This is a genomic window from Pollutimonas nitritireducens, from assembly GCF_002849615.1.
In the GTDB taxonomy this organism is placed as follows: Bacteria; Pseudomonadota; Gammaproteobacteria; order Burkholderiales; family Burkholderiaceae_B; genus Pollutimonas; species Pollutimonas nitritireducens.
This window is the reverse complement of the sequence record NZ_PDNV01000003.1, coordinates 57,139-114,809: the sequence shown is the minus strand read 5'-3', so window position 1 is coordinate 114,809 and position 57,671 is coordinate 57,139. Positions and strand designations below refer to the sequence as shown.

General features: G+C 57.6%; 55 protein-coding genes and 1 tRNA gene (2 of these 56 only partly in view). 25 read left to right on the top strand and 31 right to left on the bottom strand.

Annotated elements, in window-relative coordinates:
* Positions 1-1,324, top strand: the 3' portion of a protein-coding gene (locus CR155_RS05015) for a transglycosylase SLT domain-containing protein (protein ID WP_102068904.1). The gene continues 68 nt to the left of window position 1, outside the view; the window shows 1,324 of its 1,392 coding nt (coding positions 69-1,392); its start codon lies off the left edge, out of view; the stop codon is at positions 1,322-1,324.
* A 31-nt stretch (positions 1,325-1,355) separates the two neighbouring features.
* Positions 1,356-2,138, top strand: coding sequence for an enoyl-ACP reductase FabI (gene fabI / locus CR155_RS05010; protein WP_102068903.1), 783 nt, complete (start codon positions 1,356-1,358; stop codon positions 2,136-2,138).
* Between the two features lie 68 nt (positions 2,139-2,206).
* On the opposite strand, the gene CR155_RS05005 is transcribed toward fabI, so the two are convergent.
* Genes CR155_RS05005 through CR155_RS20740 form a run of 3 tightly spaced genes read right to left on the bottom strand, consistent with a single transcriptional unit; the run spans position 2,207 to position 4,080 of the window.
* Entirely contained in the window at positions 2,207-2,851 is a 645-nt protein-coding gene (locus CR155_RS05005; protein ID WP_369406171.1) for a glutathione S-transferase, read from the bottom strand.
* Positions 2,848-3,852 carry an oxygen-dependent tRNA uridine(34) hydroxylase TrhO gene (gene trhO / locus CR155_RS05000; protein WP_102068901.1) on the bottom strand — a complete coding sequence of 335 codons (1,005 nt, stop codon included), beginning with the start codon at positions 3,850-3,852 and terminating at the stop codon, positions 2,848-2,850. Before trhO ends, CR155_RS05005 begins: the two co-directional genes overlap by 4 nt.
* A gap of 60 nt (positions 3,853-3,912) precedes the next feature.
* The gene (locus CR155_RS20740; protein ID WP_158238237.1) at positions 3,913-4,080 is read right to left on the bottom strand and encodes a hypothetical protein; all 168 of its coding nucleotides are present in this window, start codon (positions 4,078-4,080) and stop codon (positions 3,913-3,915) included.
* 213 nt (positions 4,081-4,293) lie between these two features.
* On the opposite strand from CR155_RS20740, the gene CR155_RS04995 reads away from it, so the two are divergent.
* Positions 4,294-5,361: a metal-dependent hydrolase gene (locus CR155_RS04995; RefSeq protein ID WP_102068900.1), complete on the top strand. Its 1,068-nt coding sequence runs from the start codon at positions 4,294-4,296 to the stop codon at positions 5,359-5,361.
* Positions 5,362-5,377: 16 nt separating this feature from the next.
* On the opposite strand, the gene CR155_RS04990 is transcribed toward CR155_RS04995, so the two are convergent.
* The gene (locus tag CR155_RS04990) at positions 5,378-7,222 is read right to left on the bottom strand and encodes a phosphoenolpyruvate carboxykinase (GTP) (RefSeq protein ID WP_102068899.1); all 1,845 of its coding nucleotides are present in this window, start codon (positions 7,220-7,222) and stop codon (positions 5,378-5,380) included.
* 181 nt (positions 7,223-7,403) lie between these two features.
* Between CR155_RS04990 and CR155_RS04985 the strand changes: the two genes are divergently transcribed.
* The 4 genes from CR155_RS04985 to CR155_RS04970 all read left to right on the top strand — a co-directional run bounded on the left by CR155_RS04985 (position 7,404) and on the right by CR155_RS04970 (position 10,639).
* Positions 7,404-8,153, top strand: a complete 750-nt coding sequence (locus tag CR155_RS04985) for a FadR/GntR family transcriptional regulator (RefSeq protein ID WP_102068898.1) — start codon at positions 7,404-7,406, stop codon at positions 8,151-8,153.
* A 111-nt stretch (positions 8,154-8,264) separates the two neighbouring features.
* The gene (kdgD, locus tag CR155_RS04980) at positions 8,265-9,182 is read left to right on the top strand and encodes a 5-dehydro-4-deoxyglucarate dehydratase (protein ID WP_102068897.1); all 918 of its coding nucleotides are present in this window, start codon (positions 8,265-8,267) and stop codon (positions 9,180-9,182) included.
* A 58-nt stretch (positions 9,183-9,240) separates the two neighbouring features.
* The gene (locus CR155_RS04975) at positions 9,241-10,221 is read left to right on the top strand and encodes a Bug family tripartite tricarboxylate transporter substrate binding protein (protein WP_102068896.1); all 981 of its coding nucleotides are present in this window, start codon (positions 9,241-9,243) and stop codon (positions 10,219-10,221) included.
* A gap of 181 nt (positions 10,222-10,402) precedes the next feature.
* Positions 10,403-10,639 (top strand): transposase, encoded by a 237-nt coding sequence (locus CR155_RS04970; protein WP_199171693.1) that lies wholly within the window; start codon positions 10,403-10,405, stop codon positions 10,637-10,639.
* 106 nt (positions 10,640-10,745) lie between these two features.
* Here CR155_RS04970 and CR155_RS04965 read toward each other — a convergent pair.
* The 7 genes from CR155_RS04965 to tyrS all read right to left on the bottom strand — a co-directional run bounded on the left by CR155_RS04965 (position 10,746) and on the right by tyrS (position 16,472).
* Positions 10,746-10,836, bottom strand: a tRNA-Ser gene (locus CR155_RS04965).
* Positions 10,837-10,941: 105 nt separating this feature from the next.
* The gene (locus CR155_RS04960; protein ID WP_102068895.1) at positions 10,942-11,565 is read right to left on the bottom strand and encodes a riboflavin synthase; all 624 of its coding nucleotides are present in this window, start codon (positions 11,563-11,565) and stop codon (positions 10,942-10,944) included.
* Between the two features lie 9 nt (positions 11,566-11,574).
* A complete protein-coding gene (gene ribD / locus CR155_RS04955) occupies positions 11,575-12,726 on the bottom strand; it encodes a bifunctional diaminohydroxyphosphoribosylaminopyrimidine deaminase/5-amino-6-(5-phosphoribosylamino)uracil reductase RibD (RefSeq protein WP_255399159.1) in 1,152 nt (383 codons plus the stop codon).
* A complete protein-coding gene (nrdR, locus tag CR155_RS04950; protein ID WP_102068894.1) occupies positions 12,723-13,184 on the bottom strand; it encodes a transcriptional regulator NrdR in 462 nt (153 codons plus the stop codon). Before nrdR ends, ribD begins: the two co-directional genes overlap by 4 nt.
* Positions 13,185-13,223: 39 nt before the next feature.
* Entirely contained in the window at positions 13,224-14,468 is a 1,245-nt protein-coding gene (glyA, locus tag CR155_RS04945; RefSeq protein ID WP_102068893.1) for a serine hydroxymethyltransferase, read from the bottom strand.
* Positions 14,469-14,582: 114 nt separating this feature from the next.
* Complete coding sequence (locus CR155_RS04940; RefSeq protein ID WP_102068892.1) at positions 14,583-15,218, bottom strand: YbhB/YbcL family Raf kinase inhibitor-like protein; 636 nt, start codon at positions 15,216-15,218, stop codon at positions 14,583-14,585.
* A 24-nt stretch (positions 15,219-15,242) separates the two neighbouring features.
* Positions 15,243-16,472, bottom strand: coding sequence for a tyrosine--tRNA ligase (gene tyrS, locus CR155_RS04935; protein WP_102068891.1), 1,230 nt, complete (start codon positions 16,470-16,472; stop codon positions 15,243-15,245).
* Positions 16,473-16,717: 245 nt separating this feature from the next.
* Between tyrS and CR155_RS04930 the strand changes: the two genes are divergently transcribed.
* Together CR155_RS04930 and CR155_RS04925 are read left to right on the top strand one after the other, a co-directional pair.
* Positions 16,718-18,091 (top strand): M23 family metallopeptidase, encoded by a 1,374-nt coding sequence (locus tag CR155_RS04930; protein ID WP_102068890.1) that lies wholly within the window; start codon positions 16,718-16,720, stop codon positions 18,089-18,091.
* 32 nt (positions 18,092-18,123) lie between these two features.
* Positions 18,124-19,233 carry an anhydro-N-acetylmuramic acid kinase gene (locus CR155_RS04925; RefSeq protein ID WP_102068889.1) on the top strand — a complete coding sequence of 370 codons (1,110 nt, stop codon included), beginning with the start codon at positions 18,124-18,126 and terminating at the stop codon, positions 19,231-19,233.
* 37 nt (positions 19,234-19,270) lie between these two features.
* Here CR155_RS04925 and erpA read toward each other — a convergent pair whose 3' ends face one another.
* From erpA to pmbA, 7 genes are all read right to left on the bottom strand, one after another.
* A complete protein-coding gene (gene erpA, locus CR155_RS04920; protein ID WP_102068888.1) occupies positions 19,271-19,639 on the bottom strand; it encodes an iron-sulfur cluster insertion protein ErpA in 369 nt (122 codons plus the stop codon).
* A 58-nt stretch (positions 19,640-19,697) separates the two neighbouring features.
* The gene (locus CR155_RS04915) at positions 19,698-20,381 is read right to left on the bottom strand and encodes a DUF6776 family protein (protein ID WP_233213911.1); all 684 of its coding nucleotides are present in this window, start codon (positions 20,379-20,381) and stop codon (positions 19,698-19,700) included.
* Between the two features lie 136 nt (positions 20,382-20,517).
* Complete coding sequence (gene argC / locus CR155_RS04910; RefSeq protein WP_102068886.1) at positions 20,518-21,582, bottom strand: N-acetyl-gamma-glutamyl-phosphate reductase; 1,065 nt, start codon at positions 21,580-21,582, stop codon at positions 20,518-20,520.
* 160 nt (positions 21,583-21,742) lie between these two features.
* On the bottom strand, positions 21,743-22,135 hold the full coding sequence (gene rpsI, locus CR155_RS04905) for a 30S ribosomal protein S9 (protein WP_102068885.1): 393 nt from the start codon (positions 22,133-22,135) through the stop codon (positions 21,743-21,745).
* Between the two features lie 9 nt (positions 22,136-22,144).
* A complete protein-coding gene (rplM, locus tag CR155_RS04900) occupies positions 22,145-22,573 on the bottom strand; it encodes a 50S ribosomal protein L13 (RefSeq protein ID WP_073102702.1) in 429 nt (142 codons plus the stop codon).
* Positions 22,574-22,909: 336 nt separating this feature from the next.
* Complete coding sequence (locus CR155_RS04895) at positions 22,910-24,010, bottom strand: TRAP transporter substrate-binding protein (protein ID WP_102068884.1); 1,101 nt, start codon at positions 24,008-24,010, stop codon at positions 22,910-22,912.
* A 141-nt stretch (positions 24,011-24,151) separates the two neighbouring features.
* Positions 24,152-25,522, bottom strand: coding sequence for a metalloprotease PmbA (gene pmbA / locus CR155_RS04890; protein WP_102068883.1), 1,371 nt, complete (start codon positions 25,520-25,522; stop codon positions 24,152-24,154).
* A gap of 60 nt (positions 25,523-25,582) precedes the next feature.
* Here pmbA and yjgA point away from each other — a divergent pair, with 60 nt between their 5' ends.
* Together yjgA and CR155_RS04880 are read left to right on the top strand one after the other, a co-directional pair.
* Positions 25,583-26,140: a ribosome biogenesis factor YjgA gene (gene yjgA / locus CR155_RS04885; RefSeq protein ID WP_102069145.1), complete on the top strand. Its 558-nt coding sequence runs from the start codon at positions 25,583-25,585 to the stop codon at positions 26,138-26,140.
* Positions 26,137-26,808 (top strand): alpha/beta hydrolase, encoded by a 672-nt coding sequence (locus CR155_RS04880; protein WP_102068882.1) that lies wholly within the window; start codon positions 26,137-26,139, stop codon positions 26,806-26,808. Before yjgA ends, CR155_RS04880 begins: the two co-directional genes overlap by 4 nt.
* Before the next feature lie 2 nt (positions 26,809-26,810).
* Here CR155_RS04880 and CR155_RS04875 read toward each other — a convergent pair whose 3' ends face one another.
* The gene (locus CR155_RS04875) at positions 26,811-29,282 is read right to left on the bottom strand and encodes a bifunctional acetate--CoA ligase family protein/GNAT family N-acetyltransferase (protein ID WP_102068881.1); all 2,472 of its coding nucleotides are present in this window, start codon (positions 29,280-29,282) and stop codon (positions 26,811-26,813) included.
* Between the two features lie 107 nt (positions 29,283-29,389).
* Here CR155_RS04875 and gltX point away from each other — a divergent pair, with 107 nt between their 5' ends.
* Positions 29,390-30,799, top strand: coding sequence for a glutamate--tRNA ligase (gene gltX / locus CR155_RS04870; RefSeq protein ID WP_102068880.1), 1,410 nt, complete (start codon positions 29,390-29,392; stop codon positions 30,797-30,799).
* Positions 30,800-30,827: 28 nt separating this feature from the next.
* Here gltX and CR155_RS04865 read toward each other — a convergent pair whose 3' ends face one another.
* The gene (locus CR155_RS04865; protein ID WP_102068879.1) at positions 30,828-31,325 is read right to left on the bottom strand and encodes a hypothetical protein; all 498 of its coding nucleotides are present in this window, start codon (positions 31,323-31,325) and stop codon (positions 30,828-30,830) included.
* Between the two features lie 247 nt (positions 31,326-31,572).
* Here CR155_RS04865 and CR155_RS04860 point away from each other — a divergent pair, with 247 nt between their 5' ends.
* Positions 31,573-32,013, top strand: a complete 441-nt coding sequence (locus CR155_RS04860) for a CopD family copper resistance protein (protein ID WP_102068878.1) — start codon at positions 31,573-31,575, stop codon at positions 32,011-32,013.
* On the opposite strand, the gene CR155_RS04855 is transcribed toward CR155_RS04860, so the two are convergent.
* On the bottom strand, positions 32,014-32,466 hold the full coding sequence (locus tag CR155_RS04855) for an Lrp/AsnC family transcriptional regulator (RefSeq protein ID WP_102068877.1): 453 nt from the start codon (positions 32,464-32,466) through the stop codon (positions 32,014-32,016).
* Between the two features lie 112 nt (positions 32,467-32,578).
* On the opposite strand from CR155_RS04855, the gene CR155_RS04850 reads away from it, so the two are divergent.
* From CR155_RS04850 to CR155_RS04840, 3 genes are all read left to right on the top strand, one after another.
* On the top strand, positions 32,579-36,067 hold the full coding sequence (locus CR155_RS04850; protein ID WP_102068876.1) for an indolepyruvate ferredoxin oxidoreductase family protein: 3,489 nt from the start codon (positions 32,579-32,581) through the stop codon (positions 36,065-36,067).
* Between the two features lie 263 nt (positions 36,068-36,330).
* Entirely contained in the window at positions 36,331-39,243 is a 2,913-nt protein-coding gene (locus tag CR155_RS04845) for a ribonucleoside-diphosphate reductase subunit alpha (RefSeq protein WP_102068875.1), read from the top strand.
* A gap of 19 nt (positions 39,244-39,262) precedes the next feature.
* Positions 39,263-40,372: a ribonucleotide-diphosphate reductase subunit beta gene (locus CR155_RS04840; RefSeq protein WP_102068874.1), complete on the top strand. Its 1,110-nt coding sequence runs from the start codon at positions 39,263-39,265 to the stop codon at positions 40,370-40,372.
* Positions 40,373-40,421: 49 nt separating this feature from the next.
* Here CR155_RS04840 and CR155_RS21325 read toward each other — a convergent pair whose 3' ends face one another.
* Positions 40,422-41,408, bottom strand: coding sequence for a hypothetical protein (locus CR155_RS21325; RefSeq protein ID WP_369406170.1), 987 nt, complete (start codon positions 41,406-41,408; stop codon positions 40,422-40,424).
* 231 nt (positions 41,409-41,639) lie between these two features.
* Here CR155_RS21325 and CR155_RS04830 point away from each other — a divergent pair, with 231 nt between their 5' ends.
* Positions 41,640-42,203 (top strand): YggT family protein, encoded by a 564-nt coding sequence (locus CR155_RS04830; RefSeq protein WP_102068873.1) that lies wholly within the window; start codon positions 41,640-41,642, stop codon positions 42,201-42,203.
* 57 nt (positions 42,204-42,260) lie between these two features.
* Here the strand turns inward: CR155_RS04830 and CR155_RS04825 are convergent, their stop codons facing one another.
* From CR155_RS04825 to CR155_RS04790, 8 genes are all read right to left on the bottom strand, one after another.
* A complete protein-coding gene (locus tag CR155_RS04825) occupies positions 42,261-42,701 on the bottom strand; it encodes an outer membrane lipoprotein (protein ID WP_439650420.1) in 441 nt (146 codons plus the stop codon).
* Between the two features lie 122 nt (positions 42,702-42,823).
* The gene (locus CR155_RS04820; protein ID WP_102068871.1) at positions 42,824-43,762 is read right to left on the bottom strand and encodes a carbohydrate kinase family protein; all 939 of its coding nucleotides are present in this window, start codon (positions 43,760-43,762) and stop codon (positions 42,824-42,826) included.
* An 8-nt stretch (positions 43,763-43,770) separates the two neighbouring features.
* The gene (locus tag CR155_RS04815; protein WP_102068870.1) at positions 43,771-44,964 is read right to left on the bottom strand and encodes a zinc-ribbon and DUF3426 domain-containing protein; all 1,194 of its coding nucleotides are present in this window, start codon (positions 44,962-44,964) and stop codon (positions 43,771-43,773) included.
* Between the two features lie 21 nt (positions 44,965-44,985).
* Entirely contained in the window at positions 44,986-45,918 is a 933-nt protein-coding gene (gene prmA / locus CR155_RS04810) for a 50S ribosomal protein L11 methyltransferase (RefSeq protein WP_102068869.1), read from the bottom strand.
* A 65-nt stretch (positions 45,919-45,983) separates the two neighbouring features.
* The gene (gene accC, locus CR155_RS04805) at positions 45,984-47,330 is read right to left on the bottom strand and encodes an acetyl-CoA carboxylase biotin carboxylase subunit (RefSeq protein ID WP_102068868.1); all 1,347 of its coding nucleotides are present in this window, start codon (positions 47,328-47,330) and stop codon (positions 45,984-45,986) included.
* 3 nt (positions 47,331-47,333) lie between these two features.
* Positions 47,334-47,762 carry an acetyl-CoA carboxylase biotin carboxyl carrier protein gene (accB, locus tag CR155_RS04800; protein ID WP_102068867.1) on the bottom strand — a complete coding sequence of 143 codons (429 nt, stop codon included), beginning with the start codon at positions 47,760-47,762 and terminating at the stop codon, positions 47,334-47,336.
* 81 nt (positions 47,763-47,843) lie between these two features.
* Complete coding sequence (aroQ, locus tag CR155_RS04795; RefSeq protein WP_102068866.1) at positions 47,844-48,278, bottom strand: type II 3-dehydroquinate dehydratase; 435 nt, start codon at positions 48,276-48,278, stop codon at positions 47,844-47,846.
* A gap of 85 nt (positions 48,279-48,363) precedes the next feature.
* Positions 48,364-48,915 carry a TlpA family protein disulfide reductase gene (locus tag CR155_RS04790; RefSeq protein WP_369406169.1) on the bottom strand — a complete coding sequence of 184 codons (552 nt, stop codon included), beginning with the start codon at positions 48,913-48,915 and terminating at the stop codon, positions 48,364-48,366.
* 98 nt (positions 48,916-49,013) lie between these two features.
* Here CR155_RS04790 and mpl point away from each other — a divergent pair, with 98 nt between their 5' ends.
* From mpl to CR155_RS04750, 8 genes are all read left to right on the top strand, one after another.
* Complete coding sequence (gene mpl, locus CR155_RS04785; RefSeq protein ID WP_102068865.1) at positions 49,014-50,378, top strand: UDP-N-acetylmuramate:L-alanyl-gamma-D-glutamyl-meso-diaminopimelate ligase; 1,365 nt, start codon at positions 49,014-49,016, stop codon at positions 50,376-50,378.
* An 11-nt stretch (positions 50,379-50,389) separates the two neighbouring features.
* Positions 50,390-51,022 carry a YqiA/YcfP family alpha/beta fold hydrolase gene (locus CR155_RS04780; protein ID WP_102068864.1) on the top strand — a complete coding sequence of 211 codons (633 nt, stop codon included), beginning with the start codon at positions 50,390-50,392 and terminating at the stop codon, positions 51,020-51,022.
* 9 nt (positions 51,023-51,031) lie between these two features.
* On the top strand, positions 51,032-52,918 hold the full coding sequence (locus CR155_RS04775; RefSeq protein ID WP_102068863.1) for a ribonuclease catalytic domain-containing protein: 1,887 nt from the start codon (positions 51,032-51,034) through the stop codon (positions 52,916-52,918).
* A 22-nt stretch (positions 52,919-52,940) separates the two neighbouring features.
* Positions 52,941-53,819: an energy transducer TonB gene (locus CR155_RS04770; RefSeq protein WP_102068862.1), complete on the top strand. Its 879-nt coding sequence runs from the start codon at positions 52,941-52,943 to the stop codon at positions 53,817-53,819.
* Positions 53,816-54,670 (top strand): shikimate dehydrogenase, encoded by an 855-nt coding sequence (aroE, locus tag CR155_RS04765; RefSeq protein ID WP_439650414.1) that lies wholly within the window; start codon positions 53,816-53,818, stop codon positions 54,668-54,670. The genes CR155_RS04770 and aroE overlap by 4 nt, the downstream gene beginning before the upstream one ends.
* A gap of 4 nt (positions 54,671-54,674) precedes the next feature.
* A complete protein-coding gene (mtgA, locus tag CR155_RS04760; protein WP_102068860.1) occupies positions 54,675-55,394 on the top strand; it encodes a monofunctional biosynthetic peptidoglycan transglycosylase in 720 nt (239 codons plus the stop codon).
* 79 nt (positions 55,395-55,473) lie between these two features.
* Positions 55,474-56,652 (top strand): LPS export ABC transporter permease LptG, encoded by a 1,179-nt coding sequence (gene lptG, locus CR155_RS04755; RefSeq protein ID WP_102068859.1) that lies wholly within the window; start codon positions 55,474-55,476, stop codon positions 56,650-56,652.
* Between the two features lie 8 nt (positions 56,653-56,660).
* Positions 56,661-57,503 carry a symmetrical bis(5'-nucleosyl)-tetraphosphatase gene (locus CR155_RS04750; RefSeq protein ID WP_102069142.1) on the top strand — a complete coding sequence of 281 codons (843 nt, stop codon included), beginning with the start codon at positions 56,661-56,663 and terminating at the stop codon, positions 57,501-57,503.
* A gap of 24 nt (positions 57,504-57,527) precedes the next feature.
* Here CR155_RS04750 and CR155_RS04745 read toward each other — a convergent pair whose 3' ends face one another.
* Positions 57,528-57,671, bottom strand: the end of a protein-coding gene (locus CR155_RS04745) for a lysophospholipid acyltransferase family protein (RefSeq protein ID WP_102068858.1). Its footprint extends 606 nt past the window's final position; the window shows 144 of its 750 coding nt (coding positions 607-750); its start codon lies off the right edge, out of view; its stop codon occupies positions 57,528-57,530.

The window sequence follows — 57,671 nt, the reverse complement described above, 5'->3', positions numbered from 1 at the left end:
ACCTGAAAACCCGTACGCGCCCCCAAAGAAAAACTACACGGCCGCCGAAACGTCGCGCACTATCGATTTGACCAACCCACCGCGCGATATGTGGGACCGGGTCAGGCGTGGGTTTGCCATACCCAACCTGAACAACGAGCTCACCGAACAGTGGACCAATTACTACGCATCGCATCCACAGTCGGTCTTGCTGATGAGCAAACGCGCAAGCAAGTACCTCTACCATATCGTTGACGAGCTCAACCGCCGCGGCCTGCCCACCGAACTCGCCCTCCTGCCTTTTGTCGAAAGTGCCTACAATCCCACTGCGTACTCACGCGCCCATGCATCGGGTCTCTGGCAGTTCATACCCAGCACCGGCCTGCACTACAAACTGGAACAGAATGCGTGGCGGGACGAACGCCGGGATCCCGTCGCCTCGACCAATGCAGCGCTTGATTACCTGGCCTATTTGTACGACTTCCAGGGCGACTGGTATCTGGCACTGGCCTCGTACAACTGGGGGGAAGGATCAGTCAAGCGCGCCATGGAAAAAAACGCCAAGGCTGGCGTTCCGGCAGACTATGCAACCATCAATATGCCGGCGGAAACACGCAACTACGTACCGAAGCTGCAGGCGATCAAGAACATCATTGCCAACCCCAAAAAGTACGGCATCACACTGCCGGATGTCACCAACGAGCCCTATTTCACCAAGGTGCAGACAGCGCCCAACATTGATCTTGAAGTTGCGGTTGCCGCCCAGCTTGCCGAGATGCCGCTCGATGAGTTCAAGTCGCTCAATGCCTCGTTCAATCGGCCCGTGATCCTGGCGGAGCATCAGACCACACTGTTGCTGCCCACCAACCGGGTGGATATCTTCAATACCAACCTGGCAGCCTATAAAGGCAAACTCAGCGAATGGCAGACTTACAAAAGCAAATCGGGTGAGTCTTACGTAACCATCGCCGAGCAACACGGCATCAGCGTGGCGGAACTGCGCTCAATGAACGGCCTGAGCAGAAAGGCAAAGCTTGCCGACGCTCAGACACTGCTGGTACCAACAGCCGGAGCCCGTGGCCGCATCCAGCTTGCATCGCTTGACGTATCACCCGACAAACCCGGTGTCCGCTCCAAGTCATCGCGCGGCAACAAGGACGTCGTCGTATTGCGCCGCAAGGCCAACGTACGCACACATACCGTCAAGGGAGGCGAAACGCTGTTTTCCCTGGCAAAGAAATACAACACTTCCATAAATGAACTGCGCAAGCTGAATAACCTGAAAGGCAGCACATTGGCCAAGGGTGTTCAACTGCGCGTGCCCGGAACGAGCATCCGCGGCTAAACCATCAAATCAAGAAAAAGGGATTTATCAAATGGGTTTCCTCAACGGCAAGCGCATCCTCGTAACGGGGGTTCTATCAAACCGGTCAATCGCCTACGGCATTGCGCATGCGTGCAAAAAGCAGGGCGCCGAGCTGGCATTCACCTATGTGGGCGATCGCTTTAAAGGGCGCGTTATCGAATTCGCGGCCGAGCTGGGCAGCAATATTGTCATTCCCTGCGACGTTGCCGAAGATGAACAAATCGAAAACACATTCAAGGAACTGCAGAATCATTGGGATGGCCTGGATGGACTGGTGCATTCCATCGGCTTTGCGCCACGCGAATCGCTCAATGGCGATCTGCTCGAAGGTTTTTCGCGCGAGGCTTTTCGCGTTGCCCACGATATCTCGGTCTACAGCTTCCCGGCACTGGCCAAGGCGGCATTGCCCATGCTCAAAGGGCGCAATAGCTCCGTACTGACCCTTACATACCTGGGCGCCGAAAAAGTCGTTCCTCACTACAACACAATGGGCCTCGCCAAGGCCTCACTCGAAGCCAGCGTGCGCTACCTTGCCTCGGCACTCGGCCCCCTGGGCATACGGGCTAACGCCATCTCGGCAGGTCCAATCAAGACACTGGCAGCCAGCGGCATCAAGGACTTCTCTGCCATTTTCAAGTATGTGGAAGCCAACGCGCCTATGCGGCGCAACGTCACGATCGAAGACGTCGGTAACGTGGCCGCTTTCATGCTCTCGGATCTGGCCGCTGGTATTACTGGCGAGATCACCCACGTTGATGGCGGGTTTTCAACCGTCGTGCCAGGAATGGAATAAGGCGCCATACTCGACGCCATGTTGGGAGGCCCGGGCAAGCCGGGCTTGGGCATCTGTTCTTCTGACGGCTATCCGGGGAAAAGCACGGGTGTCTGCCCCTCCATCCACGGTGGATATTTTTTCATGATGCCGTCGAACAGTGTGGACTGTGTCCAGCGCAGCAACCACGTGCGAAGCGCGGGCCAGCGCTGAATATCGAACCAGTCCAGATCCGTATGAGCAAACTGGCGCACGAATGGCGCGATGGCAGCATCGGCCATCGTGAATTTTTCACCGCATAAGAAAGAACGGCGTGTCAGCACAGCATCGAGCTCATGCAACCAGAGCGCTGCGTGGCCACGATGAACCTGGCGATCGACGTTGCCGTAACGCTGCGGATATTTATAGCGATCGAGATGGAACTTGAAACTCTCATCGCAATCGGTGATCAGGCGGTTCATCGCCGATACCTTGCCAACTGACGACGGCAGCCATGCATCCGGATCGTTCTGTCGCAACGCCCACAACATGATGTCCAGGCTTTGCTCGATGACTGTGCCGTCAGGCTCGACCAGCACTGGCACGGTCGCCTTTGGCGATGCATCGAGCAAGGCTGCAGGCTTATCGCGCAGTACCACTTCGCGCAGCTCGCATACCAGGCCGCTGGCAACAATGGCCGAGCGCGCACGCATCGCATAAGGACAGCGACGGAACGAATAAAGAACGGGAATCACGCAAGACCTGTCGTGGCCTCGGCAGCGGCTTCAGCCTTCTGCTTCATCGCTTTCTCTTTGGCAGCCTTCTTGAGCTCCACGCGCACGCCGATATGCCTGTCGGCACGCTTCCTGGCCAACTCGACTTGCCTCTGTCTTTCGGCAAATCGTTGCTTTTGCTCGTCGGTATGCTTGTCATGGCAATGGGGACAACTGACCCCGTCCACGAAAAGGCTGGAGGACTTGTCCGCGGCACTAAGCGGCAAGCGACAGGCGCGGCAAAATTTGTAGTGCCCTTGCTCCAGGCCATGCAGGACCGATACCCGCTCATCAAAGACGAAACATTCGCCATCCCAACGGCTTTCCCCCGATGGAATCGTTTCAAGATACTTGAGAATGCCGCCTTCCAGGTGATACACCTCGTCGAATCCGAGCGTACGCATATAGGCAGTGGATTTCTCGCAGCGTATGCCTCCTGTACAGAACATTGCCAGCCGAGGCTTGTTATGGAGCACGCCGCCTTCGGCGGACTGCTCTTTCACCCATTCCGGGAACTCCGTAAAACTGGCGGTGTGCGGATTGATTGCGCGCTTGAATGTGCCAATGGACACTTCGTAGTCGTTGCGCGTATCGACAACGACGACGTCCGGATCGTCGATAAGAGCATTCCAGTCTTCGGGGCTGACATAGGTACCGGCCATGGTCTCAGCCTGCACATTGGGTACGCCCATGGTGACAATTTCGCGCTTAAGCTTTACCTTCATGCGATAAAACGGCATCTTGTCAGCCCATGATTCCTTATGCACCAGGGTTTTCAGACGTGGGTCGTCGCGCAAGAATTCCAGTACGGCGCAAATTCCGGTCGACGTGCCTGCAATAGTGCCGTTTATACCTTCTTCCGCCAGCAGCAACGTACCCTTTACTTCGTGCGTTTCACAGCATGCCAGCAGTGGTGCCTGCAGTGCCTGGAAGTCGGGAAGATGGACAAATTTGTAAAGCGCTGCAACGAGGAAGGAAGCCATGGTCGTTAAGGATGTAAGGGCAGGAACCCTAGATTTTAACGCCTTTGGTGCTGGAGGGCGTCAGGCCGGCGACTTCACGTGTTTCTTGCCGTAGCGCTCATTGCCCACGCCGCTCATGCTGATGATGCTCTTTGCAGAGGCCTTCTTTGCGCGTTCTTCATTGATGAGCAGCAGCGTGTCGGTCTGTAGCGGGCGAAAAGGTGTTGGTGTTCGTGGTTTGACTAGCATAGTACCCTCACAATCAAAAAATCCAATCCAGACCTTAACATACCCCTTTTTTATGAAAGTTTCGCGAAGAGTCGCGATTTTGCTCGTAAACCCCAATGCCCGGGGCCGGTCCTCCGATCTTTTTTCACACCGTAACGAGACATGCTCTCATTACTGGTACCGTTCCCCGGTCGCAAATGCTAAATTGGCCCGCGATCATTTTTTGGTTCTGACATGGATTCACTGACACAAGCCGTTCTGGGCGCGGGGATTTCCGGCGCGATGCTGGGGCGCTTCCATGGGCGCAAGACATTGCTGGCCGGAGCCGTGCTGGCCTCGCTGCCAGACATGGACGTGCTCATCGATTACGGCGATCCGATTTCAGGCATGATCCATCATCGCGGTTTTTCTCATTCCCTTTTCGTCTTGACCGGGTTGGCCGTTCTGCTGACTGTTGCTTGGCGCCGCTGGCGCCCCTCGCAAGAATACGGAGCGGGCCGCCTGCTTGCAACCTTGTGCCTGATACTGTTGACACACCCCTTGCTGGACGCATTTACCAGCTATGGAACGCAACTGTGGTGGCCATTGCGGCCCACGCCAACTAGCTGGTCCAGCATCTTCATCATTGATCCTTTCTATACCGTACCCCTGCTGGTGGGAGTACTGGTCGCGGCCATCGCTGGCATCGGCGGGCGAACCCAGCGTGCACTGGTATGGGTATTGGGTGCCAGCACAATCTATCTTGCCTTGTCGCTCGTCGCCAAGACAACGATCGAGCAACGAGCAAGCCGAATTCTTGAAAAGGACGGCATACGGGCGCTGGCAGTCTTCTCAACACCGGAGCCTTTCAATATCCTGCTCTGGCGCGTAGTTGCCAGGACCGCCGATGACCACTACGTTGAACTTATCAGCGGCTTGCTTGATGATTCAGCACCCGAACGAATCATGCTTCCCTTGAACAGTGCCCTTGCCTCCGAACTGCCGCCCGTCCCTCAATTGGACGGGCTGCGCTGGTTTACCGACGATTGGTTGCGCTATGACGAAATCGATGGACAGCTTGTGGTCACCGATCTGCGCATGGGCCTGGGTACGGGGCACTACTCTTTCCGTTTCAAAATCGCCACGCGTACGGGGCCGGATGGTACCTGGAAATCCATCACCCCTACCTACTGGCCCAGCGTTCGCGATATTCCGGCACTGAAGGCCGCCGTGCGCCGGGCATGGCAGCAATCACCACCGCTGCCCCTCAGGCAGTGGGAAAAGCGAATGACCTTACCGTTCGGAGGAACACCGGATTCGTAGCAACGGCAATGCGCATTCAGTCGTCCAGACGCGCACGCAGTTGTCGCAGAAACGTAGGAAGTTCGGCCGGCAATCGATGCGCAAGTTTGTGGAAAAGCTCCGCATGCGAGTCGAGTTCCTTAGCCCATGCCTTGGGGTCGATAGACGTGATGCGCTGGAATTTTTCCGTATCGAAATCCAGTCCTTCCCAGCTGATTTCTTCATGCAGCGGCGTGATGCCGAAAAGCTTGTCTTCGCCTTTCGCCGAGCCCTCGATACGCTGCAGCATCCACTTGAGCACCCGCATATTCTCGCCGAATCCAGGCCAGATAAAGCGGCCCTGCTCGTCGGTCTGGAACCAGTTCACGCAAAAAATACGGGGCAGTGTCGCGCCGGAGGCTTGCAACCGCAAACCCAATTCCAGCCAGTGCGCAAAATAGGAACTCATGTTGTAACCGCAAAACGGCAACATGGCGAAAGGGTCGCGACGTACCACGCCCTGCGCGCCAGCGGCTGCCGCGGTTGTCTCCGATCCCAGCGTAGCCGCCATGTACACGCCTTCGATCCAGCTGCGCGCCTCGGTCACCAGCGGAACGGTGTCTGACCGCCTTCCCCCGAATATGAAGGCGTCAATCGCAACGCCATCGGGATTGTCCCATTCCGGATCTATGGCCGGATTCTGGATCGCCGCAACCGTAAACCGCGCGTTGGGATGCGCCGCCTTGCGCCCGCTGTCTGGCGTCCAGTCCTTGCCTTGCCAGTCGAGACAGTGCGCGGGCGCGGGGCCCATGCCCTCCCACCAGACATCGCCATCGTCAGTCAGCGCCACGTTGGTGAAAATCACGTTCTCCCGCAAGGACGCCATGCAATTGAAATTAGTCTTTTCGTTGGTGCCGGGCGCAACGCCGAAATAACCCGCTTCGGGATTGATGGCATACAGGCGCCCATCCGGTCCCGGCTTGATCCATGCGATGTCGTCGCCAATGGTGGTGACTTTCCAGCCAGGCAGGGACTGCGGAGGAATCATCATGGAGAAATTGGTTTTCCCGCAAGCCGATGGGAAGGCGGCCGCCAAGTGCATCTTCTTGCCTTCGGGCGACGTGACGCCCAGTACCAACATGTGCTCGGCCATCCAGCCTTGCTCCCGGCCCATTGCCGACGCAATCCGCAGGGCAAAACACTTCTTGCCCAGTAAAGCATTTCCGCCATACCCCGATCCGAAGGACCAGATCTCGCGGTCTTGCGGGTAATGGACTATGTACTTCGTATCGTTGCAAGGCCAGGCTACGTCAGCTTCCCCGGCAGCCAGCGGCTTGCCGACAGAATGGACGCAGGGCACGAATTCGCCATCGGAACCCAACACGTCATAAACAGCGCTGCCCATGCGCGTCATCATTCGCATGTTGGCCACCACATAGGGGGAATCTGAAAGTTCCACGCCAATGTGGGCAATGGGCGACCCCAGTGGTCCCATGGAAAACGGGATGACATACATGGTGCGCCCCCGCATACAGCCGGCAAAAAGACCCGCGAGCGTCTGACGCATGGCATCGGGAGCCGCCCAATTATTGGTGGGACCGGCGTCTTCTTCCTGCTCAGAGCAGATGAAGGTACGATCTTCCACACGCGCCACGTCGCTGGGGTCGGACCATGCGAGGTAGGAATTGGGCCTTTTCAATGGATCCAGGCGACGCAGGGTTCCTGCCTGGACCATCAATTCGCACAGCCTGTCGTATTCCTGTTCAGACCCGTCGCACCATTCGATGCGATCAGGCTGAGTCAACGCCGCGATTTCTGCTACCCATGCTTTCAGCCGGGGATGGCGCAGGTTCTCGGGTGCGTTCAATTCAACAGGTAATTGTGGGCTGGCTATGATATTCATAGAAATTTTCTCCATCGTGATTTGCGTCGTATAAGGCCCGGAGCCGAAAGGCCATTCTACGGCCTATCGTCAAAGACGTCTCCTAATCCGTTCAGGCTAGTTTGCGACACTATCATCTGTCATCAGACAAGTGGACAGCCTATAATGAATAGCTTCGAATCAACCCTTCCGTGCACTACCTATGGCTGAACTTTCGCGCCCAACGTTGTCGCTCCAGAGACCAGAAAACCTGTCCGTTCAGCTCGCCAAGAATTTAACCGAGCGCATCGGTCGCGGTGAGCTTCAGGCGGGCGACAAATTGCCCAGCGAGCACGAAATGGTGGCGGCATATGGGGTCAGCCGCACGGTCGTGCGCGAGGCGGTTTCGCACTTGAAAAGTTCAGGCCTGGTGGCGTCCCGCCAAGGGGTGGGCGTGTTCGTCCTGGAGCCGCCTGCAGCAGCACCATTTCGCATTGACGCAGAAGAGCTCGGCACGGTGAAAGAAGTCATCAAGCTGCTGGAACTTCGCATCAGCCTCGAATCGGAAGCGGCTGCCCTTGCAGCCCTTCGCCGCAGCGATGAAGACCTGGCCAAGCTGCGTGTAGCGCTCGATCTTATGGCCCGTGGTATCGATGCGCACGAAGACGCGGCCGATAAGGATTTTCTGTTTCACCAGGGCATCGCGCAGGCGACCGACAATCACTATTTCATGGAATTATTCGGCTATCTGGGAACGATGGCCATTCCACGCTCGCGTATTGGAATGTTCAAGTCCGATACGGGTGCGCGGGAAGCATATCTGCAAAAGGTGCACCAGGAGCACGAGGCGATATTCCATGCCATCGCCACCAAAGACGCGGACGCCGCCAGTGCCGCCATGCGCCGCCATTTGAGCAACAGCCGCAACCGTTTGAAAGCCGCCGCCGAGTCGCTGGATACGTCCGCTACCTGACATCTGCAATTCATAAAGTCAGTATTAATTTTTGCTTGTATGACAACTGACAAGCAGATATGATGTGAAAAAATCGCATTGCCAACCCAACAATCATCCATGAGGAAACGTATGTCGATCGATGCACAGGAATTGAAGCGAGTCATAGGCTCAGGTTTGCTGTCTTTTCCACTGACAGATTTTGATGCGCAACACGACTTCAACAAATCGTCTTACCGCAAACGACTTGAATGGCTCAAGTCCTACGACGCCAGCGCCCTGTTTGCCGCAGGCGGCACCGGCGAGTTCTTCTCCCTGGCCAGGGACGAATACGCCGACATCATCGGAACCGCCGTCGGTGTGTGCCGGGGCGAGATGCCGATTATCGCGGGAACCGGATACGGCACACGTGTCGCAATCGAGTATGCGCTCGAGGCGGAACGCCAGGGCGCAGACGGCATCCTTATCCTCCCCCACTATCTGACCGAAGCTGACCAGGAAGGCCTGCGCCGTCACGTCGTCACCATATGCAAATCGGTATCGATAGGCGTCATTGTCTACAACCGCGGCTTATGCCGCCTGAATGCCGAAACTGTCGAGAAAATAGCCGATGAGTGCCCGAATCTGGTCGGATTCAAGGATGGATTCGGCGATATTGAGCTGATGATGTCTATTCGCTCCCGGCTTGGTGACCGCCTGGCCTATATCGGCGGACTGCCTACGGCCGAAGTGTTCGCGTCTGCCTGCAAGGCCATGGGTGTATCCACCTACTCCTCGGCGGTGTTCAATTTCATACCCCGTACAGCCGTCGAGTTCTATAACGCCTCGGTCAATAATGACACGAGCACGATGGATCATCTGCTCAAGACCTTCTTTTTCCCCTACCTCGAGCTGCGCAACAGCGGACAAGGCTATGCCGTCAGCATCGTCAAGGCAGGCGCAACGGTCGTCGGCAAGACCGCAGGCCCCGTGCGCACGCCGCTATGCGATCTTAGCTGTGCCCAGCACGAACAACTAAGTACGCTCATAAGTCGCCTTGGCCCTCAATAAAAGACAGCTTTTCCAACCCCACACACGCGGCGACTTCCGTCCCGCTGAGGAGACAAATATGAAACTCATCAAGACCGCCATTGCTGCTTGCTGCATTACAGCCTTTTCCGTTCCGGCACTCGCGCAGTCCGAAGCCGCAGATTATCCCAACAGGCCCATCAAGCTGGTTATCCCTTTCCCTGCCGGGGGCACGTCCGACGTACTGGGCCGGCTGGTCGGCGACAAACTCGGCGCGGCGCTCGGACAAACAGTCGTGGTAGAGAATCGCGCCGGCGCCGGCGGGAATATTGGCGCCGACTATGTCGTTCGGTCCAAACCCGACGGGTACACCCTGGTATTGCTGGACCTGGGCAACCTGACCATCAGCCCCAGCGTTTATCCAAAGCTACCCTTCCATCCCGTGAAGGACCTGGCCCCCGTGTCCATGCTGGCCTATTCGCCGCACTTGCTGGTGACCACGAATGCGCTTCCGGTGAAAACGCAGGAAGAACTGGTCGAATATGCCAAAAAGAACAAAGGTAAAGTGAATTTTGCCGCTGCGGCCGGTATAGGCAGCGCGCCCCATATGGCCGGCGTCCTGTTCGCTCAAAAAAGCGGCGTGGACTGGAGCTATATTCCATATAAAGGCGGTGCCCAGGCCCTGACCGATCTTGTCGGCGGACAAGTGGATGCCACGATGAACGGCATGGTGGCCACCTATCCTCATGTCAAGAGCGGCAGCATCAAGCTGCTGGCCGTCAGCAGCAGCAAGCGTCTCCCGCAGTTGCCCGACGTCCCGACGGTCAGCGAAATGATACCGGGCTTCCTGACGGGTAGCTGGCAAGGTGTGCTGGCGCCCGCAGCCACCCCGAAACCGATCATTGAGAAACTGCACGCCGAAATGAGCAAGATCGTGAAAATGCCGGACGTGCAGGAAAAGCTGGCGACCTTGGGCGCGGAACCCATCGAGATGACGCCCGATGAGTTCGGTAGCTGGATGAGTACCCAGGTCACCAACTGGGCCGAGGTCGTCAGGACGGCGGGCATCAAGATCGAATAGCATGGCCGCACACGACTGCTGAAGGCGGGTGGCATGGAGTATATACAGTGCTCCATGGCCTTCTGCCGATGCTAAACGTGCACGATGGTCAGGCCCATGGCCAAGAAATCCGTGGCAAATCCACGTATGAACCCTCAAGTTCCCTTATGCACGCCATCATTAAGGCGTCCATGCCGCTGTAATTGGGCAGTATGCCCACATTGCCATCCAATCCCTCGCCGCCACGCTAACATCGTGCCTGGAACCTGTCGTCGGGATGTTGCGATTCTCTAAATCCAACGGAATCACCGAAGGTTTCCACACGAAGATAGAGGTGGAAATGCTCTCACGCCGTGCATATGGCTTCAGGAACTTTGAGAATTACCGCATGAGAGTCTTGGCTCAATGCGGTTGGAACGGTGTGATCAACCGTGTCTGATGAAAGCCCATCCCCCGTTAATGGGGAAGAGCCGGTTGGAGCGGTGTGATGAACCGAGTGTGATGAGTGCCGATCCCGCGTTAATGGGGAAGAGCCAATGCATTCGTGGCGGACAGAGGGGGATTCGAACCCCCGATACGCTATAAACGTATACACGCTTTCCAGGCGTGCGCCTTCAACCGCTCGGCCACCTGTCCTAATCTGGGCTTTCGTTTTACAAAAGCGAAGTCCGCCATTCTAGCAGAATCTTGCGAACTTGGCTTTCGCGCGATCTTCGGCAACCAAAGCAGGGCATCGGCGCATCACTTGATATGCTTGAGACCGACCATGCGTTCCACATACCTCGCGATCATGTCGATCTCGAGATTGACGCGTTGGCCGGGTTGCAAGCGCTTGAGCGTCGTTACCTGGACCGTGTGCGGAATAAGGTTGATGCGTATCTCACACCCCGTGGCATGGTCAGCCACCTGATTCACCGTCAAGCTCACGCCGTTGACGGTGATGGACCCTTTATAGGCAAGATACTTTGCCAAGTCTGCCGGAACGTTGATGCGCAAGTCCCATGATTCACCTGTGGGTTCGAAATGGGTGACTTCGCCGACGCCGTCGATATGCCCAGATACCAGATGCCCGTCAAGCGAATCGCCCATGCGCAGCGCATGTTCCAGATTAACTTCGCCGGGCTTATCAAGACCCGCCGTGCGTTTCAGACTTTCACGCGAGACATCGACACTGAAGGTATCCGGCCCAAGCTCGACGACCGTCATGCATGCGCCCTGTATCGCGATCGAGTCGCCCAGCTTGCTGGCGTCGCGCAGGAAGTCTTTGGCATGGATGGTCAGATGGACGCCAGCGCCTTCTTGACCTTCATTGAACGGTGAAACCTGTACGATTGCGCCGACGGCGGCGACGATGCCTGTAAACATTGCTCTCTCTTAATAAATCATGTTGGTGTCCGCGGGCTGGACCGCGAGCGACAAGGCTTTCCACCGATCAATGTGCCTGGCGCGCAAGCGCAAATCGGGAGCGACATTCTGCGTATCGATGAACTCGAAGCGCTGCGCGTCTGCCAGATTTTCCATGCCCGGCAGGCACACCATCCCCATGCCGGCACCCAGCAATACGGGCGCGGTGTAAATGAGCAGCTCGTCGACACATTGCGCTTGCAACAGGGCGCCGCTAAGTCGCGAACCCGCCTCTACATGGACTTCGTTGACGTCATGCTGGCCGAGCCACACCATGACCGCACGCAGATCGACCCCTGCACCATCGGCTGGCACCTCGATGACCTGAACGTTGCGCAAAGCCAGTCTTGCTGCCTTCGCGGAATCGGTGCGACTGGTGAACACCCAGGTACGCGTGCCATCGAAAATGCGCGCATTTTCATCAACCTCGAAACGCGTGTCGATAAGTGCTTTGACAGGCGCGCGGGCGGTCTCGACATGGCGAACGTTCATTTGTGGATCGTCGGCTTTCACCGTTCCGGAACCCGTCAGAACCACACAACTGCGTGCCCGCCAGTGGTGTCCGTCGGCACGCGCCGCCGGACCAGTGATCCACTGCGACTGGCCATTTTCAAGGGCGATGCGCCCGTCGAGCGACGCAGCCAGCTTCAGCCAAACCCAGGGTGTCTTGCGGGTCATGCGCGCCGCAAAACCGGGATTCAAGGCCAGCGCTTGCTCGGCGCAAACCATCGTCGTCACAGCAATGCCCGAGGCATGCAACTTGGCAACGCCCTGCCCGCCTACCAAAGGATTCGGATCGCGCATGGCAACCACGACTCGCGCCGGACGGGCAGCGACCAATGCATCGACACACGGCGGCGTGCGGCCGAAATGGCTGCAGGGCTCGAGCGTTACGTAGATCGTCGAACCGGCCACCTGGACGCCACGCTCTGCCGCCTGGCGCAGGGCCATCACTTCGGCATGCGGCCCGCCCGCCACCTGGGTGGCCCCTGACGCGAGCAACTGGCCGTCACGCACGATAAGGCAGGCAACACGTGGATTGGGCGAAGTGATGTACATGACGCTTTCGGCCAGTGCCAGGGCCTGACGCATCCAGCTTTCGTCATCAATGGGTGTATTCACGGCTTCAGGGGAACCTGGATTTCGTCGATAGCTTTGACGAATTCGCTGATGTTTTCGAAGCTTTTGTAAACCGATGCAAAACGCACATAGGCTACCTGGTCCAGCTTGCGCAGTTCGTTCATGACGAGCTCGCCCAGGTAGCCCGTGCCGACTTCGCGCAGGCCGCTGGCCAATAGCAGTTCCTGAATGCGGGCAACGGCGGCGTCGACCTCCTCGGTGCTTACCGGCCGCTTGCGCAAGGCCAGGTTAAGGCTGCCGCGCAGCTTGTTGACATCGAATTCGACGCGCGTGCCATTGCGCTTGACGACCGCCGGCATGACGAGTTCTACCCGTTCGTACGTCGTAAAACGACGATCGCAAGCCGTGCAGCGGCGACGGCGACGTATGGTGTCGCCCTCTTCCGAAACCCGGGAGTCGATGACCTGCGTATCGAAGCTGCTACAGAACGGGCATTTCATGTTTGGCAGGCCCCGGGTGCAACCGGGGCTGTCCCTGTATTAACGGTACACCGGCAGGCGCGCCGTCAGTTCGTTGACACGTTGGCGCACGCTGGCAACGGAGGCTTCATCGCGCGGATTATCAAGCACGTCGGCGATCAGATTGCCGGTTAGTTCGGCCTCGGCCTCTTTGAAGCCGCGTGTCGTCATGGCCGGCGTACCCAGCCGAATGCCGCTGGTGACGAAAGGTTTTTCCGGATCGTTTGGAATCGCATTCTTGTTGACCGTGATATGCGCCTGGCCCAGCACCGCTTCGGCTTCTTTGCCAGTGATGCCCTTGGCACGCAGATCCACCAGCATGAGGTGGCTTTCGGTACGACCGGAGACGATGCGCAGCCCGCGCTTGACCAATGTGCGGGCAAGCACGTCGGCGTTCTTGACGACCTGCGCGGCATAGGTTTTGAATTCGGGTTCGAGGGCTTCTTTGAACGCAACGGCCTTGCCTGCAATGACATGCATGAGCGGGCCGCCCTGTATGCCAGGGAATATGGCCGAATTGATTATTTTCTCGAATTCAGCCTTCATCATGATGACGCCGCCGCGTGGACCGCGCAATGATTTGTGCGTCGTCGACGTGACGAAATCGGCATGCGGCACAGGATTGGGATAAGCACCACCTGCCACCAACCCAGCGTAATGGGCAATATCCACCATGAACAGGGCTCCGTTATCGTGCGCGATGCGTGCCATGCGTTCAAAATCGATGCGCAGGGAATACGCGGACGCCCCGCCCACGATGAGCTTGGGCTTGTGTTCCTTGGCAAGCTGTTCGAGCTGTTCATAATCGAGCTCTTCGTTTGCATCCAGGCCATAGGACAGGAAGTTATACAGTTTGCCCGATGCGTTGACCGGAGAACCGTGCGTAAGGTGCCCGCCTTCGGCCAAGCTCATGCCCAGGACCGTATCGCCGGGTTTGAGCACCGCCATGTAGACGCCCTGGTTGGCTTGCGAACCGGAATTCGGTTGGACATTGGCCGCTTCCGCGCCGAAGATTTCCTTGAGGCGGTCAATGGCCAGCTGTTCGACGATATCGACGTATTCGCAGCCGCCATAGTAGCGCTTGCCAGGATAACCTTCGGCATACTTGTTGGTCAGCTGCGTACCCTGAGCCTGCATCACTGCGGGGCTGGTGTAGTTTTCAGACGCAATCAATTCGATATGCTGTTCCTGGCGAACGTTTTCTTTCTGAACGGCGGCCCATACTTCGGCATCGACTTGATCAAGGGTACGTGAGCGATCGAACATTAGCTATCCTGTATATGATTTTGGCGGTTGAAACGAACGCATATTCTAGCGCGAATACGCAAGCGCCCGCGGTCGCCAGGGACGTTCCCGTGCGTCCTGGCGACGGGGTAGGCCCTATGATTTCTGGAGCAGGCGCTGGTTCAGGGTATAGGTACCCATAATGGAGGCCTGAGCCAGAACATGTCCCTGGATAGCCTGGATGGCGTCGTGGGCATTGAACTTACCTTCGAAAGGCAGTTCGCTGATGTCAAGTGCATAGACGGTAAATATATAGCGATGCGGTATCGCGTCGTTCCATGGCGGGCATGGGCCGTCGTAGCCGAAGTAATCCCCATTCATGTCGCGGTCCGCTGCAAACCAGCTGGTGTAGTCATTGACGCCCTGGCGCGTGCCATCGAGCGCAAGGGGGCCCGCTTTGCCTCGCGGGGTGATTCCGTTAGAGTACGCACCCTCCGGTATTTCGACGGTATTGGGCGGAATGTCGACCAGTACCCAGTGGTGAAAGTCGGTACGCGGCAGGTCGGCAGGCACTTCGCGATCCTCCTGGTTGACGTCGTCGGGTTTGCTGGGTGCATCGGGATCGACACATATCACCACGAACGACTGCGTCGCAGCCGGCGCGTCCGTCCAGGCAAGATGCGGGTTGGCATTTCCCGCCAGCATGACGTGATTCTGCCCGTCTGGTTTGGCAAAAGCGTTGCGCTCCGGGATGGTTCCTTGGTCGTTGAACGATTCACTGGTAAGTTGCATTAGAACTCCTGCCGGTTAGGGTGATCAGCCCGTTAATGTGACTCGGGCAAATTTACGTTTGCCCACTTGTATGACATAAATGCCAGCATCAAGTTGCAAGGCCTTGTCGTCGATGCGGTCTCCGTTGATCCGCACCCCGCCCTGCTCGACGTTACGCTGGGCTTCCGCACCCGACACCACCAGTCCGGCCTCGCGCAATACCTTCAAGATGCCCAGCGGTGCCGAGGCGACCTGTATCTCTGGCATATCGTCCGGAATTGCGCCGTCGCGAAAGCGCGCCTCGAAAGAAGCCTGCGCATCGCGCGCAGCCTGCTGAGTATGAAATCGGGAGACTATCTCCTGGGCCAGCGCGACTTTCGCGTCACGCGGATTCATGCCGTCTTTTACCTGCTGCTGTAATCCTGCGATATCGTCCATAGAGCGGAACGACAATAGTTCGAAATACTTCCACATCAGGGTATCGGAAATGGACATGAGCTTGCCGAACATGGAGTCGGGCGCCTCGGTGATGCCTATGTAGTTTCCCTTGGACTTCGACATTTTATCGACGCCGTCGGTGCCCTCCAGCAATGGCATGGTCAATATGCACTGCGGCTCCTGGCCATATTCTTTCTGAAGCTCGCGTCCTACGAGGAGGTTGAATTTCTGGTCGGTCCCGCCGAGCTCGAGGTCGGCTTTGAGCGCAACCGAATCGTAGCCTTGCATGAGAGGGTACAGGAACTCGTGCACCGAAATGGGTATGCCGCCCTTGAAGCGGCGGGTAAAGTCCTCGCGCTCCATCATGCGGGCAACCGTATAGCGGGACGCCAACTGGATCATGCCGCGCGCACCGAGGGGATCGCACCATTCGGAGTTATACCGGATCTCGGTTCGAGCGGGATCGAGCACCATACTGGCCTGCGCATAATAAGTTTTGGCATTTTCATGGATCTGCTCGGCCGTCAGCGGGGGGCGCGTGGCATTGCGCCCGCTGGGGTCGCCGATCATGGAAGTGAAGTCGCCAATGAGGAAAATGACTGAATGCCCGAGATCCTGCAATTGCCGCATCTTATTCAGCACCACCGTATGGCCCAGATGTATGTCTGGTGCGGTGGGATCCAACCCCAGCTTGATGCGCAAGGGAGTCCCCGTGGCATGGCTGCGCACCAGCTTCCTGACGAATTCGGACTCGACCAATAGCTCGCTGCAGCCTCGTTTCGCGACAAGGAGGTCGGCTTCGACTTGTGGGGTAATTGAGGGTTCGGAGGACGGCATATAAAACGCTTTATAAGAGGAAATACAAAAAAATGCTCGAAAAATTGAGTCTAATACGCTAGCATAACGTGCGGGCGCGGACTCCGCATGGCTGTGGGTCCATCCGAAAACGATGCTCAGCATCATCTTATCAGAGCGTCCAATCCCGAAATTACGGGTACTCATTTTCCAGTGGCGATGTTGGCATGGTCGACTCACACCGGATACATCTTCGAATTCAGCAGCGCATTTCTAGGTTTGGTTATATGTTCAAAAAAGGGACACCTGGCACTCCCTCGTATCGTGACACCCTTCGTGCCCATCGCAAGCCCCACCACTTCATCCGCAACGGCCTCGTCTTCGTAGCCCTTGGCCTGTTTGCCGGCGCAGCCGCACTGGCCGTTGTGCAACCGACTGACATCCCCATGGTTTACCAGGCACACCAAAGCCTGGCGCTTCCAACACCTTTTCCGCAGGTTGCAGCCGATGAACGGGCCCGTTTCGTCAGCGAAACCCAGATTCGCCGCGGCGACACGCTGGCAGCGCTTCTGCAACGCCTGCGCATCCAAGAAAAAGGCCTGCAGCAATTCCTGGTTCAGGACAAGTCGGCCCGCTCTATCTACAAGCTGTATCCGGGGCGCACAGTGCAAGCCGCCGTCGACGCGGAAGGAAACCTGGTATGGCTGCGCTACAACCACACCCCGGGATCCAAGGAAAAGACCGGCATCGTATCCAAGTGGCTTGAGGTTTCAGCCATTGGCGATGGAAAATTCGACGCCACCGAGCACAGTCGCCCGGCGGATGTACAAACCCGCATCGCGGAAAGTGAAATCCAAACCTCGCTGTTTGGCGCCACCGACGAAGCCGACATACCCGATGCCATCACAATGCAGATGACCGAAATCCTGGGTAGCAAAATCGACTTTCTCCAGGACCTGCGGCGGGGTGACCGCTTTCGCATCATCTATGAGTCTTTTTCACACGAAGGCCGCGAGATAGGCGTCGGCAAGATTGTGGCGCTTGAGTTCATCAATAAAGGCAAGGCCTACGAAGCGGTGTGGTACGCCCCGGGCGGATCATCGGGCAGTTATTACGATTTCGAAGGAAGCAGCCTCAAAGGTGCTTTCCTGCGCACCGCCCTGAAGTTTTCGCGCATCAGCTCCACATTCGGCATGCGCAAGCACCCCGTACATGGCGGGTGGCGCGGCCACAAAGGCGTCGATTATGCCGCCACGTCGGGCACACCCATACATGCCACGGCAGATGGCGTGGTGGACTTCATTGGCACGCAGAGTGGCTATGGCAACACAGTAATCCTGAAACATCACGACCAGTTCACTACGTTATATGCCCACCAGTCGCGATTCGCCAAAGGTCTCAAGAAAGGCGACAAGGTAAGTCAAGGCGATCTGATCGGCTACGTGGGTTCAACCGGGTGGGCGACAGGGCCGCATCTGCATTACGAATTCAGGGTAAACAACAAGCAAATAGATCCGCTCTCAGTCGATCTGCCCGTTGCACGCAAGCTCGACAGCGATCAGCTCAAGACCTTCGAACGCACGGTGGCCCAGTATCGCGAGCACATTCATTTTCTTGCTGACCTGCAGAGCAGCGACGATACCAAGGTCGCCGCCCGTTGATACGGTCGGCATTTGCGCAAGCGGACCCAGCCATGTCGTCGCCCCTGTTCATCGGCCTGATGTCCGGCACCAGCACCGACGGCGTAGACGCCGTGCTGGCCGACTTCACCGTGCCGCAGCGGCCGATCATATTGGCAGCGGCGTCGCTACCCATGCCTGACGCCCTGCGCGAGGAATTCCTGTCCCTGAATATGGCGGGCCACAATGAATTGGCCCGGGCTGCGGTGGCAGCCAATGCATTGGCTGAGCTTTACAGCCGCGCAACACAAGACGTGCTTGCGCAGGCGGCCCTAATGCCTGAGTGTATTTGCGCCATTGGCGCCCATGGACAAACCGTGAGGCACGATCCTGCCGCCGGATATACCGTGCAGATCAACGCCGCAGCGTTACTGGCCGATCGCACCGGCATCGATGTCATCGCCGACTTCCGTTCCCGCGATGTGGCTGCCGGTGGCCAGGGAGCGCCGCTGGTCCCGGCCTTTCACCAAGCCATGTTTTCCGGCCCACAGCCGCGCGCCGTCCTGAACCTGGGAGGCATTGCGAACGTAACCTTGCTGGACAATGCCGGTCAGGTACGCGGCTTCGACACCGGCCCTGCCAACGTATTGCTCGATCTGTGGATACGCGCCAGCACAGGCCAGACTTTCGATGCCGGCGGTGCGTGGGCTGGCAGCGGCCGAGCCCATGGTCTCCTGCTTCAGTTCCTGCTGGATAGCGAACCGTGGTTCGAACGTCCTCCACCTAAATCCACAGGCAGGGATCTTTTCAATTGGGCGTGGTTGTCGCAACGACTTGAGGCCTTTGGCAGCAATCATGTGCTGTCGACCAGTGACATTCAGGCAACCCTGCAGAAGCTTACCGCCGTGACGGTCGCCCAAGCTATTGCGCGGTATGCGCCAGAGACACGTGATGTGCTCGTATGCGGGGGCGGGGCTCTTAATGAGGGGCTGATGCGCGACCTGCAGGCAGCCTTGCCATGCCCGCTACAAAGCACGACCGAGGTTGGTGTGCCGGTACAGCAGGTCGAGGCATTGGCGTTTGCGTGGTTGGCCCGGGCTCACGTTGAAGGTTATCCGGCTGGCTTACCCAGCGTAACCGGCGCGCGCCACGCTACGATACTGGGCTGCCGGTACCCCGCCTGATGCAACAGGCGGCCACAGGCCGCATGGCACAACTGAATCAGGGCGCGAACGAAGACCCGCAACCGCAGGTGGAGTTGGCATTGGGATTACGTATGACGAACTGCGATCCCTCGAGATCGTCTTTGTAGTCGATCTCTGCGCCAACCAGATACTGGAAGCTCATGGGATCCACCAGTAACTGCACGCCTTCCTTGTCAATGGTCGTGTCGTCGTCGTTGATGGTTTCATCGAATGTAAACCCATACTGAAAACCGGAACAGCCGCCGCCCTGCACGAATACGCGCAACTTGAGCTCGGGGTTGCCTTCTTCAGTCAAAAGGTCTTTGACCTTGGCCGCCGCCGCATCAGTAAAAAGGATGGGCGTTGGTGGGGCTTGCAGGTCTATGGATTGGGCAAGGGTATTCATGAAGGTACTCCGTGGCAGCCATAAGGGCTGCACAATAAACAACTATAACACCGGCAGGCTAATTCGCCGCCGATAAATTGACCGTGCGGGACACACGAACCGTATTGCCTTCCAGCACGTTGAGCGTGACGGTCTGCGGCGTGAACCCCTGGGGCAGACTCAGGAAGCCACCGCCACGCTGAAACTGATCAAAATTCAATTCGAAGCCGTTAATCGCGGCATCATTGCCGGCTGTCGATGGGCTGTCGGGCAGTTGCGCCGCCTGTAGCGTTACAGTGACCGCCCGCCCCTGCTGATTTCCTTTGGCCACGAACTGCATCAGACCTTTGAACGGTGTTTCGTCTGACCCATTGCGCATGAGCAGAACCCTATATTGCAAGATGGGGCCTTGCGGCTCGATATCAAGCGCCCGAATGCTGACCGACCCTGCGGGCCCCGGGGGCATCAGCTGGTCGAAAAATGCGAGCTTGTCCCGGGCCAGGCCCAATTCAGCCTGGCTGGCAAGCAAGGAAGCCTCCAAGCCATTGCGCGTGCTTTCTTCCACAACTAACCGCCCTTGCATGGTATCGATTTGCGCATGAGCCTGTTCCAACGCGGCCCGGCTCTCATTCAGCGCAAGCTCGAGCGTATGAAGGTCGGAATCGGATTGCTGGCGTTGCTGATGATTAAACCAGAACCAGGCTGCGCCGGCACCAATAACCATGCCTGCCGCCAGCGACATTGCCACAAGCCAGCGCGACAAGGGTGCTGCGTGTGTGTGTTTTGTGTGAGCGTCCAACGGATTGTGGACCGCCTTTGCGGAAGCTGCGACGCTGTTCTTCATGTTTGAACAGACCCCACCAGGAGCATTGAGTTCCGGCACCCGGTGGGGAATATTGTTACGGCAGGATGGCAACGTGGTCAAGACCGGTGGATTCAGGCAGGCCGAACATGAGGTTCATGTTCTGGACCGCCTGGCCCGACGCGCCTTTCACGAGATTGTCCTGCGTGACCAGAATGACGAGTTGATCGCCGCCATCGGGCCGATGCACCGCGATTCGCAGATGATTGGATGCACGCACGGATCGGGTTTCCGGCAGGCTGCCGGCTGGCATGACGTCGACGAAGGTTTCGTTGGCATAACGCTGTTCGAACAAAGCCTGGAAATCGGTGTCGAGCGCCTCAGGCAGAATACGCGCGTACAAGGTGGAAAACATGCCGCGGATCATGGGAACCAGATGAGGCACGAACAGCAGTCCGACCGGTCCGCCCGCCAGCAGCTTCAATTGTTCTGAAATTTCGGGATGATGCCGGTGACCAGCCACGCCGTAGGCCTTGAAGTTGTCGCTGGCTTCAGAAAACAGAGTACTGACCTCTGCCTTGCGTCCTGCACCCGAAACTCCGGACTTGCAGTCGGCAATTATGTGGGATGTGTCGATAAGGCGCCGACCGTCCTGGATGAGCGGAGCCAGGCCCAATAACACCGTAGTGGGGTAACAGCCAGGGTTGCCGATAACCTGCGCACTGGCAATCTTTTCGCGGTTGAGTTCGACCAGGCCATATACCGACTCTTTCAGAATAGCCGGGCAGGAATGCGGCATTTTGTACCAGCGCTCGAATACCTCGGTGTCCTGCAGGCGAAAATCGGCGGCCAGGTCGATGATGCGCACATTCTGCTTGATCAGGCTTTCAGCCTGACTCATGGCAACGCCATGGGGTGTCGCAAAAAAAACGACATCGCAATCGTCGAGGTTTGCTTTCTCGGGTGTTTGAAAACACAAATCGACCCGGCCGCGCAAGTTGGGGAACATATCGGCCACCGGCATACCGTCTTCTTTGCGGGAGGTGATTGCCGTGAGCTGTGCATTGGGATGCTGAGACAAGAGGCGCAGTAGTTCTACGCCCGTATAGCCAGTACCGCCCACAATGCCTATCTTGATCCGTGCCGCGCCTGCCGAAGTCATAATGATTTCCCAAAAATATAAAACATCAACCACACAATTATGCAACAAGCTTGCCAATTGCAGGTAAATACCCCTGATAAACTTGCGCCTGCAAATACAAAGCCCCGACTTTGGCCGGGGCTTTGTATTTGCAAGGCCGAGGCCTTGCGCGCAGCAACGATTAACGTTTGCTGAACTGTTTCCGACGACGTGCTTTGTGGAAACCGACTTTCTTACGTTCGACTTCCCGGGCATCGCGAGTCACGAAACCGGCGTGTTTAAGCGGCGATTTCAATGATTCGTCGTAGTCGATAAGCGCACGGGTGATACCGTGGCGGACCGCGCCGGCCTGGCCGCTTTCGCCGCCACCGTGAACGTTGACATGGAAGTCGAACGATTCAAGGTGGTTGGTCAGCGCCAATGGTTGGCGAACGACCATGCGTCCGGTTTCACGAGCAAAATATTCGTCGACGGGTTTGCCGTTGACGACAATCTTGCCAGTACCTTTCTTCAAGAACACGCGAGCCACCGACGTTTTGCGGCGACCTGTTCCATAATTCCAATTACCGATCATGACCTATCCTTAGAATTCCAGCGGTTTGGGCTGCTGAGCTGAATGAGGATGCTCGGCGCCGGCATAAACCTTGAGCTTCTTGGCCATTGCGTAACCCAGCGGCCCTTTGGGCAGCATGCCTTTTACGGCTTTCTGGATGGCACGACCAGGAAAACGCTGTTGCATTTTCTCGAAGGTGGTTTCAGTAACGCCGCCGGGGTATCCCGAGTGGCGATAGTATTTTTTGTCTTGGGCCTTGTTGCCGGTGACAACAATTTCCGAAGCATTGATAATGACGATGTAATCGCCGGTGTCAACGTGGGGCGTGAATTCTGGCTTATGCTTGCCGCGCAAACGACGTGCGACTTCGCTGGCCACACGACCGAGGACTTTGCCCTTGGCGTCAATCACGTACCAGTCACGTTGGACTTCCTGCGGCTTGGCCACAAAGGTCTTCATGATGGTTCCTAAATATTCAAAATAAGCCTGTCGAACATTCGTCAGACTGCAATTTCTGATGACAACGATGCCTAAGCGTTGTACTTCGCCCGTGCAAATCAGTCAGAAAAGCCCATAATCTTAACACACTCGTACCTATTTTCAATACGCCGAGTTTTCACGACGGTGCACGGCCAGCGGCTAACACGCCACGCTCGGGGAGCGCCCGTCAAAGTTTCGACTGCAAAGCCGGGATCGACATCGCATAATCATAAAAAAGCCCCAAAAAGCACGGACATGTTGTCTGGCTTTTTGGGGCACACAACTGGATGGCGGCTTCATGGCCGCGATCTGGAGTTACTTTTTCTGGCTGGCCAGGGCAATACCCAGGTAGTTGTCGTAAGAACCTTCAGCGACACGGAACCATGGTACCAGGCTGTCACGGAAGCCCATATAGTTGTCGTGGATTTTCTTGAACATAGCGTTTTTGTCGCTGAACTCTTTGTAGAGTTCGTTAGAAGCCTTGAAGGAAGCGTCCATGACGTCACGCGGGAAGGCCTTGAGAATGGCGCCAGCGCCTATCAAGCGACGCAGTGCCGCAGGATTTTGGGCATCGTAGGTAGCGAGCATCTGGCCGCCGGCGGCGCGCGACGCGATTTCGACCAGGGACTGATAACTTTTCGGCAAGCTGTTCAAGGCTTCGTCGTTCACATAGAGGGAAACCTGCGCCGAGCCTTCCCACCAACCGGGATAGTAGTAATACTTGGCCACTTTTTGAAAGCCCAACTTTTCGTCGTCGACGGGTCCGACGAATTCGACGGCGTCCAGCGTACCCTTTTCAAGCGAAGGATAGATATCGCCCGGCGGAATTTGCTGGGGCACGACGCCCATGCGTGAGAGCACTTCGCCCGCAAAGCCGGCGGTACGCATCTTCAGCCCCTGGAGGTCGGCGACGGATTTGATTTCCTTGCGATACCAACCGCCCATCTGCGTGCCGGTGTTACCCAGAGGAAAGTTAATGATATGACGCGGCGCGAAGAGTTCACGCGTCAGCTTGAGACCGTCGCCCTCGTGCATCCACGAATACATCTGGCGGGCATTCAGGCCGAAGGGCACGGCCGTGTCGAAACAGAAGGAAGGATCCTTGCCGTAGTAGTAGTACGAAGCCGTTTGCCCGCATTCCACCGTACGGTTGCCCACCGCGTCCATGACGCCGAAACCTGGCACGATTTCGCCGACCGGATACAGGCGGATGGAAAAGTTTCCATCGCTGGCCTCTTCAACCATCTTGCAAAACGTCTGCGCCGTGTTGTAGAGCGCAGGCGTCGAAGGCCCGTAGGTCGACGTCATTTTCCAACTGATCTTGGGATTGCTTTGCGCAAATACGGGTGCGGCCACAACAGCCGATCCGGCCATGGCGCCAAGCCCTGCTTTCTTAAGAAATGAACGACGCTGCATTAAAAGCTCCTTTCGGCATTCGATTATTTTTTACGGTAAAAATTCCACTCAGAATATTACACCGCGTTGCAAACCCTGTAACGCGGGTAAAACCCTGAGCATCCTTTGGCGACGGGGTGGTCGCAAACCTCTGACCTGCAACTACTGTCCTGCAATTGACATCTGCTCGATCAGGATGGACCCGGTCGTTTTGGAACCGCGCGTGATTGTATCGGCCCCCACGGCGACGATTTGGCGGAACATATCGGCCAGATTGCCCGCAATGGTAATTTCCTGGACGGCATGACGGATCTCGCCATTTTCAACCCAGTAGCCAAAGGCGCCACGAGAATAATCGCCACTGACATAGTTGACGCCCTGGCCGATGAGTTCTGTGACAAGAAATCCCGTGCCGAGCTTCCCGAGCATTGCGCGGAAGTCGTCGGTGGGTTGGGTAAGTCGCGATTCCAGCCGCAGATTATGAGAGCCGCCTGCATTGCCGGTGGTCGACATGCCGAGTTTGCGCGCCGTGTAGGTGGACAGGAAATAGCCGTTCAACACGCCGGCAGTGACGACATCGCGCGGCTGGGTGCGCACCCCTTCGCTATCGAAGGGCGAGCTGCCCATGGCACCGAGGATATGGGGATCTTCCGCAATATCGATATGGTCGGACAATATGGGCTTGCCGAGGGAATCCAGCAGGAAACTGGCCTTCCGGTACAAGGCCCCGCCACTGGTCGCCTGTACCAAGGCACCTATCAGGCCGACGGCCAGCGGCGCCTCGAACAGAACTGGAAACCGGCCGGTCTTGATACGCCTGGCTGACATGCGCGACAGCGTGCGTTCGGCTGCGTAGCGTCCAACCGCCGCTGGATCGGACAAATGCTCGGGCGCGCGGGCCGATGTGTACCAATGATCCCGTTGCATATTGCCGCCCCGGCCGGCGATAGGCGCAACGGAAAGACTATGTCGAGAGTAAGGGTAGCCCCCCATGAAGCCGCGGCTATTGCCCAACACGAAGTGACCTTCGTAGGTATCGACCGACGCTCCGTCCGTGTTCGTGATCAGTCGGCTGGTGGCGTGCGCCGCACGCTCGGCCTGAATGGCCAGCTCGGCCGCGTCTTCGGCCGCAATATCCCATGGATGGTGCAACTGCAGGTCGGGATAGCCGGAAGTCGCCAACTGGTCGGCGTCAGGCAGGCCTGCGGCGGGATCTTCCGCCGTGTAGCGGGCAATGTGCCACGCGGCCTCGACCGTCTCGCGGATGGCCTGCGCCGAAAAGTCGGAAGTCGAGGCCGAGCCGCGCCGATTACCGGCGAACACCGTAAGGTCCAGTGAACGGTCCCTGGTCTGCTCCACTGTCTCGATGTCTTTGCGGCGTACCGATACGGAAAGACCGCGGCTCTCGGAAATTTCCGCTGCCGCGTCCGAAGCACCGAGGGATTTTGCGTGTTTCAGTGCATCGCTGACCAACTCCCGGAAACGGGTCTGGTTTTCGGATATAGGTAGATAAGATGTGGGTTGGTCGCTCATTGCTGCTCTTTCAGGTTAGACGGTTATCATAGCCAATTAAAGAACACTTTTTTGATTCCCATGCCAAACATTCCCGAAAATACCGACGAACCGGCTGATCACGGCTACGACAGGCCCAGCAAATCGCAAATCAAGCGGGACATGCTCGAGTTGCAGGACCTGGGCAAAAAATTGGTCGAGCTGTCCACCGACCGGCTCAAGCAACTGCCCTTGTCTGAAAGTCTATACGAAGCCGTCCGGCAGGCGCAGCGCACCACCAGCCGCGAAGGTCTTCGCCGGCAAATCCATTACGTCGGCAAACTGATGCGACACGCCGATGCCAATGCCATCCGCACGCAGCTCGACATCTGGGAGAATGGCTCGCGTGAAGAAACGCTGGCCATGCACCGGATTGAAGCGTTGCGGGAACTGCTGATTAAAGACGACGACGCACTGACAGGCTTGCTTGACGCCTATCCCGGCGCGGATGTTCAACATCTCCGTACACTGATACGCGCCAGCCGCAAGGAAGCGCAAACCAACGCCGCGCTACATGCCGGCCAGGATCCGCAACGCAAGCACTATCGCGCGTTGTTCCAGGCCATCAAAGCGCTCAACGACTCAACGGAACAAAAATGAGCTCAACCCTACTTGAAAGCCTTGAAATCGAAACTGGGACGAATCCCGGTCTGGCGGTGATCTGGCTGCATGGCTTGGGCGCAGACGGCCACGACTTCGCCCCACTGGTGCCGGAACTGGGATTGCAGGACGTCCCTCCTGTCCGCTTCATATTCCCCCACGCGCCCGTGCAGCCGGTCACGATCAACAATGGCATGGCCATGCGCGCCTGGTATGACATTTTCATTCCAGGTGCCGTCTCGCGTGAAGATGAACAAGGGTTGCGCGCGTCGCAGGCGGCCGTGCAGGCACTGATCCAACGTGAAAACCAGCGAGGAATTCCAAGCGAAAAAATCGTTCTGGCCGGTTTCTCGCAGGGCTGCGCCATGGCATTGCAAACCGGCTTGCGCCTGGACAGCAAGTTGGCAGGCATCATTGGCTTGTCAGGTTACCTGCCCTTGGCAAGCCTGTTCGACGCCGAACGACATGCGGCTAACCAGGACACCCCTATTTTCCTGGCACACGGCACCAGCGATCCCGTGGTCGTATTCCCCCGCGCCCAAGCGACCCGTCAGAAGCTAGTCGAACTTGGCTATGAGGTTGAATGGCACACCTACCCCATGCAACATTCCGTATGCCTTGAAGAAATCGCCGATATCGCGGCGTTCTTGCGCAAGGTGCTGATTTAAGGTCAGGAGCGACGGGTTTCGCCCAAATCCAGCCATACCCGACGCATGGTGGGATCTTCGGCATCGTAGTCATTCTGGAACCCAAGGTGCTTCATCAGGCTCAGCATGGGACGGTTCGTCGCCAGCACGACCCCATCTATATAGGTAAGGCCCTGGTATTGCGCCGCTTCGATCAGGCCGCGCATCAGCTGGGCACCCAGGCCGCGACGCTGCCATGCGTCGCCGATGACCAGCGCGTATTCAGCACCACGGCCATCGGCATTGCGCAAATAATGCGCAAACCCGATTATTTGTTCGTGGGGATGGCCGCGGTGCTCGGGGTTGGGCACCTGCACGGTAGCTACCAACGCCAGTTCCCGGTCGTAGTCGATACGGGTGTAGCGCGCCAGCATGCGTGGAGTAAGTTCACGCATCATGGAAACGAAACGCATGTACCGCGCTTCGTCCGAAAGCCCGCGCACAAACTCCTGCAAAGGCTCGGCGTCTTCCGGACGTATCGGCCGCAACAGCCAGGGACTGCCATCCTTGAATGCCTTGGACTGCACCAGGCGGCGAGGATAGGGATGAATGGCCATATGCCGGTAGCCAGTCGTTTCAGGCAACACGAGCATCGATTGACTGGTAAGCTCGATGCGTACGGAATGTGCGACGGCCTGCATGTCGTCAACGTACATCGGATCAATAATCAATGAGTCCAGCGAGGGCAGCTCGCTGGTGAGTTCGGAAATGCGCTCCAGGGTTTCTTGAAGGAGTTCGAACGCCGCCGGCGTCGAATGGCGTGAGAGCCTCTGCTGCCACACGCTGCTGCGCAAGATGAGCTGGCGGGCCAGATAACTGTTCAATGGCGGAAGCTCAATTGAACTATAGGCACCCGCGACAAGGGCGTCCTGCCCTCCGGAACCAAAGGTGATGTAGGGCCCGAACTTCGCGTCGCGCTGGACCTTGATCGCCAGTGGGAGACGGTCCCCCGCTTCGCCCTGCGAGATCGCGTCATCGTCTAAAGCATAGTGCAAAGGTACATGAAAACACTCCAGCAGCTCACGGCACTCCTGGTCGGTCAGAATGCGCCGGCGCTTGCTTTGGATACTGCGCACCAGCGCATGCGCTTCATCAAGCCGAGGCGGTTTGCTTAATGCTTCGGGCGGCAGGATCTGTTGCGACAGCCTCTGGTTGTAGTGGTAGGACGCGAGTATTCCGAAAGCGTTCGCGGCCGATTCCGGAGTACGGAACGCAGGGGTCCCGGCACTGTCGAGAATATGGCGCAGTGCCCGCATCGTCGCGTCTCCCATGAAGCAGGTAATGATGGGTTTGCGCGAATGCGGCGATATCTCCGCCAGCTGCCTTGCCACGCCTTGCAGGTCTGACAGCGGATCAGGCGCGAGCAACACCAGCACCCCATCGACGCCGACATCAGCGACCAGTATACGAATGACTTGAGCCACTTTCTCTGGCGTCAACGGAGCAAAGCTGACAACCGGATTGCGGCATTTTGCGCCGACTTCCAATAGTTGGTCCAGGGCGGTGATGCTGGGCTGCCCCAAGGCGGCCCGGAATACGGACTGGGTATCACCCATGACATCGAGCGCCAGTTGGGCCGCACCGTCGCCGTTGGAGAACAGCGCAATCTTGCGGCCGCGTGGATGTTGCGTATAGGCCAGAACTTTGATGGCGGAAAACAACTGCACAAAATAGCGGATGCGTACGGCGCCTGCCCGACGCAACAGCACATTGAAAATGGTGTCTTCAGTGGAAGCCGCGTCGGCGTTGTGACCGACCTTGAGCACGATTACCGGTTTGACGCTTGCCGCGGCGCGCAGCGCGCTGGTGAAGCGTCGCGATGACGAAGTTTCTTCAAGATACAGCGCAATACTGTCGGTGCGAGGGTCCATCGCCAGGTAGTCGAGCGTCTCGGCGACATCGATAGTGGTTTCGTCCCCCACCGACACCACTGCCGAAAAACCCAGCCTGACGTCCTCGGCCCAATCGAGGACGGATGCGGTGATGGATCGGGATTGCGCCACCAGCGCGACGCGCCCACCCAGACCCACGTGCGCTTCGTGGCTGAGGTTCATGCCAAGATGCGGCCGCTGCACGCCGAATGAACGCGGACCAAGCACCATGCAGTCGTTTAGCTGGCCCCACGTCCGGCAAAAGACCATGTCTTCGACCGGATCGTCGGATGGGGTGTGGTGGGGCAAGACGGTCAGGCACCGGGGTCGGAAAGGCTTGATGGCCGCAAGGGCCTCGGGCAGGCGCCGAGGGGCGATACAAAGCAATACCTGATCAACGCGACATCCCTCGCCCACTCCATTGAGAACCTGGAACAATTCGATGGGCTGGCCGGGATCGACGTCGATGATTGTGATTGTATTCTGCAGCGAACGTGGCACGCTGTGCACGATGGGCAGGGGGCGATCTGAAAGCACCAAAAGCGATCGGGGTTCGAACAATGCTGTAAGGCGATGTCGCGGCATACTTTATCCGGTTCAAGCGAAAAATGTTGTGTACTCTAAAATAGGCGTCTTGCCATTTTCCTGTGCATGCGGTGCATACCGCCACATGCCAAGCCTAACGACTTACCATGACCACGTCCACTTCTTCTGCCGTTCGCACTCGCTTCGCCCCTTCCCCAACGGGTTACCTGCATTTGGGTGGAGCCCGCACCGCCCTGTTTTCGTGGGCGTTCGCGCGCCATCACAAAGGCACCTTCATACTGCGCATCGAAGACACCGACCTAGAACGCTCCACCCCGGAAGCCGTCCAGGCCATCCTGGACAGCATGGCCTGGCTAGACATGCAGCCCGACGAAGGTCCTTTCTACCAGATGCAGCGCATGGACCGCTACCGCGAGGTCGTACGGTACATGCTGGACCAAGGTAAAGCCTACTACTGCTACAGCAGCTCCGAAGAAGTCGAAGCCATGCGCGAGAAAGCTCGTGCCGCTGGGTTGAAACCGCGCTATGACGGCACATGGCGGCCGGAGACCGGTAAAACCTTGCCCGCCGTTCCAGCCGACCGCAAGCCAGTGGTGCGCTTCAAGAATCCGCTGGATGGCGTCACCGGGTGGAATGACCTGGTCAAGGGGCAGATCAGCTTCGATAACAGCGAACTCGATGACCTGGTCATAGCAAGGCCCGATGGCACCCCCACCTACAACTTCTGCGTCGTTGTGGATGACTGGGACATGAAGATCACCCATGTATTGCGCGGTGACGATCACGTGAACAATACCCCGCGACAAATCAATATTCTACGCGCGCTCGGCGCCACCTTGCCTGAATATGGGCACGTTCCCATGATTCTGGGTCCCGATGGTGAAAAGCTCTCGAAGCGGCATGGCGCGGTGAATGTGATGGACTACGACAAAGAGGGTTATCTGCCAGAAGCCATGGTCAACTACCTCGCCCGCCTGGGTTGGAGCCACGGCAACGATGAACTGTTCACTCGTGAACAATTGGTCGAGTGGTTCGATACGCGCAACCTGACGAAATCAGCCGCGCAGTGGGACCCCAAGAAGCTGAACTGGGTGAATGCCCAATACATTAAAAACAGCAGCGACGCGGATCTGGCCGGGCGGGTCGCGCCCCGCATACGTGAACTGAATGGCGATCCGCTGGCCGTCGACCTGCACGCGGTGATGGCCCTGCTGAAAGACCGCGCCGAGACCCTGAACCAGCTGGCCGAGGGCGCCATGCTTTTTTGTGGTCCCTACACGCCGGCCTCCGCCGAACTGCGTACCGAGCATCTGGATGCACAGGCAAGAGCCCTGTTAAGCCACTTCGAAGAGCGGGCGCGGTCCTTGCCCGAATGGACGCCGGAATCATTGGACGCCCTGATCAAAGCACAACTGGCCGAACATGGCGTCAAGATGCCCAAGCTGGCCATTCCCTTGCGGCTTGCCGTTACCGGCCAGAAGCAGACGCCCGCCATTGGCGCCGTGCTTGCCGTTCTGGGTAAAGACCGAGTACTGGAACGGCTCGCCGCAGTCTGATTCGACGGTTGCGGCCCGGACTGCGGCATTAAAACGGCAGACGATATCCGGGCGACATGCGCCTGGCCGTAATGCGGGTGGCATCCTGGCTTTTGACGGTCAGGGCGGTGGCACTGGACGAAACGACGGTGTAGCGATTTGTGTAAATCGGATCGTCCAGGTTCACGGGGGCGCCATTGGATTCCAGCGTCTGGAGGACCAGCATCTTCTTGTCGCGGCGCCAGCACCCAGCCTCTTCCAGACCTTGCGATGGATTCTTGCCTCGCTTCAATTGCTCGGTGTATGCCATGGTGCCGTCGGCATTCAGGGTGATGAGGGTACGAAGCTCGCCGGCCACGCCCTTCTGTTTGCGTACGCTTAGCCAGTTGCCGATCAGCGGTTCGCCCATTGCGGCGGCTACGCACTTTGGCACCGTCTTCGTCGGCGGTGTGGGCGGGGCCGTAACAGGCGCGGCGCAGCCGGCCAGAAAGACCGCAGTGGCCAGCCCGGCCATCAGAGGACGTGGACGAAGCAGCAAATCGTACATAGGAGACCTTCCTTTAAACGCAAAACGTTCACGATTTTAGCCGCAACGCCGGAAAACGGGCCCGCCGAAATGGCGGCACCCGGAAAATCATGACACCACACGCGAGAATCCACACGGCCCATGCGGAATCAACGGGGGATACACACGCCTGACCTTACAATACCTGCCGTCGTTTGCCATCTACACGCCGACCTCGTCGGCGACGCCGCTGGCGGGCACGCCACCTTGTCGCGCCAGGAGCCCATCAATGCCCTATTCCGTCCTGATCACCCTGCATTTGTTTGCGGCCTTCATATTCGTAGGCACTGTCTTCTTTGAAGTCCTTATGCTGGAAGGCATACGCAAGCACGTCTCTCGCGACGCCATGCGGGAAGTCGAGCGCGCCATTGGCAAGCGTGCACGGCAAATCATGCCGTGGACTTTGCTTGTGCTGTACAGCGCCGGCATTGGCATGGCATGGCACTACCGCGGCGTCCTGGCTCATCCCTTCGACAGCGCTTTCGGTACGATGCTCACCATAAAGATTGTCCTCGCGCTTAGTGTGTTTGGCCACTTCATCACCGCCATGGTGCTGGGCAGCAAAGGTCTCTTGAAGACGCGCTACGTCCAGCGCATACACACCAGTGTATTCACCCACATGATCGCTATCGTGCTGCTGGCCAAAGCCATGCTTTACCTCAACTGGTGATCACAGCGGCAACCTTACGTCGTGCTTGATTTCACGCAGCGCGACTATGGTTCGCGTCTGGCGCAGGCCCGGCAAATTGAATAAGAATCGATGCAGGAAGCTATCGTAGGCCTCGGGACTGGGCACCACTATCTTCAGCAGGAAATCCGAATCGCCGGTCACGGCATAGCATTCCAGTATTTCAGGCGCATCGCGCACCGATCGCTCAAAGTTCTCGACAATTTCCGCCGAGTGCCTTTCCAGGCTGATCTGCGCAAACATGCAGCCTTGCAACCCGACCTTGTGGCGATCCACCTTGGCGTAGTACCCCTGAATGACCTTGCTGGCCTCGAGTGCCTTGACACGACGCCACACGGGCGCGGCGGACAACCCCACGGCGTCGGACAACTGCTGCGCTGACGCGCGCCCTTCTTTTTGCAGTTCCCGAAGGATTTTTATATCAGTTTTATCCATATTTCCCTCTGCGCGAAATAAACGTTTCGTTTACCAGGGATTTTACGTGACCTGAAAGCAATAAAAACAGTGCGACAAGTCTCTATCATCGGTTGAATACCGGAGCCTTGCCATGCGCACCCCCCACATAGACACTGAATACCGACTATCCGATAACCTTACTGCCACGTCGGGCCGCATCTTCCTGACAGGCACCCAGGCCCTCGTACGTATGCTGCTGGCCCAGCACCGCATCGACGAACATCGCGGCATGAATACCGCCGGCTTTGTCACGGGGTATCGCGGATCCCCCCTGGCCGGCGTCGATCTGGCCATGTGGCGGGCACAAAAATTGTTGGACAGCAAGCGCATCAGCTTTTTGCCTGCCATCAATGAAGACCTGGCGGCGACCATCGTCATGGGCACGCAACATGCGGGCGTACGCGACGATCGGCGCGTCGATGGGGTGTTCGGGATGTGGTACGGCAAAGGCCCCGGCGTAGACCGGGCAGGCGACGCACTTCATCATGGAAATGCCGCAGGGGCTTCACGCAACGGGGGCGTTCTGTTGATTGTGGGCGACGATCACACCGCCGCATCGTCTTCCATCCCACATGCCAGTGAAACGTCGTTGCAGGCGTGGAGCATACCCATTGTCCACCCGGCCTCGGTCGAGGAGTACGAGTTATTCGGGCTGTGGGGCTGGGCATTGTCGCGCTACTCCGGCGCATGGGTCGCCTTCAAGGCAATAACCGAAACGGTGGAAAGCGGGCGTTCGTTCACGCTCAGTCCCATACCGGACTTCTCCACCCGCGACGAAGACCCGCACAAGGGTGCACTGGAATACAGCGCACGTGAGTTCCTGACGCCGGCCATCGAACGCCGAATGGCCGACCGGCTTGTTGCTGTGAAGGCCTTTGCCCGCCACCACACACTGGATCGCCTGATCGATGCCGCGCCCGGAGCTCGGCTGGGCATCATCACCACCGGCAAGGCATATCTGGATACTCTCGACGCGCTGCAAACGATGACGGATGCGCAGCCGGGAAGTACGCCTGCCTTGCGACATTACAAGATAGGCCTGAGCTGGCCTATCGATGAAGCAGGTTTCATGCGCTTCGCCGAAGGCCTGGACCACATCCTCGTACTCGAGGAAAAAGCGCCATTGATTGAAGGCCAGATCAAGGATCTGCTGTTCAATCTGGCGGTGCGCCCGCGCATTGCAGGCAAGCGCGACCTGGAAAACGAAGTCCTGATCCCTTCCACCGGCCAGCTGCATCCCGCACTTGTCGCCAGCGCACTGCGTCGCTGGCTGGCACAAGCGGCAGGACTCACGGGTGAAGACGCCAGCCGAACGCTGCTGCCGATAGAAGTCGCCAAAATGGATGCGCCTGCCCGGCGACCTTATTTCTGTTCAGGCTGCCCCCACAATACCTCGACCAAAGTGCCCGAAGGCAGCCACGCCCTGGCCGGTGTGGGCTGCCACTATATGGCTACATGGATGGACCGCGACACTGGCGGACTGACGCAAATGGGCGGCGAAGGCACCGACTGGATAGGATTGTCGCGCTACATCACCATGCCGCATGTTTTTCAGAACATGGGCGAAGGCACTTATTTTCATTCCGGCTACCTGGCAATACGTCAGGCCGTTGCTGCGAAGGCCGACATCACCTATAAGATTCTCTTTAACGATGCCGTGGCAATGACCGGTGGGCAGCCGGTGGACGGGTCCATTTCGGTACCGCAGATCTGCCAGCAGATGTTGGGCGAAGGCGTACGGCGCGTCGTAATCACCACCGACGAGCCTGATAAATTCCGGGGCGTTGCGCTGCCGTCCGGTGTCGCCGTGCGCCATCGCCATGAACTTGACCGCCTACAGCGCGAGTTGCGTGAAATCAAAGGCGTCACCGTTCTTATCCACGACCAGGTCTGTGCCGCCGAAAAGCGACGGCGTCGCAAGAAAGGAGCATTCCCAGATCCCGCGCGCCGACTGTTCATCAATACGGCCGTGTGCGAGGGCTGCGGCGACTGTGGCACCCAATCGAACTGCCTGTCGCTGGTACCGGTGGAAACACCCTTCGGTCGCAAGCGCGCCATCGATCAATCGAGCTGCAATAAAGACTATTCCTGTGTGGAGGGCTTCTGCCCCAGCTTTGTATCGGTGATTGGAGGAGCGCCTCGAAAGTCCGGCAACGCCCGCGATGCCATGGCGCGCCAGAAAATCGAACGCCTGATTCCGCAATTGCCCGCGCCAGCATTCCATGCGACCGGTTCGAATTGCGATGTGCTGGTGGCCGGCATTGGCGGCACGGGCGTCATCACTGTGGGCGCCATCCTGTCGATGGCCGCCCATCTGGAAGGACGCGCTGCATCTGTCCTGGACATCACCGGGCTGGCGCAGAAAGGCGGTACGGTCATCAGCCACATACGCTTATCCGCCAACGCAACGTCACCGGCGGCGGTACGGATAGGACCGCAACAGGCCGATGTCGCAATATTCTGCGATGTCGTGGCCGGCACCAGTCCTGAGGCGCTGAAAACACTGCGGCCGGGCAGGACCCGCGTGGTACTTAGCACCTATCTCGCACCCACGGCGGAGTTCACCCGTAATCCTCAGGCCAGTATGGATCCGCAGCCGCTCATCGATATCATCCGCGCAACGGTCGGCGCTTCGGCGGCGTGGCAGCTGAATGCGCACGCCCTGGCCGTCCAGCAGTTCGGCGATAGCCTGCTGTCCAACATGACGATGCTGGGCTTTGCCTGGCAGCTGGGTTGCATTCCCTTGAGCGAAGAAGCCATCATGCAGGCGCTCAAGCTCAACGGCATTGCGGTCCAGGCAAACCAGGATGCATTTCGCGTCGGTCGCCTGGCCGCCTGGAGGCCAGATGACTTGCTGCCGGCTGGCGGCTCGGATGAGAAAGCGGTCGTTATCCACATGCCCGAATCGCTGGACACGATCGTCGGGCGATGCACAGCTGCGCTGACTGACTACCAGAACGCCGCATACGCAAAGCACTATACCGATATCGTCGATACGGTGCTTGCAGCCGAACGCGCGCTGCATCCTGGAGCCAAACCACGCCTGGCATCGAAAGCAGCTCAATCACTTTACAAGCTGATGGCCTATAAAGATGAATATGAAGTTGCCCGGCTGTTTACCAACGGCGAGTTCCGCAAGGCGCTTCAGGGAAGCTTTGAAGGGGATTTCACCCTGCAGTTTCACCTGGCTCCCCCATTGTTCGCCAGGCGGGATCCCTTGACCGGAATCCCCAGAAAAATGACATTCGGCCCAGCCACCGAGAAAGCGTTTCGGCTGCTGGCCCACGGCAAGCGGCTGCGCGGATCGTGGCTGGATATTTTTGCGTATACTGCCGAACGCAAAATGGAACGCCGCCTGATGAGAGACTATCGCGATGCCCTTCTGACCATGGCCAGGAAGCTGAGTGAGCAAAATTTTTCGATTGCGCTCGAAATCGCCGACCTGCCGCAGATAGTCCGCGGCTTCGGACACATCAAGGCTGCCAATGCAGACGAATACCAACAGCGCATGACCCAGTTGCTGTCCAGGCTCGACGCGCCGGTCATCGATGCTAACAATATTCGACGAGCACACGCCTAAGCGCCAAGAACCTTGCTACGTGAGGCATTCCGGGTGGCCGGTCTCTCGACTGCTCAATTTCCGGACATAAAAATAAAAAATCAAGCCCCTTGTGGGCTTGATTCGCATCAGATCCATCACTACAATTAGTGTCAATCAAACTACAAACCACAAGATGTAGTGGTCTCTCACCGCAACAGCCATAGAGACCCATACAGATTACCGCCCACCAAGAATTCTGCTCAACGCGCCTGCCTGCAGGCGCATTTCGCTCAGGAGTATCCATGCAGACCATACAATCCGCCAACGCCAGGCCCGAATTCGCGCAACTGAATCAGGGGCCCGCATCAAGCGACATTGCCGAAGGTCATTGGCAAAGTTTTCACATAATTCGGCGCAACGGCGCGGTTGTGGGTTTTGAGCCGGGCAAGATTGCAATCGCCATGACCAAGGCATTCCTGGCTGTGAAAGGAGGCCAGGGCGCCGGCTCGGCACGCATACGCGAGCTTGTCGAGAGCCTGACCAAACAGGTGTCGACTGCCCTGGCGCGCAATCGGCCCAGCGGTGGCACCTTCCATATCGAAGAAATCCAAGACCAGGTCGAACTGGCCCTGATGCGCTCGGGTGAACACGATGTGGCGCGCGCCTATGTGCTGTATCGCGAAAAGCGTTCGCAGGAACGCGCCACAAAGGCCAGCGCCAGCCAGCCATTGATCGAGACGGTCGCCTTGAACGTCAGCGAAAATGGCATCAGGCGGCCGCTGGACCTGGCAAAGCTGCGCGAAACGATCGTGGAAGCCGGCATGAACCTTCCGCACGCCATCGATGCCGACGCCATCCTTAAGGAAACCGTGAAGAATCTTTACGACGGCATTCCCGTCGACGAAGTCTTCAAGTCGGCCATTCTTTCGGCTCGGGCCATGGTCGAGAATGACCCGTCGTACAGTCAGGTTACCGCCCGCCTGTTGTTGCACACGATCCGCAAGGAAGTGCTGGGCGAAGAAGTTTCGCAAGCGGCCATGACAAGCCGGTATGCCGTCTATTTTCCTCAATTCATCCAGACTGGTATCGAAGGCGGGCTGCTTGATGCCAAGCTTGCACAGTTTGACCTGGAAAAACTCGGCAACGCCCTGAAGGCCGACCGGGACTTCCAGTTCAATTACCTCGGTCTGCAAACTCTGTACGACCGCTACTTCCTGCATCTTCGCGGCCGACGTATTGAACTGCCGCAGGTATTCTTCATGCGCGTCGCCATGGGGCTGGCCTTGAACGAGGCCGACCGCGAAACGCGTGCCATGGAGTTCTACGAGATCCTGTCGTCATTCGACTTCATGAGTTCCACGCCAACGCTGTTCAATTCGGGTACGCTGCATTCGCAGTTGTCGTCGTGCTACCTCACGACGGTCTCCGACGACCTGGCCGGCATCTACGACGCAATAAAGGAAAACGCCCTTCTGGCCAAGTATGCCGGCGGCCTGGGCAACGACTGGACTCCCGTACGCGCATTGCGCAGTCATATCAAGGGCACCAATGGCGAAAGCCAGGGTGTCGTACCTTTTCTCAAGGTCGTCAACGACACCGCCGTTGCCGTGAACCAGGGTGGCAAGCGCAAGGGCGCTGTCTGCGCCTACCTGGAAACATGGCATCTCGATATCGAAGAATTTCTGGAACTGCGCAAGAACACTGGCGACGAACGACGCCGCACGCATGACATGAACACGGCAAACTGGATTCCAGACCTGTTCATGAAACGCGTTATGCAAAATGAAGACTGGACGCTCTTCTCGCCATCGGACGTGCCCGATCTTCATGACAAGTACGGTCGGGCCTTCGAAGAAGCCTACGTCGCCTACGAAGCCAAGGCGGCAAGCGGCGAATTGCCCTTGTTCAAGAAAGTCCCCGCCAATTCTCTGTGGCGCAAGATGCTGTCCATGCTGTTTGAAACCGGCCACCCATGGATCACCTTCAAGGATCCGTGCAACATCCGCTCGCCGCAACAGCACGTTGGTGTCGTCCACAGTTCAAACTTGTGCACCGAAATCACGCTGAACACCAGCGAGACCGAAATCGCCGTATGCAACCTGGGGTCGGTCAATCTTGCCGCGCACCTCAAAGAGGATTCCTCCGGACACTATGTGCTGGATCACGAAAAACTCGAGCGTACGATAACGACGGCGATGCGCATGCTCGATAACGTTATCGACATCAATTACTACGCAGTTGACAAAGCTCGCAACTCCAACGTGCGCCACCGGCCCGTGGGCATGGGCGTCATGGGCTTCCAGGATTGCCTGCAAATGATGCGAATTCCGTTCGCTTCCGATGCGGCCATCGAATTCTCCGACCGGTCCATGGAAGCCACCTGCTATTACGCCTACTGGGCTTCGAGCAAGCTTGCCGTTGAACGCGGTCATTACGAAAGCTTTAAAGGTTCGTTGTGGGATCGCGGCATATTGCCTCAGGACACCCTGGCCATGTTGCGTGAAGAACGCGGTGGCTATGTTGAAGTCGACGACAGCAGCACCATGGATTGGAACAGCTTGCGCGCGCACATCAAACAGCACGGCATGCGCAACTCGAATTGCGTGGCTATTGCGCCGACGGCCACCATTTCGAACATCATTGGCGTGTCGCCTTGCATCGAACCCAACTATCGCAACCTCTACGTGAAGTCGAATCTATCGGGTGAGTTCACGGTGGTCAATGACTACCTTGTCCGCGACCTGAAGGAGCGAAAACTGTGGGATGAGGTCATGGTCGCGGACCTGAAATATTTTGACGGCAGCCTGGCTCGCATCGACCGCATCCCCAACGACTTGCGCAAGCTCTACGCGACGGCCTTCGAAGTGAACCCAAGCTGGGTGGTCGAATGCGCCGCCCGCCGGTCCAAGTGGATAGACCAGGCCCAATCGCTGAATATCTTCATGACCGGCGTGTCGGGCAAGAAACTGGACGATACCTACAAACTCGCATGGCTGCGCGGCCTGAAAACGACCTATTACCTGCGTTCCAATGGCGCAACGAATGCCGAGAAATCGACGGGCCGTGGTGGTGAACTCAATGCAGTTGCCAACGCCACGCACGCACCTGCCGCTGCCGTTGTCGATCCGGCACTGCCCGAAGCGGAAGTCATGGGAGACGCATGCACGATGCGCCCCGGCGACGAAGGCTTCGACGAATGCGAAGCCTGCCAATAACACGACACGGACATATATCATGCTGAACTGGGAAGAAACTCCTACCACCCCGCCCACCAACAATGCCATCGCCACGCCTGGCACCACGGAGGCTCCGTCCACCAACGCCAGCACCCGGGTTCGGGCGTCCGACAAGCGCATTATCAATGGCCAGACAGACGTCAACCAGCTCGTGCCGTTCAAATACAAATGGGCTTGGGAAAAATACCTGGCGACCTGCGCCAATCATTGGATGCCGCAGGAGATAAACATGTCGCGCGACATTGCGCTCTGGAAGAATCCAAACGGCCTGACCGACGACGAACGACGTATCGTCATCCGCAATCTTGGGTTCTTCACCACGGCCGACTCGCTTGCTGCCAACAACATCGTCCTTGGCACGTATCGCCACATCACGGCGCCGGAGTGCCGACAGTTCCTGCTGCGCCAGGCTTTTGAAGAAGCCATACATACGCACGCCTATCAGTACATCGTCGAGAGCCTCGACCTGGACGAAGGCGAGATCTTCAATGCCTACAACGAAGTGCCATCGATTCGTGCCAAAGATGAATTCCTGATTCCATTCATTAACGCAATTGCCGAGCCGACGTTCAAGACTGGCACACCCGAAGCTGACCAGACCCTGCTTAAATCGCTCATCGTATTCGCATGCCTGATGGAAGGTTTGTTCTTTTATGTTGGATTCACGCAAATCCTTGCACTGGGTCGACAAAACAAAATGACAGGCGCTGCCGAGCAATACATGTACATCCTTCGCGATGAATCCATGCACTGCAATTTCGGTATAGATCTCATCAACACGATCAAACTCGAGAACCCGCACTTGTGGACGGCTTCGTTCCGCGAAGAACTGCGCGACCTGTTCCGACAGGCTGTAGACCTTGAATATGCTTACGCTGAGGACACAATGCCACGCGGCGTGCTGGGTTTGAATGCATCGATGTTCAAGGCTTATCTGCGTTTCATTGCCAATCGCCGATGCCAGCAAATCGGCCTGGAAGCGCTCTTCGCACAAGAAGAAAATCCCTTCCCCTGGATGGCCGAAATGATCGATCTCAAAAAGGAACGCAACTTTTTCGAGACACGCGTAATCGAATATCAGACCGGGGGCGCATTAAGCTGGGAATAATGCTTGGAATAGAGTAAGAGCTTACGTTAGACTCTAAGCGTGCAAAGTACTAATGCTTTGCACGCTTGCGCCATTTGAGATGGGTCGCACCCAAAGGTGGGGGCCATATCAAATGGGAGGACGACCTCTTCGACTCAATCTCAAGGAGCATTACTATGGCAACAGCCAAAAAGGCCGCAACAACAACGGCCACCAAAAAAGCTGCACCCGCCAAGAACGCGGCACCGGCAAAAAAAACCGATGTAAAAAAAGCAGCTGTCGCTAAAGAAGCAGCGCCCGCCAAGAAGTCCAGCCCCATTGCAAAAAAGGCAGCCTCGACCAAAGCAACGCCCGCAGTAAAGACAGCCAACAAGGCCGCCGCCAAGAAGGCAACTCCTGCCAAGCAAGCCGCTCCCGCCAAAAAATCCGCTCCCGCCAAGAAAGCTGTTGCTAAAAAATCCACTCCGGTCAAGGCGGCAACTGCCAAGAAAGCTGTTGCCCAAACTTCCGTAGCAAGCAAGAAAACGGCACCTGCCAAGAAAGCTGCAACGCCAGCCAAGAAAGCCGTGGTCAAGAAAACCGTGGCCAAGAAAGCGGCTCCTGGCAAGGCGGCAAGCTCAAACAAAGTGGCAGCCAAAACTTCCACGGCAGCCAAGAAAGCAGCACCAGCCAAGAAAGCCGCGCCCGCCAAGGCTGCTCCAAACAAAGCTGCTTCCAAGAAAGCAGTGCCCGCCAAGAAAACAGCTGGCAAGGCAGCCGCAAAGAAGACGGCACCCGCCAAGTCCGCGGCAGCTACCAAAGCACCCACCAAAGCTGCAATAAAAAAAGCAGTTAGCCAGAAGACAGCACCGGCCAAGGGCGCTGCCGCAACGAAGTCTGCAAGCAAGAAAGAAACTGGCTCGGCAAGTCCGGCAGAAACGGCCAACGGCGCACCGGCTAAACAGGCCGCTAATAAATCCGCCGCCAAGCAGCCAGCAGAAAAGAAGCCAAATGCCAAGGCGGCAGCCAAAGCCGCAAAGGCAGCGACTGCGGCACCAGCCAGCAAGAAAACAGTCAACCCGGCTGCTTCCTGGCCGTTCCCAACAGGAGGTCGTCCGTAACGACGTAGTCAGTGCAGGCAAACGCACTTGAGTCATAGTCAGAAAAGGTCCACGAGACTGCCACGATAGCTACGCGGCTCTCGTAAAACTGCCCGGCGTTTGCCGGGCAGTTTTACGTAGTGGCGATCGCTTTCAAGGCGACTGCTCTCGTGCGACAATGGCGCTTCCGACATTTCTGTGGACTAAACATGTTCAGCGAAGTCCTGCACTTTTTAATCAATATCATTTTTTCTCTGTTCGGAATCGCGCTCATCATCCGAGCATGGATTTACGCAATACGGCTGCACCCATTCAATCCCTATTCACAGGCAGTGCTGCGTACCACCGATTGGCTGGTCAACCCGATACGCTCGGTTGTCGGGCCCGGCAAACGCATCGACTGGCCGAGCCTGATCGCCTGCTGGCTGACGGCATTGGCATTTCTTTTATTGTCGGTGCTTGCACTCAGCGGGCAGCTGCCTCCTGTGCAAAGCGTGCTTCCCATTTTGTTGACGGCATTGTTGACGATGCTGAAATGGACTTTCAACCTGATTTTATGGATCACCCTCATACAGGCGATCTTGTCATGGGTTAATCCGCTTGCACCCGTTATGCCTGTATTGCAGACCCTGACGGCCCCCCTGCTTGATCCCATACGCCGCATACTGCCCAACCTGGGCGGACTGGACTTATCGCCATTGGTGCTACTGGTGTTGGCCCAGGTAGCCATGATGGTCTTGCAGCAATTTACATTTTCACTTTTCGGTGTCTAAACTGCAGCATTGCCGGAGACGCACTGACAACGTCTTCCGACAATGCATGCTTCGGCCTTAAATAGGGGCGACGCGTGTCGGACCATTCCCGCTGATCAAACGAACGCGTTGGCCCACACCGATCTTGACGTCATCCGCCTGAGCAATAACACGCGTTTCGCCGTTATCGAGACGTACGGTGATTTCGAGGCCGCGCGTTTTTCCTGTCTGGTTCTCGACAGCATTGCCCGCCACCGCGCCCAGAATGCCGCCGCCGATCGTTGCCAGCACGTTCCCCGTGCCACCACCGACGGTGCTACCTGCGACGCCACCCAAGGCACCGCCCGCAAGAACGCCCGCGCCACTGGAGCGGTCTTTCTGGATCGTGATAGGGCGCACTGCCTCGACCGTGCCCAGACGTACGATTTGTTCGCGTTGAGCCTGACCGTAGTTATAGACGGAACTCGATGCGGTATCGTTGGCGCAACCGGCGAGCACCGCCATTGAACCCACCAGCATGGCTATGCCCAAAGTTCGGGTACGACGTGCGCCCCTTGGTTTTAGTTGCGTTGAAATCATAAGAAACTCCTAGTAGATCGGTCCGCCCGGCAAGCAATTACAGAAATTGCAAGCCAGTCAACCTAAAACAAGTCCAGACCATAATGCTGCTTAAGGGCGGAACTCAGCTCGGCGCGGGATGGCCGATGATTTTGCGGACCCCTCGATGCAATTTTAAAGCTGCCCATGACGTTAGCCAAGCAGCATGCATCGAACAGGCTCCAGTTCTGTGTAAGTCCGTATAACAGTCCGGCCCTGTGAGCGTCGCCGCAGCCGGTCGGATCGACGACATCGTCCACCGCGACAGGCGCGATTTTCGTTTCAGTACCGCCGGTGTAGAGCATTGCGCCATCGGCGCCATGAGTCACGACCACCGCCTGCATTGTGCGAGCAATCTCTTGCATGCTGCGTCCAGTGCGTTGTGCAACGATGCTGGATTCATAGTCATTTGCAGTAAGAATGCTTGCAAGTTCCAGCATCTCATTGATATCGTCCCCTGAAAACAGCGGCATCGCCTGGCCCAGATCGAAGACAAATGGTATGCCCTGCGTATGCAAACGGCGGGCATGGGCAAACATACCGTCTTTGGAATCGGGCGACACGATGCCCCATGCTGCTTCATGCCCGGTCAGGTCGTTTTCTGCCGACAGCATCATCGCCCCGGGATGAAAGGATGCAATCTGGTTATTGTCCAGATCTGTGGTGATGAAACACTGGGGCGTGTACATATCTGGCAGAACCCGGATGAGGCTCGTGTCAATGCCCAGTTGCTGCATGTACACCAAATAGTCGGTTGCATCGGCGCCCACCGTGCCTACCGGCACCGGATGCCCGCCCAGAAGACGTAGGTTGTAGGCCACGTTCCCAGCGCAGCCGCCATATTCCTTGCGCATGCTGGGCACGAAAAATGACACACTGAGCGTCTGGATATTGTCGATAAGTATGTGGTCCTTGAAATGTCCATCGAACACCGCAATGGTATCGAACGCTACCGATCCACAAATCAAAACTTTGTCAGACATCACTTCCCTTATGGAAAAAACTTCCCTAGTTGATAACCGTTGACCTTCAGGCCGTTCAAGATTATGGGTACGCCAACGGTAATTTCGCTGTTTGCGGCAAATGGCTGTCGCAATGCGTCGGGCGTCAGGTAACTTGATGGAGGAAGGTTCTTTCTGACCACCAGGGTACCCGAAAAGTCAGTGAGATCCAGGACCAACGTCGGCCATTCCTGAGGCTTGCCATAAGTATTGCGCAAGGTCGCCTGCAAGATCATGGAGTCTGCGGCGCCTGCAGTGGGTGCGGCGGCACCCGGTACCTTGTCGGAAGCTGTGGTACCACCGGCAGTTGCCCTGAGGGAGGAACTCATGATGGAAATCTGGTTGATCTCCCGCGAATAGGGAATCTCGCATGCCAGTTGCGCACAAGCCTGCGCCAGCAGCGGGCGCAATGCAGGAATATGTTGAGCAAGCTGCACGCGATAAACGTACGCCAGTTGCGCCAACAAGAGCACCAGGCCTGCCACGATAAGCACATTCCAGAACACCGAAACGATACCCCGATAGCGAGGCAAGTCGGGACCCGGAAGGTCATGGGCCAGCCTATGGTCGCCGGTGGCCGCCGGACCCCTGGGTTCGACGTAGATTTTAGAGGCCGGTTGCTGCGTTTCCGTGCTCTGAAGCGCGTTCTGACGCGGCTTGACGAGAAGGGACTCGGACGGTGCAAGGCCATCACGTTCGCGCCCCAGCACTGGCTCATGGCCGCGGCCACGCATGATCACCGGATCCGTGTCTTTCGGGTCCATGCCACCGACCCGGAAAACGGGGTCCTGGCGCGACGGTTCCTGACTGATTGGCCGCGTGGTGGAAATGCTGAAAGCGGGCCGGCCCGTGTCGAGTGGCGGCTTGCTTAGCAGCTCTGAAACTGGAGCCGACCGGGTATCGAACCCGGGCTCTTTCTTGGCCTGACGTTGCCGCAATACACTGGGCATGGACGTTGTGAGGTCCGCTGCGGATGCGATGGGTGACGCGGTGTACGGCACCGCTGGTTCCTTGTCCCCGCCCGGGATGGAAGCCATCGCCTCGCCGCCGGGAACAACAGCATCGTAGCCGTCAAAAATATGAGCACAACTGACGCACCGGATATAGCCCTTGCGCAACTGCAGTTGCTCAAGAGTAGCGGTAAATACAGTGCCACATTGCGGGCAGCGCGTGGTCAAGTCCATAAATTAAGAGATTTCCAAGCCTCAGGCTGTTCTTTGACCGTGTAGACAGACCCACCCGTCCCGGGCGCGCCATACATCCATTACCAACCATGGCGCGTAGGCGTGCGCGACCTCTTGGGCCTGGCGCTCGAGGACACCTGAAAGCACCAGGTGTCCACCTGGCGCCACACGACCGGACAGCATGGGCGCAAGCACCTTCAGCGGATTCGACAAGATATTGGCCACGACCATATGGGTCCGTCCCTCGGGCAGCTCGTCTGGCAGCATGGCATGCAAATCCACGCCATTTACTTGTGCATTGTAGCGGGTGGATTGCACTGCCTGCTCATCAATATCGACAGCCTGTATGTAACCGGCGCCAAGCAGTTTTGCCGCAATAGCCAGTATTCCGGAACCGCATCCATAGTCCAGGAGGGTTTCACCGCCTTCCAGATTTTCGGCAAGCCACTCCAGGCATAGATGCGTGGTTGGATGACTTCCTGTGCCAAATGCGAGGCCCGGATCCAGCTCGATATGTACGACGCCACTTCCGCCGGCGATCTGGCGATCGGCCGCGACCGGTACGTCGGGATCGCCTCGATGCCAGCTGGGAACAATCCAGATACGGCTGCCAATCTGAATCGGCCCAAATTGAGATTGTGTCAATCGGACCCAATCCGCATCGGGAACATCGCGCAGCGACCATTCGCCATCCGGGTAATCGCCGAGCTCTGCGTCGCGCAGCCGTTCCAGAATTTGTCCTGGATCGAGCCCGTCGGGCAGCAAGGCGACGACACGGTTCCTGTTCCAGGCGTTTACCTCCGGCTCCATGCCAGGCTCGCCGAACAGCGGGTTTTCGGAATCGGTGTCGCCATCGGCATCTTCGACTGACACCGACAGGACCCCGGCTTCCAGCAAGGCATCGGAAAGCGCTTCCGCCTGTGCTTCGGGGCAAATCAGCACGAGTTCGCGCATAGTAATTCCATCAGTAAAACAGGGGGCTGCGCCCCCGTTTACCCAGCTTCAGTTGCACGTGCGTATCAAGGACGCTGCGACAACTTGTGTTCCAGGTAATGAATGCTGGTTCCACCTTCTACAAAGCGGGCGTCTTGCATAAGCTCGCGGTGAAGAGGAATATTCGTCTGCACGCCTTCGACGGCCATCTCGGACAGCGCGATCTCCATACGTGCGATAGCCTGCTGGCGAGTATCTCCGTAGGTAATGAGCTTGGCAATCATGGAGTCGTAGTTCGGCGGGACCACGTACCCGCTATAGACGTGCGAATCCAGGCGAACACCCGGCCCGCCGGGAGCATGCCAACTGGTAATACGCCCGGGGCTGGGCGTGAACTTGAAGGCGTCTTCGGCGTTGATACGGCATTCGATCGCATGGCCCTTGATGATCACGTCCCGTTGCCGAAGCGTGAATTTTTCACCCGCGGCGATAAGAATCTGCTGTTGCACAAGATCGATACCTGTCACCATCTCGGTGACCGTATGCTCGACTTGAATCCGAGTGTTCATCTCGATGAAGAAGAACTCGCCATTCTCGTACAGGAATTCAAACGTGCCGGCGCCGCGATAATTGATCTTGCGGCACGCTTCGGCACAGCGTTCGCCAATGCGTTCGATGAGGCGGCGTGCAATACCAGGGGCAGGCGCTTCTTCAATGACCTTCTGGTGGCGCCGCTGCATGGAGCAATCACGTTCGCCCAGCCAGACCGCATTGCGCCCACCATCGGCCAGGACCTGGATCTCGATGTGGCGGGGATTTTCCAGGAACTTCTCGAGATAGACCTCGGGGTTATTGAATGCGGCCCCGGCTTCGGAGCGCGTCATGGTTACGGCATTCAGCAAGGCGGCCTCGGTGTACACCACTCGCATGCCACGGCCACCACCACCGCCCGCCGCCTTGATGATGACGGGATAGCCGACTTCGCGCGCGATGCGCTGAATTTCCTGGGGATCGTCCGGCAACGCGCCTTCGGAACCGGGGACCACCGGTACCGCGGCGGCAATCATCGCGCGCTTGGCGCTGACTTTGTCGCCCATCAGGCGTATGGACTCGGGGCGGGGCCCGATGAATACAAAACCGCTTTTTTCGACACGCTCGGCGAAATCTGCATTCTCGGCCAGAAAGCCGTAGCCGGGATGGATGGCCTCGGCATCGGTGACTTCCGCTGCGGAGATGATTGCCGGCATGTTCAGGTAGCTGTCGCGGGCCGGTGCAGGGCCGATACATACCGACTCATCGGCCAGCCGCACATATTTGGCGTCGCGGTCGGCTTCGGAATGAACCACCACTGTTTTGATGCCCAATTCGCGGCAGGCACGCTGAATGCGTAAGGCGATTTCTCCGCGATTGGCTATGAGAATTTTTTCAAACATGTATTAGCCGATGACAAACAAGGGTTGACCATATTCGACGGGCTCGCCGTTCTCGACCAGGATCTCCTTGACCACCCCGGACTTGTCAGCCTCGATCTCGTTGAGAAGTTTCATTGCCTCGATGATGCACAGCGGTTCGCCTTCCTTGACCGACTGCCCGACCTCGACGAAAGGCGAAGCTCCAGGATTGGGCGCACGGTAAAAAGTGCCCACCATAGGTGCCTTCACCTGATGACCTGCAGGCACAACAGGGGCAACTGGCGCGGCGGGGACCGGCGCCGCCGGAGCAGGCTCAGGCGCATAGGCCACGGGCTGCATCGCCTGGGAAAATTTCACGATCCTGACCTTGCCTTCACCCTCTGTTATTTCGAGTTCTGCTATGCCTGACTCGGCTACCAGGTCAATCAAGGTTTTCAGTTTTCTTAGGTCCATACGAACTTCCCGTAGCATTGCCCTGCTGCCATCGCACAGAGCAAGCATAATGATTAAAAGTTAAAAGTGATCGCGCCGCGCTTAATTAGCCAGCGCATAGAGCAAGGCCGCTTCATACCCGAACGATCCTAGCCCCGCTACCACTCCAACCGCCTTGTCAGCCAGAAAGGAATGGTGGCGGAAAGGTTCCCGCTTGTGCACATTCGATAAATGCACTTCAATAAAAGGAATGCTGACGCCTGCCAGCGCGTCTCGCAAAGCTACGCTGGTGTGAGTGTACGCGGCCGCGTTGATAATGATAAAGTCGGTATGGTCGCGGCTTGCAGCCTGAATACGATCGACCAGCTCGCCTTCATGATTGCTTTGGAATGCGGTGCAGGTAGCGCTGCTTTCTACAGCCAACTGCTGTAAGCGTTCGTTAATATCGTTCAACGTGCGTCGTCCGTAGACCTCTGGCTCGCGTGTGCCGAGCAGATTGAGGTTGGGGCCGTGCAAAACAAGAATGTGCTGCGCCATTGCGGATTTTTTATGAGGACAGACCGCCTTTTTACGCTAAAAAGGCGTATTTGTCCATTAAAGCCAAGCAACTTGGGAACCAGTTTCAGCTCATGCCCACAATGATCTTATCGAGCTCGGCCGGCTTGATCTGGCCGAGCAATTGCCGGGCCACCTTGCCGTGCTTGTCAAAGACCACCGTGAACGGCAACCCACCCTGTTTATTACCCAAAGCGCGCATTAATTTAATGCCGCCATGGCCACCGATAAGCAGGGGATACGACACGCGCACCTTCTTGGTGAATTTCTCGACGTTGACTGCCGTATCGACCGCCAAGCCGACGAAACCGACATGGCCATGTTTCTTATGCAAGGCATCAAGGTCGGGCATCTCTTTCACGCAGGGGGCACACCAAGTTGCCCAAAAATTAAGGACCAGGGGCTTACCCAGAAAAGCGGTAAGGTCCACCTGGCGGCCTTCCAGATCAGGAAAACCGTTAGCGTAAAAAGGATCGGGAGCTGAAGCGCCCGCGTATGCCGACCGCAGTGACAATACTGTACCGGCTGTTGTGGCCGCCGCGTAGCGCAGGAATTCTCGCCGTTTCATTTCGTCCAGTCCAGAGGTAAACATAAGCGCGTTTATGATAGCACCTGGCATAAAGCCGCCTGCCCGATTGCCTATGCAATAGAACGACACAAGCGTGCGGACGCCAGCATATCCGCTTGACTGATTACAATGGACGCCGGAGGAAAACAATGCATCTACATATTCTAGGCATCTGCGGAACGTTCATGGGAGGGCTGGCGCTTATCGCCCGGGCAGCTGGCCATTCCGTTACGGGATGCGACACCGGGGTCTATCCTCCCATGAGCACTCAGCTCGAGGAACAGGGCATCCGCCTGATCGAAGGTTTCGACGCCTCCCAGGTCGACTTCAAACCTGACCTCTATATTGTCGGCAATGTCGTAACTCGAGGCAATCCACTCATGGAAGCCATACTCGACCGCGGCCTGCCCTATACATCGGGACCGCAGTGGCTGGGCGCAGAGATATTGCAGGGCCAGCATGTGCTGGCGGTCGCGGGCACACATGGCAAGACCACCACCAGTTCCATGCTGGCATGGATACTTGAGTACGCCGGCCTAAAACCCAATTTTCTTATCGGCGGCATCGCTGCGGACCTGAACGTGTCGGCGCGGTTTCAAGCAGACCGTAAGGCTTTTGTGATCGAAGCTGATGAATACGATACGGCATTCTTCGACAAACGCTCGAAGTTCGTGCATTATCGCCCCCGCACGGCTGTATTGAACAACCTGGAATTCGATCATGCCGATATTTTCCCGGACCTCTTGGCCATAGAAACGCAATTTCACCATCTGGTCCGCACCATACCGTCCGCAGGCTGCATCATTCGTCCTAGTGTGTGCGAACCGCTGGACCGCGTTTTATCGCGCGGCTGCTGGACACCGGTCGAGACTTTCGGGCCTGAAGGTCAATGGCAGGCAGTTTCTGACTTGCACGCCTGCGACTTCCAGATCAAGGTCAACGACGCAAACGCGGGCACCCTGCATTGGCATCTGACTGGCGAACACAACCGCATGAATGCACTGGCCGCCCTCGCGGCAGCCCAGCACGTCGGTGTCGCGGCGGCTGTCGGAATCGAAGCGCTTGCCGCGTTCAAGGGTGTCAAGCGACGCATGGAGCTGCGAGGCGTTGTCAACGACATCAGCGTGTATGACGACTTTGCACACCATCCCACCGCCATTGCCACGACGCTGCAGGGATTGCGCAAGCAAACCGGTAGCCGGCGTATCCTCGCCGTCATCGAGCCGCGCTCCAACACCATGAAGCTGGGCACCATGGCGGCACGCCTGCCCGCTGCCCTGCAAGAAGCTGACCTTACGTTTTGCTTTGGTGCGAACGACGGCAAACACGCGCTGGGCTGGAACCCGGCGCAAGTTCTGGCGCCCCTGGGCACGCGCGCTTCGAGCTACGATGACGTGGACACATTGATAGATGCCATCTGCTTGTCAGCAATGCCTGGGGACTCTATCCTGGTAATGAGTAACGGCAGTTTCGCGGGGATACACCAAAAGCTCCTCGACCGCCTGCAATTCTGAAGGAATACGAAATGATCCTGTACCTCCACGGTTTTCGTTCGTCACCCAGATCCAGCAAGGCCACACTCATGGCACGGGCCATGCAAGAGCGCGGCCTGAGCCATGAATGGCTCTGTCCCCAGTTGCCGGCCAGTCCCCGGCGCTCCATGGAGTTGGCCAACCATCTCATCGAAACCGCCGTAAAAGAAAAGGGCTTGCAAGCAGAAAACGATCTCGTCATTGTGGGCTCGTCGCTGGGGGGCTATTACGCCACCTGCCTGGCCGAGCACTGGAAGTGCCGGGCGGTCGTGCTGAATCCGGGCGTATATGCGGCCCGGGACCTCGCCACGCAAGTGGGGGAGCACACGCTGTATGATTCGACAGACCCGTTTGTATTCCTGCCCGAGTACGTCGACGAGTTGGCCGAGATGGCGGTAGGAAAGCCAGCCCGACCTGAACGATACTATTTGCTGGCCGCCAAGGGCGACGAAGTCCTCGACTGGCGCGAAATGGCCGACTGGTATGCAGGAAGCCATGGACGCATACTGGAAGGCGGCGACCACGGTTTGTCCGATTTCCAGCAATGGCTGCCGGAAGTTATGGACTTTGCCTTGGGCAGCGGCCAATACCCAACACACACCGACGCGCAATCACGCGTGTCCTGATGGAAAACTATGTACGTTCTTTACGAAGACAGCGGAAATTTCAAGGCGGAAAAGATTTTTTCGCAAAGCGATTCCACCATGCAGGTGGAGTCCGAATCCGGCAAGCGCAGCAAAATCAAAATCTCCAGCGTCTTGTTCAGCTTCGATCAGCCTGCCCCGGCCGTCATGCTCGAGCAGGCACGCAGCCTTGCCCAGACGCTGGAAATTGATTTTCTTTGGGAATGCGCACCCCAGGAAGAGTTCGATGCCACCACATTTGCCCAGGATTATTTCGGACACGCACCCAGCGCCACTGAAAAAGCCGGACTGATCTTCGCCCTTAACAGTGCACCCGCTTACTTTCACCGGCGCGGAAAAGGACAATATCGGCCCGCGCCACCCGACATCCTGGCGGCGGCACTTGCCGCAATCGAGAAAAAGCAGAAGCAAGCCGCCCAGCAACAGGAATGGACCGACCAACTGGTTGCAGGTCAACTGCCCGACGCTATTGCCGAGGTCGCCCACAGCTTGTTGACCCGCCCCGACAAAAATACGCTGCAATGGAAGGCGTTCGAAGCCGCAATCGAACATCTGCGCACAAATCCTGAAAAACTATTGCTGCAGTTGGGCGCCTGGCCGCATGCCCTGGCCGTGCACCAGCACCGTTTCATGACCGCCAATTTCCCGAAGGGTACGCAATTCGCGCCGGTACAGGTTGCCGAGATGGCTGCCGACCTGCCGATTGCTGATGTGGTCGCGTATTCTGTCGACGATACCAGTACGACGGAAGTCGACGACGCCCTCTCGGTCGTACTGCTCGACAAGGATACCGTTCGGATTGGCGTCCACATCGCCGTACCAGGCCTGGCGGTGATACGCGGCAGCGACTTCGACAGCCTGGCTCGCACACGCATGTCGACGGTATATATTCCCGGGCTCAAGATACCCATGCTGCCCAATGAACTGATCGACGCCTTCTCCCTGGACGCCGGCAAACCCAGGCCGGCCCTGTCACTCTATGTAACTGCCAACTTGGCGACAGGCGAACAACTCTCGTCTGAAACGCGCCTCGAGCGCATTCAGGTCAAGGAAAACCTACGCCACAACCTGCTGGACGAATTCGTTACCGACGAAGCTCTTGCCGATCCTGAATCCGACCTGCCGTATGCCGAGTGGCTGCGGCCATTATGGGCGTACGCCCAACACCTGTCGGCGCAACGGGAACTCGTGCGCGGCAAGCCCGAGAACAACAACCGCGTCGAGTATTCGTTTGTACTGGATGGTCCTTACGACGACCCCGACACGCCGGTGCAATTGGTGCCACGTCGCCGCAACGCGCCACTGGATCGCCTAGTCGCCGAGTACATGATCATGACCAACAGCATTTGGGGCGGCCTGCTGGCGCAGCACGGCGTGCCCGGCATCTATCGGTCGCAACAGATGGGCCGTGTACGAATGTCCACATACGCCCTGCCGCATGAATCAATAGGCGTACCGCAATACGCATGGTGCACATCGCCATTGCGTCGCTACGTCGACCTGATCAACCAGTGGCAACTGATCGCCACCGTCGAGCATGGTGTTTCGGCACGGCTGGTGGCTCCATTCAAACCCAAGGATGCCGATTTGTTCGCCATTATCGGAGCTTTCGAATCCCAGTACACCGTGTGGAGCGACTACCAGTCTGCCATGGAGCGTTACTGGTGTTTGCGCTGGCTGCAGCAACAGGGCCTGCGCAGCGTTCAGGCCAGCGTATTGCGCGACGACCTCGTGCGCCTGACGTGTGCGCCACTGGTCACACGCGTCCCCGGCCTGCCGGAACTTGAACGCGGACAAATCATTACACTGGACATACTGGGCTTCGATGAACTGGCACTTGAGCTGGATTGCCGGCTGGGCGAAACTGCAATAGCCTGATATTTTTCCGCACAAGCCCGATATGTCTATGCTTTCCGCCCTGCTGTTACGGGTTCGCATGCCGCGCAACGACTATTTGCGCATTGCGATACTGTTATCGCTGGTCATCCATGCGATCGTGCTGACCGTGCACTTTTCCCGGCCGATGCCTCCCCGGGCGCCTGTGAACATGCTGGAAGTCACGCTGGTCAATGCGCGAAGCACTGCGGCCCCCATCACGCCTAAAATGCTTGCCCAGGACTCGTTAAATGGAGGCGGACAGGCCCAGACGGGGCAGGCAAGCTCGCCCTTGCCACGCACCGCCGAGTCCCCCGACGAGGTGGTGCTGGCGGCCTTGCGCAAGAAGCAGCAAGAGCTCGAGGCGGAACAGCTCCGACTCTATACGCAACTGACCGCCCCGCATAAAGTCCTTCCGGAACGCCAGCAGCCCGACCTGTCTGAACCCTCCACCGACTATGGTGCCGACGACGCGTCGCAGGAGTCCCGCTTGCTCAACGCGCAGATCAGTGCCCTGAAAGACCGCATAGAGCACTACAATGCCCAACCGCGCCACCAGTTCACGGGGCCAACGACACAAGCGGTAGACTACGCTGCCTATGTCGAGGCTTGGCGCCAGAAGATCGAGTTATTGGGCACTGAACATTACCCACTGGAAGCACGCGGCAAGATATATGGCGACTTGCAGCTCACGGTGTACATACGCAAAGACGGTTCACTCGATCGCGTCGAGATTGACCGCCCCTCGGAACATCCCATACTGAATCTGGCCGCCGCACGTATTGTGCAGCTGGCCGCGCCATTCGCCCCTCTACCACCCAGCATGGCCCGCAATACCGACGTGTTCGCCATTACGCGAACATGGCATTTCATGAACCAGCAACTGGAAACCAATACGCCGTGAATTGCGCCCCACCGCCAAAACGCTACGCCGTCATCGGCAATCCCATCGAACATAGCCGCTCGCCCTTCATACATGAATTTTTCGCCCGGCAAACCGGGCATGCCTTGGCCTACGAGAAGATAAAGGCACCACTGGACGGATTCGGCATGACGGTCGAAAACTTCTTCGCAAACGGTGGCCACGGCCTGAACGTCACCGTTCCGTTCAAGGAAGAGGCGTTCGCCCTGGCACGACCCAACCTTACCCTGCGCGCGCAGCTGGCTGCCGCGGTAAACACCTTATGGATGGAAAAGGGTAGCCTTCACGGCTGCAATACAGATGGCATCGGCCTGCTGAACGATTTGCTGAGGCTGGGACACTCACCCAAGGCTAAAGAAATACTGCTCGTCGGTGCCGGAGGCGCCGCCCGGGGCGTGGCTTTTCCCTTGCTGGACGCCGGCTGCGCTCGCCTGCACATTATCAACCGAAATCCCCAACGCGCATCTGCACTGCATCAACACCTGATCGAACAAATGCCGGCGCTATCACCGCGCCTTTCCTGGGGCAGCTTGTCTGATGCGGGAGGCCCCTGGGATATCGTCATCAACGCAACTTCCAGCAGCCTGGGACAGACCGCGCCAGACCTGCCCGGAAACCTCTATAAACCTGGTGCCCTTGCCTATGACATGGTCTACGGCCGTAAAGCGACGCCATTCATGATGCAAGCCGCGGAACACGGCGCGCACACCGTGGCGGATGGGCTGGGCATGCTGGTCGGCCAGGCAGCGGCAAGCTTTGCGATCTGGCACGGCGTCACGCCCGATCCGGAAGCCGTGCTGACTGCCTTGCGTCACCAGCTTCGCGCCGGCTGATCCCGTGGCCACACACAAAATAAACAAGACAAAGGTCCTGGGTGTTGCAGTGCTGGCGGCATTTTCCGCCCTGTTGCTCTATCTGTTCGGTCTTTTCGTCATGATACTTTGGCTCAGCGTTCGCGATCCGGGCAGCAGTGCCTTCATGGACGCCACACTGGCCGAACTTCGTCTCGCCAATCCCGAGGCCGAGCTCAAGTATCAATGGACATCCTACGAGGGCATCAACAAATCCCTCAAACGCGCTGTAATTGCGTCTGAAGATGCCAATTTCACCGACCATGAAGGCGTCGAGTGGGAGGCGATCCGCAAAGCGTGGGAATACAACAAGAAACAGGCTGAGAAAGGCAAGAGTAAAATTCGCGGCGGGTCGACAATTACCCAGCAGTTGGCCAAGAATCTGTTCTTGTCGAGATCACGCAGCTATTGGCGCAAAGGCCAGGAACTCGTACTGACCTACATGATCGAATTTGTCATGAACAAGCAGCGCATACTGGAACTCTACCTGAATGTAGCGCAATGGGGCGGCAACGTATTTGGCGCCGAAGCCGCTGCACGGCATTATTACGGCGTGAGCGCGGCGCAGCTAAGCCAATACCAGGCTGCGCAACTTGCCGCCATGCTGCCCAATCCGGTCTATTACGAACGTCATCGCAAAACCTCATATTTGCTGTCCCGCACCGGGACCATTCAGAAACGCATGAGGCTCGTGACTATTCCCTGACCGGTGGTCCGATAAAGGCCTGCAAATGTTAAGCTGTTGGCTCAACCACACACATTCGTTTCAGGTATCAAGTAATCGCATGCGCACCGCCCGCCGTTATATCGCCAGCGAAATCTACCGCTCCAGCGCCGTGGTCCTGATGGCGCTGATCGGCCTATTCACTTTCTTTGCTCTGATTGAAGAGCTCGATAATGTGGGCAGCAAATTCACTTTGCTGAACCTTTTCTACATGCAGGCCTTGGCGTTGCCCACCCGTTTGTACGATCTACTGCCCATAGGCTTGCTGATAGGCGCCATATTGGCCCTCGCCGGTTTGGCGCAACGTAACGAGCTCGTAATCCTACGCGTCTCCGGCGTCAGCGGCATGAAACTGCTGACCATGCTTTGGGTAGTGACCATCCCCCTGGTCCTGGGTGCATTCCTGCTTTCCGAAGTGATCACGCCCGCAGCGGAAATGAAATCCAGTGAGGCCAGCCTGACACTGCTTGGCAGATCCGGCGGAGGGCAATTGAACAGCGGTTACTGGTTCAAGGAATCGGATGCCGATGGAGGCACCCGCATCATCAACATTGCGCAGTTGAAAGCCAATGGAGATGTTGGCGACGTCACTCTGTATGAATTTCACAAGGGCCAGACCCTGGCCGCTTTTTCGAAAGCAAAAGAAGGCCGATTCACAGCCGGCACCCTTGAATTGCGCGAAATCACCCAGACACAGATCGACGCCAGCTCCGTCTCGGCCCTGGCCGACGCCAGGAAGCCGGATGCGCCACTTACTCGGCTGCAGACATTGAACAGCCGCGTTCTTGAAACCACGCTTACCCCCGAACGCCTGATCGCCCGCATCCTGACTCCCGAGCGCATGTCCATTTTCGACCTGCTCGATTACATCGACTACCTTGAAAACAACCGCCTGCAGACAGACCGGCAAGTGGTGGCCTTGTGGCGCAAGATGGCCTACCCATTCACTCTGCTGGTAATGATCACCATCGCCGCGCCAATAGGCTTCATGCAGACCCGGCGGGGTGGTGTCGGCAGCAAGGTATTCGTCGGCATCCTGCTGGGCGTCGGATTCTTCATGTTGAATCAGTTGGCGCTCAATGTTGGCATGCTAAGCAAATGGGCGCCGTGGGTTACCGCCCTGGTTCCCAATATCGGTGCACTTGGAGCGGCGCTGGGCGCTCTTATCCTGATGGAAAATCAGCACAATGTGCGCCGTTTCAATCAAACCCGCTGGCCATGGAGCAAGTCAGCCGCATGACAGGCCGCATGAAACCGACACCCGAGCCCAGCATCTGGATGATAGGCGACCTGCAAGGCTGCTGCCAGCCCTTGCGTGAACTGCTGGCCCATCCGGATATCAGTGGCGAGCCAAACGCCAAGTTCTGGTTCGCCGGCGATCTGGTCAACCGCGGACCCGATTCGCTGGCCACGCTCAAAATGGTCATGGCCTTGGGAGACCGCGCAATTTCCGTGCTCGGCAATCACGATCTCCACTTACTGGCCGTCGCCGCCGGCGTGCGCAAGCCGGGGAAGTCCGACACCATAGACGACATCCTGAAGGCTCCAGACGCACAAGAAATGATCGACTGGCTCAGGCATTGCCCGCTGGCTCACCATGAACAGGGGCACTTGATGGTCCACGCTGGCGTACTTCCTGCATGGACCACGGCTAAGACCCTTCTGTTGGCCGCGGAGGTTGAAGAAGCCTTGCGCGGTCCCAATTGGAAAGTCAGCTTGAGCAAGATGTATGGCAACGAACCCGTACTGTGGAAAGACGAATACCGCGGAAGCAAACGCCTTCGCGTCATTATCAATGCGATGACGCGTATGCGCATGTGCGACAAGAATGGTCAGATGGAATTCACCTTCAAAGGCGCTCCTGCCAACAATGGCCAAATGATGCCCTGGTTCGATGTACCGGCGCGTGCCTCCACTCAGGACACCATTGTGTTCGGACACTGGTCCACACTCGGTCTGATGCTGCGGCCGGATGTGATCTGCCTGGATTCGGGCTGCGTCTGGGGCCGGCAATTGACTGCAATACGCCTCCAGGACCGAAGAATCGTGCAGATTCCATGCGAGCAATATCAAAAACCAAAAGACGATTGAAAACCCGCTACACCGACAAGTCTTCTAATGCGGCCGCCGTACGATAGCCTGCCGGATTACATGGTGGGCGTGTGCGGAAACCTTGTTGCGCCCATGCTGCGCACAGTAGTCACCGCTCATCACGGCAAGGAATTCCAACTCAATCGACACGCCGGTCGTACCAAGCAA

Coding starts and splice junctions, on each gene's coding strand:
- fabI (WP_102068903.1), top strand. CDS start 1,356: ATGGGTTTCCTCAACGGCAAGCGCATCCTCGTAACGGGGGTTCTATCA.
- trhO (WP_102068901.1), bottom strand. CDS start 3,852: ATGGCTTCCTTCCTCGTTGCAGCGCTTTACAAATTTGTCCATCTTCCC.
- CR155_RS20740 (WP_158238237.1), bottom strand. CDS start 4,080: ATGCTAGTCAAACCACGAACACCAACACCTTTTCGCCCGCTACAGACC.
- CR155_RS04995 (WP_102068900.1), top strand. CDS start 4,294: ATGGATTCACTGACACAAGCCGTTCTGGGCGCGGGGATTTCCGGCGCG.
- CR155_RS04990 (WP_102068899.1), bottom strand. CDS start 7,222: ATGAATATCATAGCCAGCCCACAATTACCTGTTGAATTGAACGCACCC.
- CR155_RS04985 (WP_102068898.1), top strand. CDS start 7,404: ATGGCTGAACTTTCGCGCCCAACGTTGTCGCTCCAGAGACCAGAAAAC.
- kdgD (WP_102068897.1), top strand. CDS start 8,265: ATGTCGATCGATGCACAGGAATTGAAGCGAGTCATAGGCTCAGGTTTG.
- CR155_RS04975 (WP_102068896.1), top strand. CDS start 9,241: ATGAAACTCATCAAGACCGCCATTGCTGCTTGCTGCATTACAGCCTTT.
- CR155_RS04960 (WP_102068895.1), bottom strand. CDS start 11,565: ATGTTTACAGGCATCGTCGCCGCCGTCGGCGCAATCGTACAGGTTTCA.
- nrdR (WP_102068894.1), bottom strand. CDS start 13,184: ATGAAATGCCCGTTCTGTAGCAGCTTCGATACGCAGGTCATCGACTCC.
- glyA (WP_102068893.1), bottom strand. CDS start 14,468: ATGTTCGATCGCTCACGTACCCTTGATCAAGTCGATGCCGAAGTATGG.
- CR155_RS04940 (WP_102068892.1), bottom strand. CDS start 15,218: ATGCAACTTACCAGTGAATCGTTCAACGACCAAGGAACCATCCCGGAG.
- tyrS (WP_102068891.1), bottom strand. CDS start 16,472: ATGCCGTCCTCCGAACCCTCAATTACCCCACAAGTCGAAGCCGACCTC.
- CR155_RS04930 (WP_102068890.1), top strand. CDS start 16,718: ATGTTCAAAAAAGGGACACCTGGCACTCCCTCGTATCGTGACACCCTT.
- CR155_RS04925 (WP_102068889.1), top strand. CDS start 18,124: ATGTCGTCGCCCCTGTTCATCGGCCTGATGTCCGGCACCAGCACCGAC.
- erpA (WP_102068888.1), bottom strand. CDS start 19,639: ATGAATACCCTTGCCCAATCCATAGACCTGCAAGCCCCACCAACGCCC.
- argC (WP_102068886.1), bottom strand. CDS start 21,582: ATGACTTCGGCAGGCGCGGCACGGATCAAGATAGGCATTGTGGGCGGT.
- rpsI (WP_102068885.1), bottom strand. CDS start 22,135: ATGATCGGTAATTGGAATTATGGAACAGGTCGCCGCAAAACGTCGGTG.
- rplM (WP_073102702.1), bottom strand. CDS start 22,573: ATGAAGACCTTTGTGGCCAAGCCGCAGGAAGTCCAACGTGACTGGTAC.
- CR155_RS04895 (WP_102068884.1), bottom strand. CDS start 24,010: ATGCAGCGTCGTTCATTTCTTAAGAAAGCAGGGCTTGGCGCCATGGCC.
- pmbA (WP_102068883.1), bottom strand. CDS start 25,522: ATGAGCGACCAACCCACATCTTATCTACCTATATCCGAAAACCAGACC.
- yjgA (WP_102069145.1), top strand. CDS start 25,583: ATGCCAAACATTCCCGAAAATACCGACGAACCGGCTGATCACGGCTAC.
- CR155_RS04880 (WP_102068882.1), top strand. CDS start 26,137: ATGAGCTCAACCCTACTTGAAAGCCTTGAAATCGAAACTGGGACGAAT.
- CR155_RS04875 (WP_102068881.1), bottom strand. CDS start 29,282: ATGCCGCGACATCGCCTTACAGCATTGTTCGAACCCCGATCGCTTTTG.
- gltX (WP_102068880.1), top strand. CDS start 29,390: ATGACCACGTCCACTTCTTCTGCCGTTCGCACTCGCTTCGCCCCTTCC.
- CR155_RS04865 (WP_102068879.1), bottom strand. CDS start 31,325: ATGTACGATTTGCTGCTTCGTCCACGTCCTCTGATGGCCGGGCTGGCC.
- CR155_RS04860 (WP_102068878.1), top strand. CDS start 31,573: ATGCCCTATTCCGTCCTGATCACCCTGCATTTGTTTGCGGCCTTCATA.
- CR155_RS04855 (WP_102068877.1), bottom strand. CDS start 32,466: ATGGATAAAACTGATATAAAAATCCTTCGGGAACTGCAAAAAGAAGGG.
- CR155_RS04850 (WP_102068876.1), top strand. CDS start 32,579: ATGCGCACCCCCCACATAGACACTGAATACCGACTATCCGATAACCTT.
- CR155_RS04845 (WP_102068875.1), top strand. CDS start 36,331: ATGCAGACCATACAATCCGCCAACGCCAGGCCCGAATTCGCGCAACTG.
- CR155_RS04840 (WP_102068874.1), top strand. CDS start 39,263: ATGCTGAACTGGGAAGAAACTCCTACCACCCCGCCCACCAACAATGCC.
- CR155_RS04830 (WP_102068873.1), top strand. CDS start 41,640: ATGTTCAGCGAAGTCCTGCACTTTTTAATCAATATCATTTTTTCTCTG.
- CR155_RS04825 (WP_439650420.1), bottom strand. CDS start 42,701: ATGCTGGTGGGTTCAATGGCGGTGCTCGCCGGTTGCGCCAACGATACC.
- CR155_RS04820 (WP_102068871.1), bottom strand. CDS start 43,762: ATGTCTGACAAAGTTTTGATTTGTGGATCGGTAGCGTTCGATACCATT.
- CR155_RS04815 (WP_102068870.1), bottom strand. CDS start 44,964: ATGGACTTGACCACGCGCTGCCCGCAATGTGGCACTGTATTTACCGCT.
- prmA (WP_102068869.1), bottom strand. CDS start 45,918: ATGCGCGAACTCGTGCTGATTTGCCCCGAAGCACAGGCGGAAGCGCTT.
- accC (WP_102068868.1), bottom strand. CDS start 47,330: ATGTTTGAAAAAATTCTCATAGCCAATCGCGGAGAAATCGCCTTACGC.
- accB (WP_102068867.1), bottom strand. CDS start 47,762: ATGGACCTAAGAAAACTGAAAACCTTGATTGACCTGGTAGCCGAGTCA.
- aroQ (WP_102068866.1), bottom strand. CDS start 48,278: ATGGCGCAGCACATTCTTGTTTTGCACGGCCCCAACCTCAATCTGCTC.
- CR155_RS04790 (WP_369406169.1), bottom strand. CDS start 48,915: ATGCCAGGTGCTATCATAAACGCGCTTATGTTTACCTCTGGACTGGAC.
- mpl (WP_102068865.1), top strand. CDS start 49,014: ATGCATCTACATATTCTAGGCATCTGCGGAACGTTCATGGGAGGGCTG.
- CR155_RS04780 (WP_102068864.1), top strand. CDS start 50,390: ATGATCCTGTACCTCCACGGTTTTCGTTCGTCACCCAGATCCAGCAAG.
- CR155_RS04775 (WP_102068863.1), top strand. CDS start 51,032: ATGTACGTTCTTTACGAAGACAGCGGAAATTTCAAGGCGGAAAAGATT.
- CR155_RS04770 (WP_102068862.1), top strand. CDS start 52,941: ATGTCTATGCTTTCCGCCCTGCTGTTACGGGTTCGCATGCCGCGCAAC.
- lptG (WP_102068859.1), top strand. CDS start 55,474: ATGCGCACCGCCCGCCGTTATATCGCCAGCGAAATCTACCGCTCCAGC.
- CR155_RS04750 (WP_102069142.1), top strand. CDS start 56,661: ATGAAACCGACACCCGAGCCCAGCATCTGGATGATAGGCGACCTGCAA.